Source organism: Candidatus Neomarinimicrobiota bacterium (assembly GCA_022573815.1).
GTDB lineage: Bacteria > Fidelibacterota > SORT01 > SORT01 > SORT01 > JACZTG01.
Genome location: JACZTG010000020.1, coordinates 1 through 40415, shown reverse-complemented (window position 1 = coordinate 40415; position 40415 = coordinate 1). Strand labels below are relative to the sequence as shown.

At 38.8% G+C, this 40415-nt stretch carries 41 protein-coding genes and 1 tRNA gene; 39 read left to right on the top strand and 3 right to left on the bottom strand.

Annotated features, from left to right (window positions below):
* Positions 1-52 precede the first annotated feature (52 nt).
* The 16 genes from IIB39_08440 to IIB39_08365 all read left to right on the top strand — a co-directional run bounded on the left by IIB39_08440 (position 53) and on the right by IIB39_08365 (position 18869).
* Positions 53-1138: a PorV/PorQ family protein gene (locus IIB39_08440; protein MCH8928727.1), complete on the top strand. Its 1086-nt coding sequence runs from the start codon at positions 53-55 to the stop codon at positions 1136-1138.
* Positions 1139-1240: 102 nt separating this feature from the next.
* Positions 1241-2164 carry a hypothetical protein gene (locus tag IIB39_08435; protein ID MCH8928726.1) on the top strand — a complete coding sequence of 308 codons (924 nt, stop codon included), beginning with the start codon at positions 1241-1243 and terminating at the stop codon, positions 2162-2164.
* The gene (locus IIB39_08430) at positions 2158-3048 is read left to right on the top strand and encodes a glycosidase (protein ID MCH8928725.1); all 891 of its coding nucleotides are present in this window, start codon (positions 2158-2160) and stop codon (positions 3046-3048) included. The genes IIB39_08435 and IIB39_08430 overlap by 7 nt, the downstream gene beginning before the upstream one ends.
* 60 nt (positions 3049-3108) lie before the next feature.
* A complete protein-coding gene (locus IIB39_08425) occupies positions 3109-4410 on the top strand; it encodes an extracellular solute-binding protein (protein MCH8928724.1) in 1302 nt (433 codons plus the stop codon).
* A 27-nt stretch (positions 4411-4437) separates the two neighbouring features.
* Entirely contained in the window at positions 4438-5289 is an 852-nt protein-coding gene (locus IIB39_08420; protein MCH8928723.1) for a sugar ABC transporter permease, read from the top strand.
* A 14-nt stretch (positions 5290-5303) separates the two neighbouring features.
* Positions 5304-6152 (top strand): carbohydrate ABC transporter permease, encoded by an 849-nt coding sequence (locus IIB39_08415; GenBank protein ID MCH8928722.1) that lies wholly within the window; start codon positions 5304-5306, stop codon positions 6150-6152.
* 410 nt (positions 6153-6562) lie between these two features.
* Entirely contained in the window at positions 6563-7108 is a 546-nt protein-coding gene (locus IIB39_08410) for an LPP20 family lipoprotein (protein MCH8928721.1), read from the top strand.
* A gap of 78 nt (positions 7109-7186) precedes the next feature.
* Entirely contained in the window at positions 7187-8617 is a 1431-nt protein-coding gene (locus IIB39_08405; protein MCH8928720.1) for an LPP20 family lipoprotein, read from the top strand.
* Between the two features lie 15 nt (positions 8618-8632).
* The gene (locus IIB39_08400) at positions 8633-10099 is read left to right on the top strand and encodes a hypothetical protein (protein MCH8928719.1); all 1467 of its coding nucleotides are present in this window, start codon (positions 8633-8635) and stop codon (positions 10097-10099) included.
* A gap of 355 nt (positions 10100-10454) precedes the next feature.
* The gene (locus IIB39_08395; protein MCH8928718.1) at positions 10455-12503 is read left to right on the top strand and encodes a hypothetical protein; all 2049 of its coding nucleotides are present in this window, start codon (positions 10455-10457) and stop codon (positions 12501-12503) included.
* Between the two features lie 390 nt (positions 12504-12893).
* Positions 12894-13226, top strand: coding sequence for a hypothetical protein (locus IIB39_08390; GenBank protein ID MCH8928717.1), 333 nt, complete (start codon positions 12894-12896; stop codon positions 13224-13226).
* Positions 13227-13303: 77 nt separating this feature from the next.
* Positions 13304-14680, top strand: coding sequence for an alginate export family protein (locus IIB39_08385; GenBank protein ID MCH8928716.1), 1377 nt, complete (start codon positions 13304-13306; stop codon positions 14678-14680).
* Positions 14681-14699: 19 nt separating this feature from the next.
* Positions 14700-15644 carry a hypothetical protein gene (locus IIB39_08380; protein ID MCH8928715.1) on the top strand — a complete coding sequence of 315 codons (945 nt, stop codon included), beginning with the start codon at positions 14700-14702 and terminating at the stop codon, positions 15642-15644.
* A gap of 40 nt (positions 15645-15684) precedes the next feature.
* Complete coding sequence (locus tag IIB39_08375) at positions 15685-17436, top strand: methyl-accepting chemotaxis protein (GenBank protein ID MCH8928714.1); 1752 nt, start codon at positions 15685-15687, stop codon at positions 17434-17436.
* Between the two features lie 15 nt (positions 17437-17451).
* Positions 17452-17955 carry a chemotaxis protein CheW gene (locus IIB39_08370; protein ID MCH8928713.1) on the top strand — a complete coding sequence of 168 codons (504 nt, stop codon included), beginning with the start codon at positions 17452-17454 and terminating at the stop codon, positions 17953-17955.
* A gap of 647 nt (positions 17956-18602) precedes the next feature.
* Positions 18603-18869, top strand: coding sequence for a hypothetical protein (locus tag IIB39_08365; GenBank protein ID MCH8928712.1), 267 nt, complete (start codon positions 18603-18605; stop codon positions 18867-18869).
* On the opposite strand, the gene IIB39_08360 is transcribed toward IIB39_08365, so the two are convergent.
* Positions 18866-19318 (bottom strand): hypothetical protein, encoded by a 453-nt coding sequence (locus IIB39_08360; GenBank protein MCH8928711.1) that lies wholly within the window; start codon positions 19316-19318, stop codon positions 18866-18868. The two genes, IIB39_08365 and IIB39_08360, sit on opposite strands and share 4 nt — an antisense overlap.
* A gap of 347 nt (positions 19319-19665) precedes the next feature.
* Here IIB39_08360 and IIB39_08355 point away from each other — a divergent pair, with 347 nt between their 5' ends.
* From IIB39_08355 to IIB39_08260, 20 genes are all read left to right on the top strand, one after another.
* Complete coding sequence (locus tag IIB39_08355) at positions 19666-20319, top strand: SH3 domain-containing protein (protein MCH8928710.1); 654 nt, start codon at positions 19666-19668, stop codon at positions 20317-20319.
* Positions 20320-20323: 4 nt separating this feature from the next.
* Positions 20324-20677: a hypothetical protein gene (locus tag IIB39_08350; protein ID MCH8928709.1), complete on the top strand. Its 354-nt coding sequence runs from the start codon at positions 20324-20326 to the stop codon at positions 20675-20677.
* Positions 20625-21176 carry a hypothetical protein gene (locus IIB39_08345; protein ID MCH8928708.1) on the top strand — a complete coding sequence of 184 codons (552 nt, stop codon included), beginning with the start codon at positions 20625-20627 and terminating at the stop codon, positions 21174-21176. The genes IIB39_08350 and IIB39_08345 overlap by 53 nt, the downstream gene beginning before the upstream one ends.
* Positions 21166-22407, top strand: coding sequence for a metallophosphoesterase (locus IIB39_08340; GenBank protein ID MCH8928707.1), 1242 nt, complete (start codon positions 21166-21168; stop codon positions 22405-22407). Before IIB39_08345 ends, IIB39_08340 begins: the two co-directional genes overlap by 11 nt.
* A 173-nt stretch (positions 22408-22580) precedes the next feature.
* The gene (locus IIB39_08335; GenBank protein ID MCH8928706.1) at positions 22581-23027 is read left to right on the top strand and encodes an MgtC/SapB family protein; all 447 of its coding nucleotides are present in this window, start codon (positions 22581-22583) and stop codon (positions 23025-23027) included.
* Between the two features lie 33 nt (positions 23028-23060).
* Complete coding sequence (locus tag IIB39_08330) at positions 23061-23435, top strand: hypothetical protein (protein MCH8928705.1); 375 nt, start codon at positions 23061-23063, stop codon at positions 23433-23435.
* A gap of 69 nt (positions 23436-23504) precedes the next feature.
* Entirely contained in the window at positions 23505-24983 is a 1479-nt protein-coding gene (locus tag IIB39_08325) for a PAS domain S-box protein (GenBank protein ID MCH8928704.1), read from the top strand.
* Positions 24980-26341 carry a sigma-54-dependent Fis family transcriptional regulator gene (locus IIB39_08320; protein ID MCH8928703.1) on the top strand — a complete coding sequence of 454 codons (1362 nt, stop codon included), beginning with the start codon at positions 24980-24982 and terminating at the stop codon, positions 26339-26341. The genes IIB39_08325 and IIB39_08320 overlap by 4 nt, the downstream gene beginning before the upstream one ends.
* Before the next feature lie 179 nt (positions 26342-26520).
* Positions 26521-26883: a response regulator transcription factor gene (locus IIB39_08315; protein ID MCH8928702.1), complete on the top strand. Its 363-nt coding sequence runs from the start codon at positions 26521-26523 to the stop codon at positions 26881-26883.
* Positions 26884-27019: 136 nt separating this feature from the next.
* Positions 27020-28384, top strand: a complete 1365-nt coding sequence (locus IIB39_08310) for a hypothetical protein (protein MCH8928701.1) — start codon at positions 27020-27022, stop codon at positions 28382-28384.
* Positions 28381-29547 (top strand): hypothetical protein, encoded by a 1167-nt coding sequence (locus IIB39_08305; GenBank protein MCH8928700.1) that lies wholly within the window; start codon positions 28381-28383, stop codon positions 29545-29547. The genes IIB39_08310 and IIB39_08305 overlap by 4 nt, the downstream gene beginning before the upstream one ends.
* A 5-nt stretch (positions 29548-29552) precedes the next feature.
* Positions 29553-29915, top strand: coding sequence for a hypothetical protein (locus IIB39_08300; GenBank protein MCH8928699.1), 363 nt, complete (start codon positions 29553-29555; stop codon positions 29913-29915).
* 175 nt (positions 29916-30090) lie between these two features.
* Positions 30091-30525 carry a cytochrome C554 gene (locus IIB39_08295; protein ID MCH8928698.1) on the top strand — a complete coding sequence of 145 codons (435 nt, stop codon included), beginning with the start codon at positions 30091-30093 and terminating at the stop codon, positions 30523-30525.
* A 33-nt stretch (positions 30526-30558) separates the two neighbouring features.
* On the top strand, positions 30559-31809 hold the full coding sequence (locus IIB39_08290) for a hypothetical protein (GenBank protein ID MCH8928697.1): 1251 nt from the start codon (positions 30559-30561) through the stop codon (positions 31807-31809).
* Positions 31806-32492 (top strand): cytochrome b/b6 domain-containing protein, encoded by a 687-nt coding sequence (locus IIB39_08285; protein MCH8928696.1) that lies wholly within the window; start codon positions 31806-31808, stop codon positions 32490-32492. The genes IIB39_08290 and IIB39_08285 overlap by 4 nt, the downstream gene beginning before the upstream one ends.
* A gap of 53 nt (positions 32493-32545) precedes the next feature.
* Positions 32546-32986 carry a Rieske 2Fe-2S domain-containing protein gene (locus tag IIB39_08280; protein ID MCH8928695.1) on the top strand — a complete coding sequence of 147 codons (441 nt, stop codon included), beginning with the start codon at positions 32546-32548 and terminating at the stop codon, positions 32984-32986.
* Complete coding sequence (locus IIB39_08275; GenBank protein ID MCH8928694.1) at positions 32986-35553, top strand: cytochrome b N-terminal domain-containing protein; 2568 nt, start codon at positions 32986-32988, stop codon at positions 35551-35553. The genes IIB39_08280 and IIB39_08275 overlap by 1 nt, the downstream gene beginning before the upstream one ends.
* 161 nt (positions 35554-35714) lie before the next feature.
* Entirely contained in the window at positions 35715-36269 is a 555-nt protein-coding gene (locus tag IIB39_08270; GenBank protein MCH8928693.1) for a cytochrome P460 family protein, read from the top strand.
* Positions 36270-36355: 86 nt separating this feature from the next.
* Positions 36356-37393 carry a hypothetical protein gene (locus IIB39_08265; GenBank protein ID MCH8928692.1) on the top strand — a complete coding sequence of 346 codons (1038 nt, stop codon included), beginning with the start codon at positions 36356-36358 and terminating at the stop codon, positions 37391-37393.
* A gap of 167 nt (positions 37394-37560) precedes the next feature.
* Complete coding sequence (locus IIB39_08260) at positions 37561-37797, top strand: hypothetical protein (protein ID MCH8928691.1); 237 nt, start codon at positions 37561-37563, stop codon at positions 37795-37797.
* 51 nt (positions 37798-37848) lie between these two features.
* Here IIB39_08260 and IIB39_08255 read toward each other — a convergent pair whose 3' ends face one another.
* The gene (locus tag IIB39_08255) at positions 37849-38238 is read right to left on the bottom strand and encodes a hypothetical protein (protein MCH8928690.1); all 390 of its coding nucleotides are present in this window, start codon (positions 38236-38238) and stop codon (positions 37849-37851) included.
* Positions 38239-38553: 315 nt separating this feature from the next.
* On the opposite strand from IIB39_08255, the gene IIB39_08250 reads away from it, so the two are divergent.
* The 3 genes from IIB39_08250 to IIB39_08240 all read left to right on the top strand — a co-directional run bounded on the left by IIB39_08250 (position 38554) and on the right by IIB39_08240 (position 39946).
* Positions 38554-38877: an RNA-binding protein gene (locus tag IIB39_08250; GenBank protein ID MCH8928689.1), complete on the top strand. Its 324-nt coding sequence runs from the start codon at positions 38554-38556 to the stop codon at positions 38875-38877.
* A 233-nt stretch (positions 38878-39110) separates the two neighbouring features.
* Positions 39111-39299 carry a hypothetical protein gene (locus IIB39_08245; GenBank protein MCH8928688.1) on the top strand — a complete coding sequence of 63 codons (189 nt, stop codon included), beginning with the start codon at positions 39111-39113 and terminating at the stop codon, positions 39297-39299.
* Positions 39300-39577: 278 nt separating this feature from the next.
* Positions 39578-39946, top strand: a complete 369-nt coding sequence (locus IIB39_08240; GenBank protein ID MCH8928687.1) for a hypothetical protein — start codon at positions 39578-39580, stop codon at positions 39944-39946.
* Positions 39947-40293: 347 nt separating this feature from the next.
* Here IIB39_08240 and IIB39_08235 read toward each other — a convergent pair.
* Positions 40294-40377 (bottom strand) — tRNA-Leu (locus tag IIB39_08235).
* Between the last annotated feature and the right edge of the window lie 38 nt (positions 40378-40415).

The window sequence follows — 40415 nt, the reverse complement described above, 5'->3', positions numbered from 1 at the left end:
ATATCGATGCGCCGGGAGTCGGCGAAACTATCGGCAAATTTGCGGTGATTAAATGACATTCTCCGGACGAAATCAGCAACGGATATTCAGCCGAATATCTTCAGCAATTGGTAACCTGTCTCGTATTTTCATCTTTTTAGGAATATTAACCATATCATACCCTCTCTTTGGGCAGCCTCTCGGCAACGTTTCAAAGGTGGCGACCACGGCTGCGGCATTTTTAGAAATAGGCGTTGGTTCCAGGGCTACCGGAATGGGAGGTGCGTTTGTAGCCGTTGCCGATGATGCTACTGCGCTATATTGGAATTCTGCCGGAATAGCGCGCCTGAAGAAAAGCGATATGATTTTTATTCACACGGAGTGGATTGCCGGAATCAATTATAATTATTTAGGAACTGCGATTCCAATGGGCAATGCAGGTGTTTTAGGGATCAGCATTACTTCGTTGAGCACAGAAGAAATGATGGTACGAACGGTTGATAAGCCCGAAGGAACAGGCGAAAGATTTAGTGTAGGCGACCTGGCTATAGGCGTTGCCTTTGCAAGGAATCTCACGGATAAGTTCTCGATCGGGATTAATACCAAGTATATTCGACAAAATATCTGGAATATGAGCGCTACCGGATTTGCTCTTGACCTCGGGACTCTCTTTACCACACAATTTAACGGTATGAAGATCGGAATGAGCATTTCGAATTTTGGCGGTAAGTTACAAATGCTCGGCAAGGATACGTTTATCAATTTTGATTTAGCGCCTTCTCAAGATGGAAGTAATGACCGAATTCCAGCAAATCTAAAGACGGATACTTTTCCATTGCCTCTTATTTCGCGGGTCGGTTTAGCGATGGATATTGTCGATGGCGAGCTTAATAAAGTGACACTCGCAGTGGATGCTGCTCATCCTAACGACAACTCGGAGTATATGAATTTAGGAATGGAATATTCCTATGATGGGCGTTTATTTTTAAGGGGTGGTTATAAAAATCTCTTTCTGAATGACAGCGAAGAAAACTTAACTTTAGGTGCAGGGATTGTATATAATATTAATAACTCTGTAATCATTAAGTTCGACTATAGCTATCAGGAATTTGGAAGATTGATAAACACTCAAAGCTTCTCAATAGCCTTTGAATTTTAAGGTAAAATCCAAACAAAGACAAACTAAGGAGATAGTACCATTAAATTAGAACGTTTTATCGGCAATCCCATTTTAGAACCGAGAGGGGATGATTGGGAGTTTGTGGCTGTTTTCAATCCGTCAGCAGTCTATAAAGACGGCAAAATACACCTTTATTATCGCGCAGTGGGAGATTATTTCCCATACACTTCAAATCTTGGATATGCGGTATTTGATGAAGATTTAAATTTAGTTGAGCGACAATCGGAACCTGTGATGATTCCGGATGCAAAAATGTGGGAGAGGTCGTTAGAAGACCCAAGGGTCACTGAAATCGACGGAGATTTTTATCTGACGTATATTGTGACACCAACCCCAAATCCTCCCGGTGCGGTACGACATCGGTTGGGCCTTTCGATGCCAAAATTTAGCGCGCATCCCAGAACCGCCTTAGCTAAGATCAAAAATTTCAGGGAGTTTGAGCGCTACGGAATCATCACCCCGTATGGCGCTGATGAACGCGATGTCGTATTATTCCCAGAAAAAATTAACGGAAAATATGCTTTCTTCGATCGACCGGCTAACTGGGTAGGAGAAAAATACGGAACTTCAGGTCCGTCTATCTGGTATGCCACCACCGATAGCCTTGACCAGAAGATAACAAATCATAAGCTTGTAATGAAGGCGGAAGCAGAGTGGGAGGGAAATAAGCTGGGGGCCGGACCTCCTCCCATAAAAACGGAATCCGGCTGGCTTTTGATTTATCATGGCGTTGATAATAATAAAGTTTACAGGGCTGGAGCTGCGTTATTGGATTTGAAAGAGCCATGGAATGTGCTGGCCCGTACGCGGGAACCCATTTTAGAACCGATTGAAGATTTTGAATTATATGGTGATGTTCCCAATGTGGTATTTCCGGAAGGAATGGTTGTCGTTGACAAATCGCTCATAGTTTTTTATGGCGCCGCGGACAAAGTTTGTTGCGCTGCTTCGGTTAACTTGGATGAATTTATCGAAGACTTACTTTCGGAGGGGAAAATATCGTAAAACTTAAACGTTATTCAGGGAATCCAATTTTGAAACCTGTAAAGAAGAATAAATGGGAATGTGGCGCGGTCTTTAACTGTGCCGCGGTTTATGACGGTGAGAAGACCCATTTGCTTTACCGCGCTATCGGTGAATATGACATCTATATTTCTTCGTTAGGACATGCAGTAAGTACAGACGGTTTTAGTTTTCAGAGCCATGATCAGCCGGTATTCGAACCTCAGGAGGAATATGAACGGTTCGGCTGTGAAGACCCAAGGATAACTCGGATAGACGGTAAATATCATATTACATATACTGCTCTTTCAAATCGCGCATGGTCAGGCTCCGGCAACAGAGTTGCCCTTGCCACTACGACTGACTTTCGTAATTTTGAGAGGCTTGGCATAATTCTGCCGGATATGGAAAATAAAGATGCAGTTATCTTCCCGGAAAAAGTAAATGGAAAATACGTCATATATCACAGAACCATGCCTGACATATGGATAGGATATTCAGACGATCTTATTGAGTGGACCGGCCATAAAAAAGTTATGGAGCCGCGAAAGGGACTGTGGGATTGTGAAAAGATAGGTGCAGGCGCGCCTCCGATAAAGACTGATAAAGGATGGCTTTTATTTTATCACGGTGTGGATAAGGATAGGTTCTATAGACTCGGGATAGCGCTATTTGATTTAGAGGATCCGGCAAAGTTAATTGCGAGGCAGGAGGAACCGATTCTTGAACCCGAAGAGAAATGGGAATTGGAGGGGGATGTTCCTAAGGTTGTGTTCAATTGCGGGGTCGCGGAGATTGATGACACCTATTATGTTTATTATGGTGGCGCTGATACGGTTATAGGCGTCGCGACAGTTGGCAAGCAAGAAGTTTTGGATTTTTTATAGTCTTTATTTCCGGACACTGATTATAAGAATTATCATAATTTGAGGGACATCCCGAAATAGATGATCAATAGTTTATCATTCGGAGTTATTTCAATAGCGCTATGCGCTATGTTTGTGTCCTGCGGTTCAGAAGAAAAAGATGCCGGTTCCAACGGCATTGAGTATTGGACAGCGCCGAGCTTAGAGATGTCGAAATTTGAAAAAGTGATAGTAGAAAAATGGAACTCCACCCACGAAGATACTCAGATAGATTGGAAAACCATACCTGCCGGTATTACCTCTGAAGAAGTAATTCTCACGGCGATTGCCACCAGAACCGGTCCGGATGTCATTTCAAACATCTTCGGAGGGTTTGCCGCCCAGCTTGCCAATGCGGGCGTAATCGTCGCACTGGACACGTTACCCGGTTTCTGGGATGTTGTGGAAATGCGAAAAATGACGAATATCGTCCGGAACAACTGGTTTTATAAAGGACATGTTTATGTGATGCCGAGCTATACAAATCCTGTGATGGTCTTGTATAACGAAGAAATGCTCGATAAATTCGGAATCACCGAACTTCCGAGAACTTATAGTGAGTTTTTTGCATTGCTGGAGAAGGTATGTATTCCTAACAAGGTTTATGGATTGACGGTTGACGTTTCTTCAAAGTGGTACAGCAGGTGGTTCGATTATCTAACCCTTTACGCCAGCGCATCAGGAGGTGAACCGTTCATTGATATAGATGAAAACGAGGCATTTCTTGACACCAAATATGGGAATGCGGTTACCGAGTTCTATTTTAGATTGTTTGATGAAGGATACGCGCCTCGATTTGAAATACAGGACGGATTTGAAAAAGGAGTTTTCTTTGCTTCCATAAAGGGTACAGGAAGTACGGTAAGAATAAAAAAATTATACCCTGACCTGAAATATAAGATAGCCCCGTTATTGGTACCTGATTATTACCCGGAGGATGCGCCTATCTATACACTTGCTGATTCTAAAGGTATGGCGATCTTTGAATCCTCAAATAATAAGGATAAGGCTTGGGAATTCATGAAATGGTATTTCAGCGGAGAACATGATTCCCTCTGGATAGATTTGACCAACTATCTTCCCGCGCGGGAAGACTTGACAACTAATCCCGTATTTACAACCTATTTTGATGAAAATCCTAAAGCAAAGTTATATGCGGATAATCTGGACTTTTCAGTTTCTCATGTGATGACGGCAAAAACTATTGAAATTCAGACGATTCTCAACAGGGAATTATGGCAGCCGATAATTTTCGGCGTTAAATCACCGGCGCAAGCATCGAAAGATGCGAATACGGCTATTCAGAGGATACTCGAATCGGGACCTCGGATTTTTCATAAATAATAAAATGACGATATTTCCGGATAAGAATTGAATAAAATAGCAGGTATTGGGCTTGTTGCCCCATACATTATTCACACGGTTATTTTTTGGCTGTATCCTTTTCTGTGGGGTTTGGTCATTGCTTTTAAAAGATGGAATATCATTTCTCCCGAAAAAGAGTTCGTCGGCTTAAGTAATTTCATTGGTGTTTTCTATGATCCCTTATTCTGGATATCTTTTAAAAATTCCCTTTATTTTATGGTAGTATATGTCCCGCTGTCTATTATCTCTGCCCTCGTAGTGGCATTGTTACTCAGCCGGATTAAAGTATTACAATCATTCTTTGCCACCGGATATTTGATGTCCTATATCTCGGCAGGCGTCGCTTATTCCATTATCTTTAGACTTCTATTCTCCGGTGATGGACTTATAAATACATGGCTGAGCAAAATAAATATATCTATTCCGTGGTTCTCTGACCCGAATATTGCAATGGCTTCCATCGCGCTAATCGTCGTTTGGAAGTTTTTGGGTTACTATAGTCTGATTTTTTTGGCTGGATTACAGGCAATACCGAAATCTCTGTATGAAGCGGCATCAATTGATGGGGCGAGCGACTGGGTACAATTTTTCAGGATCACCGTTCCGCTTCTTAACCCTTCCTTTACCATTGTTCTGGTTTTTGCCATTATGTTGTCTTTCAATATATTTACAGAACCTTATATGATCACAGGTGGCGGACCGCTTGACAGTACTCAGACTTTTGTTATGCAAATCTATCATCAAACGTTCACTGCGCTGCACGCCGGCTATGGATCCAGCTTCGCAATTATTATTGCTGCCATCAGTTTCATATTTGTCTTTGTAATAAAGAAAACAGTGGAAAGGGACGTAATATGATCGCAATCCAAGAAATGAAAAGTAAAAAGCGATCACGAGTAATCGGACTGTCTATTGTTTATACTCTTCTCGTATTAGGATTAATCATTATGGTTTTCCCCTACGTCTGGATGATTCTGGCTTCATTCAAGATCCCATCAGAAATCTATAATAGATTTTTCCCTTCACGCTTCACTTTGCAAAATTATGATTTGATGTTTTCAGCCGGAGAAAGCGGTTTCAACAATCCATTCATAAGGTCAGTTTTCAACAGCTTAATTATATCCTCGATAGCCACGTTTTCTGTTGTTTTTATTGGTTCTATTACCGGTTACGCGCTGGCTCGTTTACGGTTTAGAGGGCGGGATTTTTTGAATCATTTTGTACTGTTCCAAATGCTTTTTCCGGCAATTTTGTTTTTAATCCCGCGATTTCTGCTGATGTTGGAATTAGGCTGGATAAATACATACCAGGGAATGTTTTCTCCATTTATGGTAAGCGCCTGGGCAATTTTTCTTTATGTACAATTTTATAAGACTATTCCGCAGGAGTTGATTGATGCAGCCAGAATAGATGGTTGTTCGGAACTGAGGATAGTTTTTTCCGTGATGCTTCCCTTATCTAAATCGGTCACCGCAATCGTAGCAATCTTCACTTTCATGAGCACTTGGGATGAATTCATGTGGTATATTATTGTCACTAAGGATTATGATTTGATGCCTTTGAGCGCGTTATTAGGTCTTTATACAAGAGGCGAATATAGTTCTTATCCGGGTATCCAAACTGCCGGCGCCGTTCTATTAACTGTGCCGATTCTGATTTTATTCTTTTTCTTCCGGAAATCCTTTTCCAAAGGGATTGCCATGTCCGGGATAAAAGGATAATGGTTGGTAATATTTGGATAGGAGATTTATTCGGCAATATAAATAGGCATGATTATTCAACAGATTCAATTGTCAGTTCGAAGCTTGATTCAAATTATAATAATAATGTTATAAATGTTATTACAAAAGATAGGGACGGCACTTGTTCGTAACTTCCGGATTTTTTGAGAAATTGAAATAACAGCGGCTATTAGAGCTGAATAACTTCAGATCAGAGAACATAATACTTGCCTAATTCTCTGAATACTGCTATATATAAAACAAGGCTTTAAATAGGTGGCATTATATAATAAAGACTATATCGTATATATCAGAAACGGGGGAATGTAAGAAAGGTCATATTGGTAAATTCAGACGAGGATTATACAACTTTTGATAATTCAATGCGTAATGAAAAATAAATGGAGGAGATGATGAAAAAAATATTCTTATTAGGTTTGATATTCAGTGTTATTTCGTGTGGAGGCTCAAAACATAGATCCGGCAGTACCGAGGAATTTACGAAGGAACCTAAGATGCCTTCGTTTATATTGACTCCGCCTTCAAGCCCGGACAGTCTTTTTGGAGTTGGCTTTGCCAAAAAACAAAATCCTATGCTCGCAAAGAAGGCCGCTACTTTAAGAGCTCGTGATGAAATTTCCCAAAGCATAAGACTGCAAGTTGAAACTCTTATGAGAGATTTTATGTCAGAAAGCGGAATCGGCGAGAATGCTCAAGCGATAGAGTACACCGAAAACGTCAGCAATCAGGTAACTGCAAATACCTTGGAGGGTTCTATCATATTAAAAACTTATATGACGGAAGATGGAACCTGGTACGTTCTTGTGGGATACGCAAAAGATTCGTACAGAAACGCTACTTTGGAAGCCGCTAAAAAAGAAGAAGCGCTTTTCAATGAATTCAAGGCAGAGCAAGGATTTGACAGGCTTCAAGAAGCAATTAGGAATATGAAATAACTCCATATAGAATTATTTCAAATAAATATTCCTTTTACACGTTCTTCTGCTATCGTTTCACTGAAGCGGGTGAAATTATTGAATAAAATTAAACTATCTCTAATGAATAGTTTGCTTATACTTTTCATTATGTCGGCTTTCGGCTGTAGCAGTAATTATTCTAATTCAATAGCAGATAATAAGCCCGCTTGGGTAAGAAATCCTCCGCGTTCATCAGACTATTATATCGGCATCGGTATCGCAAATTATACCGGAAATATTGAAGAGGATTTGCGGAGAGCAACAGAAAACGCTCATAATAATCTTGCTGCTTCTTTGAGAGTTCAGATTGAAAGCAGCACAGAAAATATAGTAACAGAGAGCAGCGAAATTTCAACAGATATAATGAACTATCACGTTAAAAGCAGCGTTGATATGGTTCTTGAAGACGTTGAAATTGTCGATACATGGACTAAGAAAGCGAAAAAAGAAGGGTATTGGGTTTATGTTCGATTATCCAAACGGCTATTAAGAGAAAAAGCGCGAATCAAAAAGGAGAATGCGAAGAATTTAGCGAAATCGAATTATCAAAGGGGAAACGAATCGTTATCAGCCGGTATGATAGGCTCTGCGTTAAGTTCGTTTATTGAAGGCTACGCTAATATTATTGAATATCTGAATGAGCCCTTAAAAGTGAATTATGACGGTCAGCCAATAGTTTTAAGCAACGCATTAACGCAGAGTATCGAAGAAGTATTGCACGGATTAAAGTTGACTAAGTTAAATGATGCAGTTATTGAGGGTCAATTTCAGCGGTCGCTTTCGACTCCGTTAAAAGTTATTTTGGATTATGAAGGTACGAATATGTCACCTTCAACTTCAGGAATTCCGGTGGCATTTCAACCGGTTGATATAAAAATGGACTTGCAAACCGCCGTCATTGCCAGGAATGATAATATAGCTCGGTCAACTGTGTACAGACTTACCGATGAAAAGGATGTACAGTATGTGATTGCAAAAATAGATTTAGGAAAAATTGTCAGCGGTTCGACGGAAGATAAAGAATTAGAAAATATTATATTGAAATCTTTAAGCAATCTCCCAAATCCTTCAGTTACTTTCAAGATAGATGTAGCCAATATTCTAATGACTGACACTTATGAATTTGGCAGCAATGTTCCAAAGGATGCCGTTAATATCATAAAAGAATCAGTTCGTGACGGATTGACGAAAAGTCTCGGAATAGCTTTTACGGATAATTCTGCCAGGAGCAATTTCAGTTTGGAGGTCAAAGGGATATCAGAATCACTGCCTGCTAATGAATATGGAATTTATTTTTCTTATATAAGCTATACTTTCACCTTAAAAGATAATCAAAAAAATGAAGTTATTTTCAGCAATGTAATGAATCGTGTCAAAGGCGCCGGATTAAGCGAGAGTTTGGCTCTGAACAAAGCCATTATGAACGGCACGACCAAGTTTAAAAAAGAATTGCTGAAAGAACTCACATCCGTGATCGAAAAGCTGTAGTTCCGGTGGCCGCCTATGCTTAAAAGACTGATTGGATTAGTGATATTCACGCTAATTATTTCCCCCTTATCATATGCTGAATTGAAAGCGCAAGCAGAAGAAAATGTAGAACTCAAAAGCCCTGAAAAGGTAAAAATACTTATTCTACCGGCTAAAATAGGTAAGTTTGGAGAGCATTCGATAGAAGAAGAGATAACGGGATATATTGCTGATATAGCAACAAACCTTGGTAGATTTGAGGTTATAGACCGGAATAACATTGAATCTATTGTGAAAGAGCAGAAACTTCAGCTGAGCGGCCTGATTAATGAATCAATGATAACAGAAATCGGTAATATCTCAGCGGCGCAAGATGGTATATTAGTAACTATATCTCATTTTTCGCAAAAGGGAGTGCCTAAGAAAGATAATGATAATGATGATAGCGATGAGGATGACGACCATTCAATCATAGGCTCAATATTTGGAGGCATTGTCAGAGCAATTGTCAGTCATGAAGATCATGGGAAAGAGCAATATCCCAATAACATTCAAACCTCATTAACGGTTAATATAAATAAAATAGATATAGAAACAGGTATTACCCAACAATCAGTCACCATAAGCGTGAGTCATACCGGTGGCAACAGAGGAAAATCTAAGAATAAGACAATAAATAAATTTAAGAGAAGAGCCGTCATAGAGATGAAAAACTTTTATCTATTAACAGCCGGCGTTGAAGTTTTACCGGATGGTAGGATATTTATTCCCGCCGGATACGAGATTGGAGTTAAAAAAGGTACATTATTCGAGATTATCAGTGAAACGAAGAACCTGAACGTAAGAGGTAAGACCTATACTTTTGAGGGGGAAAGAGTGGCTTTTGTTGAAGCGTCTGAGCTTCTTGATGAAGGTAACCTGGCTAAACCTATAAAAGTTTGGAAACCGATAAAATCAGGGTACAAAGCGATTGAGTTTCATCGCCCCATAATTGCCAGCGCTTTTTATTTCACACAATTCAATACAGGCACCTGGGCATTGAATATAGTACCTGAATTTCTACCGTTTAACAGGATGTCAGGGCGACTTGGTATTAGGTTTATAAGAGGAAAAGATTCAAGGGATGAGGTAGATAACGGTATTGGCGTTGATATCGGACCGAGTCTGAAAATTATCAATAAAAGATTATTTTCGGTAAGAATTTTTGGGGGATTCGGCGGTTTGTTCTTTTTCAAAAGGGATGATGCAGGCGCATTAGTCAACTCAGCTTCTGTTTCTTCGATATTAGGCTTAAATATTGATTATTTCAAATCCGGCGGCAGAGACTTATCATTTGAATTAGGTTATAGGTTTGATTCCGGCTCGAGCAGCTGGAATAATCTTGGTGAAGAGGATGAACCCGATTATGAAGCTGTCTGGATCGGTAATACACCGGAGATTGATATATCCGGTTTTTATATCTCTGTGGGATACAAATTTACAAGTCTGAAAAATTACTTTTAAAAACATCAGAAAAACATTTTTTCTCCATATTTATGCTCGCAGTTGTGAAACAACTCTAACCATATTTCGTATATTAAAAAACCAATATCTAATTTTATAGGATTTAAGAAAGATAATAATCGTTTACAGAAGTGAATTAGAAACCGTGAATATTAAAGTAAAATTGTTGACTTTAGGTTCATTTCATTCATATTATTTTCAGCGCTTTTTTTATACGAGAACTTGAATCATTATTTTATAGTACGGCTGACGCAAATATTGATAATATCAGGTTGGAGTAAACGGAATGAACACGAAAATATTTACCTATAAAGGATTAAACGAATGCAAACAAATAAACTCAGGAGATGGAGTAATGTTAAGGATATTTACTTTTTTGCTGTTTTCATTGATTCTAATAAGCAGCTGCGCGACAGGAGGCTCAAAGATGGAATCTCATGATTCGGGAGCGGCGCTGTCGTCAGGAATCGATGAATCAAATTTTGATACAACCGTGCGGCCACAAGATGATATTTATCAATATGTAAACGGTACATGGCTAGCGAATAATGATATTCCCGCTGATAAATCAAGCTATAGCTCTTTTACCGAGCTAAGTGATTTGAGCGAGGAACGGGTGAAAGCAATAATTGACGAAGCAGCAACGGGTATGGGCGAACAAAACCCCGAATTGAAGAAGATTGGAGACCTCTACAATAGTTTCATGAATACTACATTGATAGAGGAGCTTGGGACAACACCTTTGGATGCTGAGTTGGCTTATATCCAAAAAGTATCCAGCTATGATGATCTGATAGGATTATTCGTCCATTATCAGAAAGTTGGTGTAAAAATGCCATTCGGCTTATTTGTAGATCAAGATTCTAAAGAGACCACACGATATACTCTGTTTGCTACTCAAAGGGGTCTTGGACTACCCGACAGGGATTATTATCTAAAGGAAGATGCCCGATTCAAGAATATTAGAACTAAATATGTTGAACATCTTAGAAAGGTTTTCACTTTCGCAGGACAGAGCGACCCGGAAACCAAAGCTGCCACTGTCATGAAAATGGAAACAGCTCTTGCCGAACCGCAGTGGACTCCGGTTCAAAATCGGGATAGAGATAAAACATATAATAAGTACTATATTGACGGATTGAACGATATTACTCCTAATTTTGATTGGAAAGCCCTTTTTGCCGGTTTAGAAGTTGAGGAAACTCAGGATATCATAGTCAGGCAGCCAAGTTATCTTAAAGCTTTTAATGATCTGTGGAAGAAATTTACCGTTGAAGATTGGAAAATATATTTCACATGGCATCTTTATGATGCGTTCGCCGATCAGCTACCATCAGATTTTGTTGATGCGAACTTTGATATATACAGCAAAACACTGCGTGGAGTTGAAGAAATTCGACCTCGTTGGAAAAGAGGTGTGAGTGCGGTTAATAATATTCTCGGTGAAGCGGTTGGGAAAATCTATGTTGAGAAACATTTCAAACCTGAAGCCAAAACGAGAATGAAAGAGTTGGTGCATAATCTTGAAGTGGCGTTAGAGGAACGAATTAGCGAATTGGAATGGATGGGACCCGAGACCAAAAAGCAAGCGCTTACCAAGCTGGCTAAATTCAATTCCAAGATTGGTTATCCGGACGATTGGAGAGACTATTCTGCTCTCGAAATCAAAGACGACGACCTTCTCGGCAATTACATTAGATACAATGAATTTGAACATAATCGGGCGATGGCAAAATTATCAGGTCCTATCGACCGGAAGGAATGGTTCATGACACCTCAAACGGTAAATGCTTATTATAATCCGCCTATGAATGAAATAGTGTTTCCGGCAGCTATTTTGCAGCCGCCGTTTTTCAATATGGAGGCTGATGATGCTGTAAATTACGGTGGGATAGGCGCTGTAATAGGACATGAGTTCAGCCACGGTTTTGACGATCAAGGAAGAAAGTCCGATGGCGACGGCAACCTCAAGGAGTGGTGGACCGAAGAGGACGAAACCAAATTTAATGAACGTGCGCAGGTGATGGTAGAGCAGTTTAATGGTTTCACACCTTACGATTCCGTTAATGTAAACGGCGAACTCACTCTTGGAGAGAACATAGGTGATCTGGCTGGGCTTACCATCGCATTTCGAGCTTATAATAACTCGCTGAATGGAAAAGAAGCGCCAATAATAGACGGATTTACGGGTGAGCAACGATTTTTTATGGGTTGGGCTCAGGTCTGGAGACGGAACGTGCGTGAAAAGAGAGCGCGTCAATTAATTCTCATAGATCCGCACTCGCCAGGATTTTATCGTGTTAGCGGCACACTCCAAAATATGCCTGAATTTTATGAAGCGTTCGACGTAAAGGAAGGTGATAAGTTATTTGTGCCGGTAGAAGAGAGAGTTAAGATATGGTAATAAGTTAGCTAAAGTAATATATGTGCAACAAAGCCCCGATAGATTATCGGGGCTTTGTTATTAATTAATATCTTACATCATTGAAATAGTGTGTAGTCCCTATTATCTCTATATAAAGGTGGCAGTATATTGTCGATATGTTGCATTTCTTGTCAAATAGTTAAGTTTTAAGATAATAAAAATGTATATAAATAGATTATTTTTAATATTTCTCCTTTTGATCCTCTCATCGAAAATAACTGTAATGTATAATTATTCCGTCGTCATCGTTATAGATTTAATACTGAATTAGTTATCAATCGGTAGTTCATCCTGCCAAGTTAATACAAAATGGCACATAAATTGCAATACAATAATTATTATAATATAGAAACTCCGCAAGGAATATAAATGAATAAAATGCTTACCGGTATAGTGCTAAATTATGGAATCAGCTATCTGAGGAGCCGTCTAAACCTGAAATTCAATAATGAGGGCAGCTATGCTTTCGTTCAAGTTCAGGATGCGCGGATTTTTGGATCTGAGACCAATACACTTGATGACGGAAGCGCGGATGCCACTGATTACCATCAGGCATACTTTAATGTCTCAGACGTATTCACACAAAGGGCCTTGATATTAGGATTGGCAGGCAGGAATCAGCGTATGCTAATCAACCGCTCATGGGTTCTGTGGGCCGGCATAATATCGATCGCTCCTTTAAAATATCTAAAACAATTTTGATATTAAAGTTTTTTGTAGGTAGCCGATAAAATTAGAAATAGAGGTGATTAACGATAAAAAATTAATGGAGGGGTAGATTGGAAAGAAATCATTTAATAAAAATAGGTATAAGTCTTTTACTTTCACTTATGCTAACGATACCAGGTTTGCTGATAGCAGCCGACTCTGATGAAGAAAAAAAAGAAGAAAGCTCCGAGCAAGTCAAAACTGATTGGCATAATATATCTCCAAATCTAAAAATTGGCGGGTCCCTAAGAGTAAGGGCAGAAGACAAGAACAGTTTCAATTTTGTTGACAGCAATCAGGATTATATGCTGACCCAGTTAAGATTGAATATTTCTTGGAAAGCCTCAGAAAATGTTAAAATATTTTTAGAAGGACAGGATGCGCGTGTAATGGGAGAAGAAATTACCGCTATTCCAAGTATCAATCGGGACGCCACACCAAATATATTTGCAGATCAATTTGATCTCCATCAAGGATTTGTGGACGTTAATTTTTCCGCAAACAGAACACCGGTTAAGATTAGAGCAGGAAGGCAGAAATTCAACCTCGGAACGCAACGGCTCGTTGCATCATTGGAATGGGTAAATACAGCGCGTGTATGGGACGGGGTACGAGTAACCGTAGGCAATGCGAAGAGCAGAAATTTAGATATTATAGCTTCTCGTTTAGTCCCTGTCTCGCCTAATCGCATCAATGATTACTCAAGGACCAAAAGTCGATACTTTAACAGTCAGTTTCATATTCTATATTATACCGATAAAATAACCATTCCGAATACTCAGTGGGAAAGTTACTTGATGTTAAGACGTGAAAGCCAAATTGATGACAATGTTTATACTTTTGGAACACGGTTTACTACTGTTAAAGATTCATGGTTATTCGAAGGGGAAGCAGCAGCTCAAAGTGGAACTTATAGCGGTTTTACCCATAAAGCTTTTATGGCTCATATTGGCACTGAATATAAAACCGGTGTGTTTAATAATGCGAAAGTTGGCACCGCCTATAATTTCGGCAGCGGAGATGGTGTACCTAATGATCAAACCCATTCTACGTTTGATAATTTATACCCTCTAAATCACGCCTATTACGGATATATGGATTTATTTTCTCTTCAGAATATTCATAATTTTGAAGTGACATTTAAAAATAATCCTCTTCCTAAATTAGGCTTAAGAGTCGCATACCAGGGGTTTTGGCTTCACCGGGCAAGTAATGATGCATGGTATAATGCCGGCTCGGCTGCCATGAGAAATGCAAACGGAGCCGATGTTAGTTCTTATGTCGGAAGTGAAATCGATATAACGGTAAAGTACCCGTTTTATAATAAAAGAATTGTCGGCGTAGTTGGAGTAAGTCAATTTTTCAAAGGCGCATATGTAGATGATGTAGTTTCTGCATCGGAAAATGACGCCAGCTTTTATTTCGTGCAAACAAAAATAAAATTTTAAAACAATAAGGAGTAATAAGATGAGCACAAAATTAAAACTAATCGCTGCAGCAGGGCTTATATTTACACAGATATATTTCATCGGCAGTGCCGGCGGAGCGATAAATAGGAATGTAACGCCTACGGATGTCTATTATCTTGTGAAGAGTGTAGATGAGTCTTTAATGAAAGATAACGGGTTGAGTTCGCAATTCAATAAGCAGCCGCTTTCATTAAACGTTAATCCACGGAATGTTTACCAAAAAATAGCTAACGTAATTGCTGAATTTAATACTCTTTATCCGAAATCAATATCCACAAAGCTGGTTAGCAGTAAGGTCGGCAAAGTCGGAAATAACCCTCTTGCGTCTGATGTATATGATTTGGTTTCAATGATGAAAGATGCCCTTAATAAGAATAATTCTTTCAGTACGACAACTGATGCTATTAGTCCAAAAAAACCAAGTGACGTTTTTCAGCTACTACGGCAGTTATCCGCTCATATTAGCGAGGCATCGGATAAAAAAGGATTAAATGTAAATTCGCTTTGGTCGGCTGGTCGTGTATATGAAGCGAATTATTTGGTTTTTTTAGCGGGAGTGCAAAAGTTAGCCAATGATCACGGTGTTGAATATTCCAAATACAATCATCCCGTCTCGGCTGAAAGCGGGAAAAAGCCGAAAGATGTGTTTTCAAAGATAACTTCAGCACATAATTCATTATCAAACTATTACGTGAAGATTACCGATAGAAGCTATACTCCCGTTGTGCTTGAGGACATAGCCGATAAACAAAATATAACACCTATTGACGTTTTTGATCTTGTTCAAATAGCCACCGGTGAGCTAAAATATATAGCGGGTAAAATCCAACTCAGCAGAACGGAGAAGTTCAAATACAGTTCATGGGTTAAAAATACCAAAGTGCTGCCGGGACATGTTTATGTTTTAGTGAGTTATATAGAAAGTATAACTCAAACTTTATAAACTGTGGGATTAACTTTGGTATAAATGGGAGAAAGGAGCAATGATTAAGAAATTATTAAGAAACACTACTGTGAGAATTAAAATTCTGGTTGTTTTTTCAACGATATTCGTTGTAGGGTTTGTTCTCAATTTTTATGTATCAAGTAAGCAAATGAAAAAAGACGCCATTGAAAACGCTGCCTCTAACGGAAGATCCATGACTACGGCATTAGTACAGGTTCGCGAAAACAGCGCAAAACTGTTTGAAGAAGATTTTTACAATTGGGATGATCTATTCAGCGATCCGGAAAAGTTATTACAAGCAGTACCTGTAGTTAGAGCTTTTGCGGTCGGAAATGGGCTGGTTGAGGGTACAGAACTTAAATTCAGGGTTCCGGCATTTGATGCGAGAAATCCGAAGAATGATCCTACTGCGTTTGAAGCTGAAATGCTCAGAAAAATTGAATCTGAAAATTTAGAAGAGTATTGGGAAATCAACGAAGCAACCAACGAACTTCATTTTATGAGTTCAGTGATAATAGATGACGCCTGCTTGATGTGTCACGGTACGATAGAACAAAGTGTCACCGGTACTACCACAGATCCGGTAGGATTCCAGATGGAAGGATGGAAAGTAGGCGATAGACATGGCGCATTTGAATTCATTATGCCGCTATCAGGTGTCGATAAGGCAGTAGCCAGCGCTGCACTAACCAGTGGAAGTATAATATTCGGGATAATCGTTGTAGGAATTGCTACTCTAATATTTCTACTAAATGTTGTATTTACCAAACCGATTAATTCAATGATTGAAGGAATGGAGAGGTTAGCGGATAATGATTTTAGTACGGATGTTAATTTGGATACCAAGGACGAATTTGGAATTATGGCAGCTGCCTTTAATAAAGCTACAAATTCAATACGGGAGCTTTTGTTTCAGGTTCGAGCAAATGTTGGGCAGGTAGCATCCGCAGCCACAGAAATCGCCTCCGCCGCAGAGCAATCTTCCGCCGGAGCAGGTGAACAGGAAGCACAAGCGGGAGAAGTATCCGCTTCTATGGAAGAGATGGCGGCAACCATAGTGGAATCGTCACAGAACGCAGCATCGGCAACTGAATCAGCGCGTAAAGCCGCTGAAGTAGCAGGTGAAGGTGGGAAAATCGTTCAGGAGACGATAGAAGGGATGCAGAGAATAGCGGAAACGGTAAAAGCATCCGCAGCCACCATCGGTGAATTGGGTAAACGATCAGATGAGATCGGTGAGATCATCGGGGTTATTGACGATATAGCGGATCAGACCAATCTACTTGCGCTAAACGCGGCTATAGAAGCGGCGCGCGCCGGCGAGCAGGGGAGAGGATTCGCGGTTGTAGCCGATGAAGTCCGCAAGCTTGCCGAACGAACCACAAAGGCAACAGCTGAGATAGCAGCAATGATCAAGGGTATCCAGGAGGATACAAGCGGCGCTGTCACCTCAATGGAAGAGGGAACCGCTCAGGTTGAAACCGGTACCGAACTTGCCATAAAGGCAGGGGATTCCCTCAGCAGTATTGTGAGTGTGGTAAATGAGGTTCAGAATATGATCGAGCAGATAGCTACGGCATCGGATGAGCAATCGGCGACTGCCGAGCAGATTTCCGGTAATGTAGGTAACATCGTTTCGGTGACCAAGCAGAGCGCTCAGGGCGCAGAGCAGATGGCAACCACAGCTGAAGAGCTCAATAGGAATACCGATGTGCTTAGCGAGCTTGTAAGTAAGTTCAAGCTCGAAGCGACAACCGAATCACATACCGGTGGTTCCCATAAAGAATAGAGAAGGAGTGAGTTCATGACCGAATCTACACAAAGCACAAACGATTCTAATTCAAAAACGACTGACTTACTCCAGCTCGTAGGGTTTCAGCTCGATGATGAGGAGTATGGAATCGATATCCTCAAGGTTCAGGAAATAAACAGGATTACCGAGATAACGAAAATCCCTCAGTCTCCGGACTTTGTGGAAGGCGTTATCAATCTGCGCGGGAATGTCATACCGATAATCGACCTTAGGAAGAGGTTCAATATGCCGCACAAGGAATACGATAAACAGACCCGCATCGTAGTGGGAGAGATTGGTGACAGAACTGTAGGGTTTATAGTTGACGCAGTATCTGAAATCATCCGCCTTCCTGCCGACAAAATCGAACCGGCTCCGAATATTTCAGCGGACGATAAGGCGGAGTATATCCTCGGGGTAGGTAAGTTGGATGACAAATTGCTAATGCTGCTTGATATTGACAAAATCCTTTCAGGTTCTGAAAAGGATAAGTTATTTGAGGCAGCTGAAGATTAAGAAATATCAGAATAAAATGATTAAGGAGTCTCTATACTGTTGGAGACTCCTTATTTATTAATGATATTTTGTGCCATTAATTTTAATAATTATCCAATTTTTAATTTAGAGTGAATTTAACTAATTGAAGATAACCGGAAGAATGTAAGGCAAATAAATGCATAAGAAGTTAATGACGACAATTTCTATTTTTATCTGTGAATAAGGAAAAGATTGTAGAGTGAAAGCAGCTTTCAAACCTCAATCTCCAACCTGTCTTTTTCATCAGATTCGAAATCATCCCATTCTGTAGGGTATGTAATTATCACGTTTGACATTTCTTCTTCTTTTTCTTCTATTCATCCAGTTTTTGCCTTACTGTTATTATCGTCATACAACAGATTAAGTTCAGCTAATATGGAATATTTAATAAATATCATATAATCGTTGTCTATAATTCGATTAAACTAAACCATTGCTCATAAAACTTATTGATTTAACAGAAATTTATATTACTCACTAAAGTTCTTAATGATGCTGCCGATGTTATTGTACAAATTGCGTAATAGCTGTTTAATTGATAAGCGAGGCAATATTGAAATTAAACTTCCAACGGGTTACATTTTAATCTATATAGAATTTAATAATTAATTAGAAAGACAATAATTATGAAAAATGAAGAGGAAATTAGAACATCTCTCAAAATGCACCGGGAAGCACTTTCCTTTACTAAAGAACAATTCAAAAATAGATTGAAAGAGTTATCAGAATCCGCAGAAATAGAAGTAAATCCCGAGGATGATGCGATAGTAGATCGACTGTTCAAGGAAATGCTGCATATTGAAAGAGCAATTATCCGAGAATTGGAGTGGATACTAAATGAGGAGCTACAACAATCGGATGAATGGGTATCTTCTATTCTTGATAATCTTTAGCTGCCGGCTGCCGTAAAATATAATACTACTAAGGCTATTGAGCCTACAATCGTCCAAAATACCGTTGCAGTAAGTGTAATTTCCTTTTCTTTCGTTTGAATATCAAACCACCACGACTTGACATCAGCAATCATTGTAGAATCATCTGATATTTCGGAAAATTCTATAACAAGCGAACGAGCTTCTGCTGTGTGTTCTACGCCCTTGGAAGCCATTATTTTTTCATGAAATATTTGTATAGAATTGTATAGAGCTGTTTCTGTTTCGGGGCAACCGGGATAATACTTTCTTTGCTTGAAATAAAAAGATAATGCGGCAATATAATCATCGTTGGCTTGATAATCTCTTCCAGCAGTTAGATAATAATCGTTGCAGTTAAGACGTTCTTGCGCATATATCTCTGATGAAGTAATCGCAAAGAGAATTATGAAAATGAAAATGTGTTTCAACTTCTACTGTCGTATAAATTCATGATATGCAGAGAATCTATGAGCAGCTTATCCGAATTTCAAAGCGAATTATTATTCTACTATAATATTATTTCGTTATATTTAATATTACCCAATTACCTGTTTTTAAAATATATCTCTAATCAGGTATGCGACACACAGCAAGTTTATAAACGCTTTATCGATTCTTCTCATAGTATTATTCTCCTTTGTACTATTATCGGTTCGCTGAAATAAATCATTAGAGAAAAACGTATATAATTGCACGCTGCTTAACTTCGCCTTGCCACTTATAGCGCAATAGAATAAATTCTGATGGAACAAGATATAATAAATATGCGACGATAATGAACAGAACAGCATTCTATATAATGATATTGGTTGAAACATTTCTGCACAGCAGTTCGTTTATTTATGGTCAGGACAATGCCGGAGTAAAAGCATATGCAATAGCTTCAATGGTAGATGTATATGAAAAGACCTATAGAGGCTTCGATATTGTGGCTGAGTTACAATACGGTGAAGAGATAGAGATACTCGCCGAAAAGGATGAATGGGCATATATTTTATATGCTGATAAATATAAAGGTTGGACGAGATTGAAAAATCTGTCGCTTACAGAGCCTCCCGAGATAATTGATTTATTCTCTAAAGTTTTAAGTAGCCACTCAAAATGGTTTCCTCCTCCTTTTAAAGTCATTGGATGGGAGGAATCAAGGCGTTGGGTAGGAAATAATTTTACGGTAGAAGGTAATATCGAACGGATTGTACTTACCCCAAAATATTATTATTTCTATATGGACCCTGTAGGAGAGAAATTTCGCGCTGTCATCTCCGTGAAAGACGCGGATGAATTTCCTTATCCGTTAGATAGTTTCTTCCTTTACCGTCAGGTCAGGGTCAGCGGATTACTAAAATATACTTTTCATGGCGCAGAAATGGTTCTTATTTATCCAAATCAAATCGACAGAGCCTATAGTTCGGCTCCGAAAACTGAATGATCATATGATTAAAAGCACAAAGAGAGAAAGAGATAGGCACAAAAACATTGGATTGGTTGAATTGTTAAAAGAAGAATATACCCTCACCGAAAATAATTGGGAGCTCATTGAAGAAGCTACTTTATACGAAAATGATTGGGCTTTAATAGGCGATTTATTTTACCGGCGCGGCCTGGAACAAAGAATGCTGGTGTTTTTTGATGAATTAAAGGAATATTCTATGCAACCGTTCAGAGAAAATCAAAAATTTAATTTGTCCGATAAGTATCCTTTAGAATATCTTATCGCATTAGTTACCGGCTGTCTTGAAACTCCAAGTAAACTTGGCGGCTGTGACCATAGCTGCGGTTCAAACTAAAAATAGACTTGAATACTTGAACTTAATAATTTTCATTTCTCTCACATTAGGTATCATTGGACTATTTTCAAGGGTAATGACCGATAAAGAAGATCGGCTATATGTAGTTTTGACATTCGCCTCAACAATTTTAATCGGCAACGGAATAGTTTTGATGATGTTTGATAATATAATGAGGGGACTATTCGTCTTAGCTCTTATTATCGTTTTAGCCATTATCTCAAAAGGATTAGAAGATGACAAGCGCTATATCCGGAAAATCTATAAGGAAGTTGAGGATCTGCGGGCAAAAAATCCTCAAAAGAGTGATAGAGAGATAATGGAAGATCTGTTTAATTTACGATTCCCGAAAATCGGTATATCTGTGAGAAAGGAAATTATGAATGATAGCGAAGATTTCGAGGAGATGCTTTTAAAAACTATTGAGTTTAATTCATCAGGCAAAATAAGTAAATCTCTTACAATTAATGAGTTGGAAATGGACGACGATGCATCTTAGCGGTATACGATTACTGATACCTATAGCGCTGATTATTTCGTTTATTGGATTGCAATGGTCGCTTTATTCACGATTACAAAATTTCATCAAGGAATTTGGAATTGAATCGTCTGAAGAAAAACGTTTTATATTATTAGCGAGAATCTTTTTCGTATATTTGATTTCTGCTGCATTGTTTACATTATTATTCGGGTTCGATTCAAACGGTTCCGTGGTAATAAAATATTTCCTGTTTTATCCGCTAATAATTTGGATAGTATCCTCAATATCAATGTTTTTATTTCTAATTCTCAGAGATCTGCTGCAATTAACAGTTAAATTTGGAAGGAGGTTATTTAATTATCTTAAGAAATCAGAAAATGAACCGGAACTGATTTCTTCCGAGCGTCGAAAATTTCTCCAAACCGGTTCCATTGTCTCAATCGGCTTAGTGGCAGCTCCCATAACTACATTCGGATATGCTGCGATCATAGCTAAAAGCAAACCTGTATTGAACAAAGTCTCGCTGAAAATACCCGGATTACCTGTAGGTTTAAAGGGACTGAAAATAGCGCAGGTCAGCGACCTTCATGTAAATCAATTTATTGGTCAGTACGATATGGAACAGCTGACGGGAAATATCTCTAAAGAGAAGCCCGATATAATTGTTATCACAGGTGATTTCGTTTCGAATTCGGTTAAATATATTCCGGTCGCCGCCTTAGGATTGAAGCGGATAAATGCCCCCTATGGAGTTTACGGATGTCTCGGGAATCATGATTATTATACCGGCGCAAAAGAAGTCAGAAAACAAATGGAATCAATCGGGATAAATATACTTCTGAATTCCTCTGAGGAGATTGTCATTCGGGGTGAAAAATTATCCATTGCCGGATTAGATGATCTTTGGGTTGGAAAGCCTGATTTCGATGCCGCTCTTGCTGACACAGAAAGTTCAGATATGGTGATTCTCTTGTCTCACAACCCGGATACATTTCCCGAAGCTGCAAATCGGAATGTAAACCTGACACTTTCAGGGCATACGCATGGAGGTCAGGTGGGAGTGAAATTGCTTGGAAATCATTACAGCTTTGTTAATCTTGTTACTCCCTATATTAAAGGGGAATTCAGTATCGGCAATTCAAAACTTTATGTAAACAGAGGAATTGGAACTGTGGGTCCGCCTATCAGATTAAATTCTACGCCGGAAATTACGATTTTTACGCTTGAAGACAGCGATATTTCAGTTTAGTTCTGTTCAGCCTTATCAATTACTAATAAAGTTAAGTAATTTCCGTTGTGATTATTGCATTATAAGTTGACAATCGCTAAGAGTAAGCTTTAAATTTAAGATAGTGGAATCAACTGTGATGCGGCAGATTATTGCTATATCACGTTATCAATTATCTACAAGGAGAGCATTAAGTGGGTTTTATCGGGGATTGGATAATATTTTCTTTCAAATTGTTGTTGTCTGCTCTCGTTAGCGGTGTAATGGGATGGCAGGCGCTAAAGGATGACAATTCAACTGATTTAAAGGCTTATGTATTGGCCGGAACACTGTCTTCTATGCTCGTTATGGCCTCAACCAAGTCAGGTAGCGATTCAAACGATTTTATGCTTGGTTTCGTTATAACAGGAATTCTCGTTGCGATAGCAATTTTATCCTCGAAGATGATTAATGCTCAATCCAATACGTCAGGGATCTTCTCCGGGATCAAATTATTATATTCCGCATCGCTTGGAATACTTGTGGGCGCAGGAGAAATAATAGAAGCGGTGATAGCGGCGATTCTTGGCTATATAGTGCTGAATCACTTGAACTTAGGAGCCACCTCATCGGATGAAGGGGGAAACTCAAAAGATGAGTAGATATTATTTATTTTTAATAGGTAGGAGTTAAAAATGTTTCTTAATATTTCTAAGAAAAAAGTGATTAGTTTGATGAAGGACACTCAATTCTATGAAGTCACGATTGATTTCGACATTTCTTCCGATGAATCTCTACTAACTAAGTATTTTGATGAGGATTTTATAATAGCACTTCATGTGAATGGCGCAAGAGAAAGAGGGCATACATTAACAGCAAGCAGACCTGCTACAAAAGTGCGACTGAATATCAAATCCAATGAGAGTACAATCTTACTGTTTGCGCATAAATCTGATGCGAATATTTTTATTGAGAGATTAAAAGAACAGGCTGGAAAAGTTTTGGAAATGCTTAGAAGTAAATCGGAAGAAACATCTGATTTTGATGAGGAATTAAACATAGAAATATAAGATAAACGAAAGTTTATTGAATAGGGGGTATTCTAATAGATTTGAAAATTGGTTTTGTATCTTATTTAGATGGTTATAAATAAAACAATAGCTTCACCATCCACGGCAACTATTCAACGCCTCTCAAATGCTTTTCATCATTCCACAGACGCGATAGTCCTCACAAATAAAGATGGTATAATTAAGGATATTAATCCGGCGTTTACCAAAATGTATGGATATTCATCCGATGAGGCTCTTGGAAAAACTAACAGAATTTTACGATCATCGGTGACTGAAGATAATATTTATGTCGAGATGTGGAATAGTCTATTAACCAAAAATCAGTGGAAAGGTGAACTTTTTAATAAAACAAAAGATGGTATTGAAATTCCCGTTTATGTATCGATTACGCCAATTTACGAAAGCGAGGAATTAACGGGATATATGGGTTTAACTATTGATTTATCCGAAAAATATCAGTTGGGCAAAGAGTTGGTTGTTGAGAAGCGTTTCTCTGAATCATTGCTCAACACGGTCAACAGTCTCGTCATATCGCTTGATACAGAGGGAAAAATCATCATATTTAATTCTTATTGCGAGTCATTTCTCGGCTATAAAGAAACAGAAGTCATCAATAAAAACTGGTTTGAACTATTTTCCGATAAGGAAAAAAGAAAAAATGATGAGGCTGTCTATAATAGCTTATTGCAATCGGGCGGCCCTCTACAATATGAAAACGAAATATTGACTAAATCAGGAGAAACGCGAACCATTTTGTGGAGTATCACCACACTGAAAGATGAAAATGGCAATATCAGCGGTGTGCTTGCAATTGGGCAGGATATGACAGAATTTCTTACACTACGTCAAAAAATAGGCAGGTCTGAACAATTGGCTGTGCTGGGTCAACTGGCGGCCGGAATCGCTCATGAGGTCGGAAATCCGCTCACTTCCATTTCCTCCCTTGTTCAGGTGCTGCAAAGACAATCCAAGGAGGGCGCTACTCGAGATAAGCTGGATTTGATTATAGGCCAAACAAGACGAATCACTCAAATCATAAGAGATTTAGTGGATTTTTCTCGACCATCAGATTTAGAAGAAGAACCTACCGACATTAACGCCCAAATTGAAAAAGCGGTAAGAATTGTTTTGATTGATGAAAAATCGAAAAATGTGGATTTTAAAATAGAACTGGCAGCTAAGTTATCGGAACCGGTGTTAATTGCCGACCAGTTGTTTCAGGTAATACTGAATTTAATCCTTAACTCTCTTGATGCCGTCAAAAACGGCGCAGGCGTGATTAAATTAAAATCCAAAGAAGTCAATAACAGTGTTATAATTGAGGTTATTGACGACGGAATCGGCGTTTCTTCCGATAAAATAGAACGGATATTTGAACCGTTTTTCACTACCAAAGAAGTTGGAAAGGGAACGGGTCTCGGACTTTGGGTAAGCAGAGGAATTATTAATTCTTTTGGCGGCAGCCTTAGTGTAAAATCCGAAGAGGGAAGCGAAACAACATTCACTGTTTCAATACCGCTTAGATCAAAAAGGAAAACTGCATGAACGAAAAAATATTAATTGTTGATGACGAAGAGATAATCAGGGATTCTCTTACATATATACTTAAAGAGGAAAAGTATGAAGTTGATGGAGCTATTAACGGAATAGATGCTTTGGAAAAGATAAGCGAGCATGATTATGATCTTGTGATAACTGATCTTAAGATGCCGAAAATGGGCGGTATTGAACTGCTCGAAGAAATATCGGCTAAGAACAGTGATATCTTTTCAATTGTTATTACCGCTTATGCTTCAATTGATTCCGCCGTTTCTGCTCTTAGAAGCGGCGCTTACGATTATCTGATAAAACCGCTGGATTTTAACGATGTGATACTGAAAGTGAAAAGACTTTTCGAGTATAAATCGCTTGCAAAAGAAAATCAGATATTAAGAAGGGAAGTAAATAAAAAATATGATTTTTCCAATATCATCGGTAAGTCCGAGGCTATGCAAAATGTTTATGACATAATCAAAAAAGTTTCCAATTCTGAAGGCACTGTGCTGATCACGGGAAAAACCGGCACAGGGAAAGAACTTGTCGCCAAAGCGATTCACTATAATGGACCAAGGAGTGGAAAGCCGCTCATAACGGTAAATTGTGGGGCAATAGTCGAGACGCTGATAGAATCGGAATTATTCGGTCATTTGAAAGGCTCCTTTACCGGTGCGGTGAAGGACAAAAAAGGTCTGTTTACGGCAGCTGATAAAGGAACGCTTTTTCTCGATGAAATTAGCGAAATGCCGATTCATCTTCAGGTTAAGCTATTAAGAGCATTGGAATCATTTGAAATTACCCCTGTGGGTGCAACAACTCCGATAAAATTGGATGTGCGAGTTATAGCCGCTACAAATAAGGATTTAGGAAAAGAGGTATCTGAAGGACGATTCAGGGAAGATTTATATTATCGGTTGAATGTGGTAGAAATTTGTTTGCCATCGCTCTCGCAAAGAGGTGATGATGTTAAACTTCTCGCAGATCATTTTATTGACAAATTTAATCACGAGATGGGAAAAAATATTCAGGGGATGGATAAATCCTATTTAGCAGCTCTTAAAAATCATCAATGGAAAGGCGAGGTAAGAGAGCTCGAAAATATAGTTGAAAGGGGGATGATTTTCGCAGAAGGGCAGAAATTAACCGTTGACGAGCTTCCGGATTCTGTGTTAGCTCATGGTGATCATTTTGATGAAACTACAACAGCAGAGTTAAGCTCGGCAGTTAATAATTTTGAAAAACAACACATCTATGAAGTGCTGAATCGAAACAAATGGGATAAGAAAATAACTTCGGAAGAGTTGGGTATTTCTCTTTCTTCATTATACAGGAAGATGGAGCAGTTTAATATAAATTCCCAAAGCTGATAATCGAAAGCGAACGCTTCTTATGAGTAGGAAGAATAAAATCTAAATTAAGCAAATTGAATAACAATCGTAATATGTTGTTATTTATAGATATACACCTCGTATAACAATATTATAAACAGATGGCACGAAGTTTGTCGTATATAAATCAGAGATGAACTTAACTGTGGCGGTCTGATTTGAAAAGTGGTACGATTCTGATTTACGAACCTGATAGTGAACTCAGCAAAAGTCTTACTCTTGTTCTTGAAGATGATTTTATCATTATCACAGCTTCGGCGCTTGAGGAGGCGGTAAAAAATGCCATTGAGCATAAAGTAGATACTCTTATTCTTGATCTTAATCCGGATGAAATGAAGAATCGAGCACAACTCGATAAGATTCACAAAAAAAGTCCTAATACAAAAATCATCTTATTGTATGTATATACCGAATCAGTTGAAGAACCCGGACAAAGCATAAGAGATGCGGCAGATGCTGTGCTATACAAACCGTTAGAGATTAATCATTTTATAAACATAGTTCGAAGTGTTAATAATTAATAGGATTAATCATGCAATGAGAAGAATTATAATTGAAACAGACGAACATAATGCGTAAGTTTAATATCGAATAAATTTACTCCATAATTATTTAATTTAATTAATAATTTAGTATTAAAAGCCGGAAGCGTCAAAGATGAATACCGCTTCGTATCGTAATATATCAGTAACAGCGGCCATATTGCTGATTGTTCCACAGGTAATATTCGCCCAAGTTTACACCGGTAGATTTACGACTTCTATATATAGCTGGGAAAGACAGGATTCTCCCACAACTTCATCGGGTCATGTTCGAGTATATCAACGCTCATATTTGAAAGCGAATAATCTTGCTAATAAAAACCTTTCCTTAATAGCAAATTTAAGTTACTCAACGGACATTGTTACTGAATCTCAAAATGATCCTCGATTTAGGATAATCAGCGCTTACCTAAAATATAAATTTCTAAATTCAAATTATTTATATATCGGCAGACAAAGAGTTTACACTAATTCCGCTACTGCCGCTTTCGATGGAATTCGTTTAATTTATAAGAAAACAGCTAATTTGATTGTTGATGGATATTGGGGGACAAACATTCCAATTAACAGGGGATTTGATCTGCTTGATTTAAGGAGCAATCAAGTTTTAGGAATTAAAACATCGTATAACAATTTATTCGGTTTCGATGGCTCTCTTTCCTATTCCGATATCAGAAGAAAGCCCAATGATTATTCGGAACCGGGCGAATTCACTAATACATTTCTGAGGCGACAGGCAACTCAGGAGCGGTTTCTTGGCGCTGCTTTAAAAAGAAATATCAACGATAACTTTAGTATATATTCACGGATATTATTGAACTATGGCGCTCCTCTTATTGGTTCCGGAAAGGCAGGTTTTCGCAATTTCCAACGATTTGATCTTACAGCCAGGTATCGGCATAATAGGAATATTACGCTGACTGCCGAATATCTGATCAGAAGACCCCGGTTAAATGAAAATAGTATATTCTGGGTATTCAATCAAAAAACATTCAGCGAAACGGCAGGGCGAATATATTATCGAATCAATTCAAATTTATCGTTGTCCGGAGGATTATCCCTGCTCTCCTACAAAGAAACAGTCAAATTTGATAACTTGGATGACTCAAGTTTACGAATAAACGCGGGGCTTAATTGGAATAAAATATCTTTTTCGATTTCGAATAGAAGCGGCTATGCCGGAGAAAGTGTTTCAACTGCTTTATCATTTTCTACTCGGGTAAGAAATAAAGGTATTCTCCGTATCGGAGGAAATTATTCCATCTATAAAATAAATTCTGATGCAGAAAAAAATAACAATGCTGTTACGCTCTTTTTAGGCAGTACTCATAATTTTAATAAGACAGTTTCAGCAAACATTGATGTTCAATATTTATCACAGGAGATTAACAGTCAAAGAGATTTCTTCGGCTATTCTAAGGATATTCGTTTGTTTGCGAGGGTCAATTATAAGTTCAAAGCAGGAAGATATAGAAAGTGAAAGTCTTGAACTGCATTTCCATAGTGGCAATTGTCGCAATCTTCCTAATTGGAGATTATTCACCCGCTAAGGGATACGATAATCAGCAGGATCGCTCTAAAGTAATAATATTTTCGCATAAGTTTCATGCTGAAGAAGTAGGAACAGAATGTTTGGATTGTCATGTGAATGTCGAAAGTAGTATGACGGCAGAGAGTAATTTACTTCCTATAATGGCCCAGTGCTATACGTGTCATGATGAAGATGATACCGATTGTGAATATTGCCACGTTACGGAAGAATATGTGGAATTTATAAATCCACCAAGAGAGATAAAATTTAATCATTCATTACATCTGGAAGATAGCAATTTAGAATGTATCATATGCCATAAAGGAATTAACGAGGTTGACTATAGCGCTGCTGAGCAACTTCCGGAAATGACTCAATGTATGGAATGCCATAATGACGAAAGTGCGTCAAGCGAGTGCGCAATCTGTCATTCTGAAACGAATATTGCATTGCTAAAGCCTTCAACTCATTTAGCCGATTGGTCTCGCAGCCATGCGCTGGACGCAAGATTTAATACAAATGACTGTTCGATGTGCCATCAGGAGAGTTTTTGTCAGGATTGCCACGATGTTGACCAGCTTGTGCTGGTGGGTGGAGAATTATCAGATTCATATTCGCCGAATGAAACAACATCGGGTGGCTCTGTTGGGCAGGCGTTAAACAGAGTGCATCAGCTGGATTACAGATTTACCCACTCATTTGACGCAAAAGGTAAATTTTCGGATTGCGCCGTTTGCCATGAATCAAACGAGTTTTGCACCACGTGCCATAATCCGGAAGATGATGATCATCGGTTTGAGCCGGCTTGGCACGGCGGCGTGGATTGGGTATCGCTCAATGCGAGACACGGAGAAATGGCGAGAAGAGATATGGAACTTTGTGCGTCGTGCCATGATTTGGATGGAGAAGATCCTGTTTGTTTACAATGCCATATGGATATAACGTTTGGTCCTAATAACGACACTAAAACTCATGAACTCGGATTTATGAACGATGTGAAGGGAGAATGGCACTCCGATCAGAATTATTTATGTTATAACTGCCATACTGTTGGAACATTCAGCTCCGGTATAGGATTTTGCGGTTATTGTCACGGTGATATAGGAGATTGATTTAAATGACGGCAAAAGTTAGATTTCCTTATACTTTGATTCCCATAGTTTTATTATTGATTCAAACGGGGTGTAGTGAATTGAACGATGCGCCTCCTGAAGTAATTGCGGAAAACTTAACATACACTAACGACATGAAAGAGATATTTGACCAAAATTGCATATCCTGTCATTCCGGAACAACTCCACAGGCAAATTACGATATGGCTACATACGCGGGAGTTATTACAAAAGCCACCGCAGGCGATGCCTCGTCCACTTTGGTTCAAAAATCCATAGAAGGCGGCAGTATGAATGGTTTTTATAATTTAGATTTAGAAATTGATAAGGTCGTTCAGTGGGTAGTAGAAGACAACCTTGCTGAATAAGTAAGAATAGATAATTAACAAAGAAATATTTGTTGTCTGGAGCGATAAGGTGAAAATTAGAAACAGCATAAATATAATTATAATCGCACTTCTGGTGTTATTCACAGCGCAAATATCATCAGCCATCGATGGCGATGAAAAACAGCACAAATTTATAGGCGTTGCCAAGTGCAAAATGTGCCATAAAAAGGCAAAAAAAGGATTACAATTCGAAAAATGGCGAGGCAGCGCTCATTCAAAAGCTTATAAGCTACTTGGATCTCCTGAAGCAATGGAAGTCGCGAAGAAAAGAGGAGTGGAAAATCCACAGGAAGACCCTAAATGTCTCCGCTGCCATACAGCGGGTTATGATGCTCCAGCGGAATTGCGAGGGAAGAAATTCGATATTACAGAAGGTGTAGGATGTGAAGCGTGTCACGGCGCCGGCGGTGATTATTACAAATCAAAAGTAATGAAAGGGTTAAGAGCCGGCACTATAGAACCCGCAAGTGTAGGTCTTATAATACCTGATGAATCTACGTGCAAGAGGTGTCATAACTCCGATAGTCCAACTCCCAAAGAGTTTGTTTTCAAAGAAATGTGGGCGAAAATAGCTCATCCAATTCCGTAGATGACAAATCGTAGGAGTTGTATCAGTTATTTTTTGATAATATTATTTCTGATCTCGGTCAAAAGCGTTTTTTTACTTCCCGTTATAGCTAAAGCGCAGGAAACTATTGAGGATTCCGGATGTTTTGAATGCCACAGCGACATAGATAAATTAAGTGAATTGACTGACCAGTACTTCACCTTTCTCGTGCCCGGCGATTTTAAAGAAATTTCCATGCATAATGAGATGGGATGTACGGGTTGTCATGCGGATCCGGGCGGCTATCCTCATCCGGAAGCAATGGGAATGGTTCAATGCTCAGAATGTCATTCTACAGAATACAGTGATTACTTAAATAGTCCGCACGGCACACAATCTATTGCCTCGTTTGAATCAATTCCGAAATGCTCAGATTGCCATGCTCTACACCGGATGAGAAGTTCTTCAGATCCATTATCAAAAGTCCATAAAAGTAATGAATGGGCAACCTGCACAGAGTGCCATCAAACAGCAGCGATGGACAGCAATGATGATAGATCTCACAGAGAAACCAAACCTGAAAATGGTAACGTTTTTTTTACGAAAGGATTACATTCCGATAAAATTAGTAAAAGCGGGAATAACAATTCGCTTACCTGTAGCGAATGTCATGGTATTCATTCGTTAAGCGCTGAACTCGGCGCAGAATGGAAAGAGAATTATTCAACAGAAAATGATTTCTGCGGGGAATGCCATACAACTGAATTAATTTCGTTCAACAACAGCGTTCATTCAACGGCGTCAATCAGTTCAGTTATCGGAGATGTGAATTTAAAATGTTCTGATTGCCATATTGAGCATGAATACGCTGATATTAGTTTCGTTAGAAAAGAAGAATCTGATGCGCTTCTAACTGACAAATGTCTTGAATGCCATTCGCCTGTAGAGATTACAAGCCAATTTGCGCTGAATGCAAGAGGATATACGGAAAAAATCGAGTCATTTCACGGTATAAAAAGTTTGTACGGGAATCTTACTTTTCAAAATTGTTCATCATGCCACGGAATCCATGAAATCAACTCGTTCACAGAGGAGTCACCGGAAATAGTAGCAGTTAAAATATCTGAAAACTGCGGGCGTTGTCATCCCAACGCGTCATCGGATTTCACAACTTCTTTAGTTCACCTATCGGCAACAGGTGAAAGTGATAATGGAATTAATGTTGCTCGTATTGCTATGCTGATTTTGGTTTATGGAACAATGAGTATTATCTTGATAACGATATTTGGTGATATTTATAAGGCATATCGGAGAAAAAATAGATGAGCCGGAAGGAAATTAGAGAATATGTGAGATTTAAAAAATCAGTTGTTTTCCAGCATATGGCTCTTACGGTGTCCGTCATCGGATTAATGCTCAGCGGTTATGTGCTATACAGCATAAGAGTGAATCAGAATTCCGAATCATACTTTTTCTTCACAAACACTGTTGACTGGGGACAGATTCACGTAATTTCGGGAGTTATCTTAGGCATAACTTTATTCTGGCACCTATTCTATATTCTTTTCAGTATCTACGGCCATAATGATTTTATGCAGATGTTTTTAAAGCGAAGTGAATTCAAATCGATTATCAGGCTCGGACATCAAAAGGGATTAAAAGAAAAAAGCAGATTCGGGTTACAGGAAAAAGTCACCTATTGGGTGATCGGTACATATATAGTTTTGATGCTTGCTACAGGATTTTTGAGGCTTGCTCATCACTTTTCCATCAATTATCTTTCAAGGGAACTTTATGTTTGGATGTTGGAGTTTCATAGTTATAACGGCTTACTCGTAGGATTACTATTATTATCATGGCATTTATATTCGATTTTTTTAAAACCCGGCCGATTCCCCGGAACATTATCATGGTGGGACGGAAAAATATCAGAAAATGAAATGATAAGGCGTGAAAATTATGAGGAGCATCAAGACAAAAACTTCTCAGACGGTGAATGTGAGTTATAAATAAAATAATTTAATCAGAGCAATATAATATTTGTAAAAATTGGGGTGGCGACTTGAGTGAAAAATCTACTACGCGAAGAAGCTTTTTAAATATTCTATTGGGCGGCGGTTTTATCGCATGGACTGTATCAGTATTATATCCTGTAATCAGATTTCTTGTCCCACCCAAAATCGCCGAATCCACAGTTTCGTCCGTCAAAATAGGTAAATTACTCGACATTCCGCTCGATAGCGGACAGATATTTAAGTTCGGGCGAAAACCGGGAATATTGATACGCACGTCTGAGGGGGAGTTAAAAGCATTTCACGCTATCTGTACGCACCTTGATTGCATCGTTCAGTATCGGAGCGATATGGAAAGTATCTGGTGCGCGTGTCATAATGGAATTTACGATCTAAATGGAAAAAACGTTGGTGGTCCGCCGCCGTCACCACTTGATCCTTACGATGTGCGCATTAAAAACGGTGAAGTATTCGTTTCGAGGAAATCGTAATGGGAACAATTGACAGGGTCAAAGCGAATCTCTTTGAGTGGTTTGATGAACGGTTGGGAATCTCCGATTGGTTAGAGTTTTTTAAGAAGAAAACGGTTCCTGTCAGTGGTGAATTCTTGTGGTATTATTTTGGCGGCGTATCGTTATTTTTATTTATAATTCAGGTTTTAAGCGGAATTCTTTTGCTGATGTATTACAATGCTGATCCCGACCGAGCGTTCGAATCCATTAGATTTATTATGAGTAAAGTGGAATTTGGATGGCTCATTAGGTCTATTCACTCATGGTCGGCAAATCTTATGGTTTTAGCGATATTTATTCATATGTTCAGTGTTTTTTTCACGAGAGCGTATCGTCCGCCACGTGAAATGACATGGGTAACCGGGATGCTACTGCTATTACTTTCACTCGGATTCGGATTCTCTGGTTATCTGTTGCCGTGGAATGAACTCGCTTTTTTCGCAACAAAAGTCGGTACCGATATCGCCGGTTCGATTCCCTATGTAGGCAATGCTATGCTCAACTTATTACGTGGCGGAGAAGACGTCACCGGAGCGACGTTATCACGGTTCTTCGGACTGCACGTCGCCATATTGCCGTTACTGTTTTTTGTTCTGCTGTCTTTACATCTGTTTCTTGTTCAGGTGCAGGGAATGAGTATTCCTCTCGAATGGGAAAAAGGAGAAAAGGAAGGAAGACCTAAAGAAATGAAGCGCATGCCATTTTTCCCGAACTTCGCTTTGAGAGACCTTCTTTTATGGCTGATAGTTCTTAATGTGCTTGCGATTCTGGCTGTATATTTCCCCTGGGAACTTGGTATTAAGGCAGATCCATTTTCGTCTGCTCCCGCCGGAATAAAACCTGAGTGGTTTTTTATGTTTATGTTTGAAACGCTTAAAATAATACCTGCGCATTTTCTATTTATGGAGGGGGAAGTGTTTGGCATAATGATGTTCAATCTTGCGATTCTATTGTGGATTTTAGTTCCGTTTATTGACACCCGAGTACAAAGGGGCAGAAAAAACAGGAAACTAATTTTAGGAGCGAAATTCTGGGTATTTTATATGCTCTACATGACTTTTGTAGGTTATTTTGATAATCTTGCAATGGGTTTTTCTTCTCTGTTAAATTTCTTTGGATTATCTGCGGAAGGAGCAAGCGGAGTTTACAACTTTTTACTTGGTTTTGGAGGAATGCTACGCTGGTTGTCTATACTCGTAGCCGGCATCGCAGGCATAATTATTTTAGCATGGTTTATTTCTCTGATATACAAAAAGATATTGAAAAAACTCTTACATAAAAAAGGCGGTATTCCTACTGCCGTCGGTATACTGATGTTAGGAAGTAGTTTTCTGTTTCCGTCAACTGTTTCCGCACAGGGCAATTCCACAAGCGAGTGTGTAATTTGTCATTCTGATTTGGAAGACGAATATCTCGCTCCTGTAGAGGCATTTAAAAAAGATGTCCATGAGGAGGCTGGTTTAACGTGTGCCGATTGTCATGGCGGAAATCCTAACTCAGATGACGAAGATGAAGCTATGTGGGATGCTGATGATTGGTTTGGAGTTCCGGCAAAAGAAGAGATTCCCGAGTTTTGCGGTAAATGCCACAGTGATGCTGAATATATGAAAGTTTACAATGTATCTATACCGATTGACCAGGTAGAAAAATACAGTTTATCCGCTCACGGCAAAATGTTAATTGCAGGAGATGAAAACGTTGCCCAATGCAGTGACTGTCACTTTGCCCACGGTATTAGATCATCTTCAGATCCAAAATCTCCTGTTTACCCTAAAAATATAGCTGCTACCTGTGACCGTTGCCATGGAAATAGCACTCTGATGACTGCTTATGGATTACCATCAAATCAGTTTGAAGAATATAAAACGAGTGTCCACGGTATCGCTCTTTATGAAAAAGGTGATATGGGATCTCCTGTTTGCAACGATTGCCACGGTGATCATGGAGTGATTCCGCCGACAGTGACTGACGAATCACTTATTTGCAGTACATGTCACTTGAATAATTATGAGCTCTTTGAGAAAAGTCCTATGTCCATAGCCTTTCATGATATAGGGGAGCGGGGATGTGAAACTTGCCATGGGAATCACGCTATTGCCAAACCGAATGACGATATGCTTGGAGTGCATGAAGGCTCGATTTGTGCAGAATGTCACGAAGAAGATGACGATGGCGGTATAATATCTATTAAAATGCGGGATATGATTGTTGGACTAAAAGAGAAAATGGAAACCACGCGAGCTATTATACACGATGCCGAGCAAAAAGGCGTAGAAATTTCTGACGCACTTTTTAGTTTAAGCGAAGCCAGGCAATCATTGCTGCAATCCCGGACTCGAATTCATTCGTTCAATCTCGATTATGTCGAGGAAGAGATAAATAAAGGAACAAAGGCGGTCGGGGAGGCTGAAAAAATCGGTTTAGCCGCTTTAGACGAATTTAATTTCAGAAAGATGGGATTAGGTATCTCCACGCTGATTTTAACCGTATTGGCATTCTCTCTCTGGTTGAAAATCAAAGAAATAGACAAAAAGCAAAAATATTAAACAGTTTAAATAAATTATTCTTGACAAGCATAATTATTGCGCTTATCATATGACCTGCTTAACCTGCTATGAAACCGATACACCGGGTATAGGAGTGTTAAGAGGGGTCTAAAATTAAAAGCTGGAAGACCTAATTTAATATCAAACAAATGAGGAGAACGATGAGCAAAGTTTTAATGTTTGCAAGTATACTGATTATATCCCTCTTATTAGTTATTTCTTGCGGTAAAGGTAAAAAAGATATAGAAGAAATGGAAGCCGATGAGGTTTCTACATCAGAATCTACGCATGAAGAAGCAACCCTACCAGGAGCGGATGCCGCTGAACTATGGAAATATATTACAGAAACAAGTCCATATGGAGAATGGGACTTTTGGCCCGGCATAGAAGGACATGTAGCAGGTAATGCTCCTCATGGCGCCATAATCCGAACATACCTTAGCGGGCACGGAGCTCATAATGTCCAAGATCCGGAAAAGGGAACCTTTGAAAACGGTCAAATTATTGTCAAAGAAAATTTTATGCCTGATACAACTCTTGCCGCAATTACGGTAATGTATAAAGTAGAAGGCTTTAATCCTGATGCTGCCGACTGGTTTTGGGCGAAATATAAGCCTGACGGAACAGTTGATGCCGCGGGAATTCCGAAAGGCTGCGTCACCTGTCACGGTGCAAAAGCTGACAATGATTTTGTAATGATTGGAAGTTTAAAGTAATAGAATAAATATAATATGTTTTGGAAAGAGAGGGTTTATTTAACCCTCTCTTTTTGTTTGAAAGAAACAGATAAGGGAAGATTTTTATGGATCCGATGCTGAATGCGATTTTAGGAATAGCTTTTGTCGGACTGGCTTTTGCAGGGACGATATTAATGTATTGGCTCTGGGGATTTCCTTATGACCATAATAAATTTAAAAGCGAAGCGCCTATTTCTCTCCGCATCCTTCATCGGATCATCGGATATCTTTATATTGTAATATATCTGATTCTCATGTGGCAAATGGTGCCGCGTCTTTGGAATTACCAAATTGAGTTTCCTGCTCGAACAGTTATCCATTTAACGTTCGGAATCCTGATCGGCATCGTTCTCTTTCTGAAATTTATGGTTGTTAGGTTCTTTAAGCATTTAGAATCAAGATTCGCACCTTTTTTTGGGACACTCCTTATGATCTCGACAGTATTACTTGCCGGATTATCTGTTCCAATGGCTTTTAAAGAATATCAGCTGAGAAAAAGTGTCGTTGGAGGAGATGTATTCAGCGATAAAAATATAATAAGAATTGAGCGGCTTGTCTCTAACGCAGGGTTTTCTGATGAAGTACCGCTAAATAAATTATCCAAGAAAGAATTTCTTCTCAAGGGAAGAGCAGTTCTGCTTAATAAATGTGTTCAATGCCACGATTTGCGAACCGTACTTGTCAAACCCCGCACACCATCTGATTGGGTCAGAACTGTAAAAAGGATGTCCGAGAGGACTGTTGCTGAACCGATATATTTGGAAGAACAATGGTGGGTATCGGCTTATCTTATCGCACTATCTCCCGAGCTGCACAGAGGATTTAAGTCCAAACTAGAAGAAGATAAATCAATCGTTTCCTCAAGACAGGTAACTGCTATAACCGAGTTTGAAATGGATAAAATTTCTCTAACCGAAGCGGCGAGTGTTTATGAAATGAAGTGCTCAGCTTGTCATTTTTTAAGCAATGTTGAAAATAATCCGCCTACATCTGAAGAAGAAGTCAATTCCCTGGTCGATAGAATGATATTGAACGGTTTAACTGCGAATGAATATGATCTAAATCTAATACTGTTTTATCTATCGGAAACGTTTGCCAAATAAGTTTTTCTACCACCTGGAAACGCTAAAAACACATTAGAGTAGAAATGCTCGAAATGACCGAATAAACCGCTAAGTCATTATTTTTATTTAACTTTCTTGCTTTTTGGGACGATATTGGAGCTATATTGTGATGCGGGTCACATCATTAACCAAGAAGGAGAAGAAAAATGATATTTGAATACAAGGTAGATAGACAAGATTGGGAACAGGATGAAATCGTTGAATGGGTTAACGAATTGTTGGAGGACATAGCCGACTGTATTGTGGGTATTGATAACTCAGCCTATTATGGTTCTCCTGATGAAAAAAGTAATTCTATTGTGCGGGAAGATGGCAGTGTAGAATTTATTAAGGGTGATTCTTTTGTTGATGCAGAGGGAAATCTTATTTTAAAATATGATTGAACCCGGCTCAATCGAAAATAGGCTGAAGACTGCCTACTTCTTTATGTCAATCTATAATGATTTTATAATGGGTAATCCTGCTATACCCTGAAAATTTACTCTGGTTTGAACTACCGAACCATTTATGATGTCGTTAGTTGATATAACAAAATCAAAATCCGAAACTTCAGATATTGTGTAATGCACTTTTAAACTTGAAATCGTGATTCCAAAATCAGAAATATCTTTTATACCGTTGAAACTTTCAGATCCGCCACCAATTACGGATGGTGTACGCCAGTATTCGGATGCCTTGAGCGCAATGTAACTAACATCGTCACTCCAATCTTGTGCGGTTGGATTCAGTGCAGCTCCAGCGGTAAAACTATTAAAAAATATGGCAACAATAATTCCCGCAAATATTGCTAAACTCATTATAATTGTAAGATTATCTTGTTTCATTTTAGTCTCTCCCTAACAGTATTCTATATCTCTACAGCCTTATAATAACATTTATCAATGTTCAGAAATATGACGTATATCACAAATAGCACGAATTACACACTAAGATCGTTTATATAAATATCTGGTATGCTATTGATAAATATACACATAACATCATTATTCTGAATTAAATATTTTTATTCCTTACAAGATTCAATATGCTTATCATTAGACTTAGGCTTGTTATATAAATTTGTATAAATTAACTTAATAATAAGCAGTTAGATGTGATTATAATTAGATAGACCCCAAACTAAACCCTTTGAGGTGAAGATGAATGTTTATGTAAGTAATCTATCCCATGCTGATATTAGCGCCGATTTGAGAACTGCTTTTGAATCTCACGGAAAGGTGGCTTCCGTAACAATAATAACTGATGAATTCGACGGCAAAAAAAGAGGTTTTGGTATTATAGAAATGCCGGATGAAACTGAAGCCAGCGCCGCAATCAGAGCATTAAATGGAAGTGAAGTGGGTGGACATCTTCTCAAACTAAGTGACAGACGAAACGCCCCCAGGCGGTCCGGAGTTAGCAGACGAAATCCTGCAAAACGCACAAAACCGTCTGATCGGCGCAATGGTGATAGAAGGAAGTAATAATTATATTTTGATGAACTAAAATTGAAGCCGGGATGAAGAAATTTTCATTGCTATTCTTAATTGTAGTCGTGTCTTGCGGTAGAAGCAAATTGACACCCACATCCAGCGCTAAAGATTATCGTAAAAATTCTTCTCGTATGAACTTTTACTCTCAACTGTTGTATTCCATTCTTTTTTGGCAATACTTAAATTACACCATAAACATCCACGCTTAAACAGGAGATATCATAATGGAAAAAATTCACTCGCTCGTAGACCTCATGGTAATGGGAGTTGTACTAATCGCTGCAATTTTCTTATTAAGCCAAAATCTAATAGAGATGGATACGTTTATTGTATCGATGTCTATTATAGCAATAGGTGATATGATTGCCAGCGCCATCAAGAGGGTAGCCAGTATGGATGGGAAAGCTTCTTAATCTAAATAATATTTAGAAGCCATTCGCAAGTGTCACGCCGAATCTCTCCGATTTTATATCGGAGACCATGATTTGACGCCTAATAGCCCTGAAATCAGCCCTGTATTAGGAAGACTGTATATGGGTGTATTAATATTTATGTTAGGTGTGCTTCCAAATTAGCTGGAGGGAGAAGCAAAGGATAGTATGATACTTAACTAAACAATTACCATTGATTATGGTAATAAATTACTTTACGTTTTTATACCGGGTTAATTATCAACAAAAGGAAACTAAAGATGAAAAATATTAGATTTACTTTTCTGATCGTAATGTTGTTAGCTTCAGCTAGCGTGGTTAGCGCCGGAGATAAAACAATTGAAGGCGAACTGGTCGATATCAGCTGTTACGTACACGGTGCAAGCGGTTCAAAGCATCAAATGTGTGCAGTTACCTGTGCAAAGTTAGGGAAACCCGTCGGGATAGTTGCTAAAGACGGGAAAATATATACCTTGCAATTAGCATCGTCAGAGGTAGCCGAATATATGGCAAAAACTGTTAAAGTTACCGGTGAGATTCATGAAGCGTCACAATCGATTAAACCCCTTAATCTCGAAGTTCTGGATGGTAATAAGTGGGTAAAGATCGATGTTGCAAAATCTATGTAATTAGTCGTTTACCTAAGTAAATAATGGAATAAGCCGGGTTATTTACTCCGTTAGTCCAAATCCGTGAACAATATTCAAATCGAGCGACTTTATAGGACAAAGGGTTTTTAATAAGTAACATCCGGAAGCTGTTTTTAAGTTGATAATTAGCAGATGTTTTTGAGGTTAGGGGGGAGAGTAAGATATTTAATTCAAATCGGAATTTCCGCATTAAATTTATCTCTTGAATAAAGCTGCGCAAGTCAGTAAATTCAATTCAAGTTCATATTTATGTAAAATCGTTTTTGTTAGACGTCTTTTTAGCGAGGATATTTGAGCGGTTTAATAATGAGGAAATATTGTATGAGTGCCGAGGGCGGGAATCGAACCCGCACGCTCTTGCGAGCGGGGGATTTTGAATCCCCTGCGTCTACCTATTTCACCACCTCGGCGTCGGATATGAATTTAGAAGTTTGTGGTATAATGTCAA

Coding starts and splice junctions, on each gene's coding strand:
- IIB39_08260 (MCH8928691.1), top strand. CDS start 37,561: ATGATATTTGAATACAAGGTAGATAGACAAGATTGGGAACAGGATGAA.
- IIB39_08300 (MCH8928699.1), top strand. CDS start 29,553: ATGACGGCAAAAGTTAGATTTCCTTATACTTTGATTCCCATAGTTTTA.
- IIB39_08320 (MCH8928703.1), top strand. CDS start 24,980: ATGAACGAAAAAATATTAATTGTTGATGACGAAGAGATAATCAGGGAT.
- IIB39_08310 (MCH8928701.1), top strand. CDS start 27,020: ATGAATACCGCTTCGTATCGTAATATATCAGTAACAGCGGCCATATTG.
- IIB39_08270 (MCH8928693.1), top strand. CDS start 35,715: ATGAGCAAAGTTTTAATGTTTGCAAGTATACTGATTATATCCCTCTTA.
- IIB39_08440 (MCH8928727.1), top strand. CDS start 53: ATGACATTCTCCGGACGAAATCAGCAACGGATATTCAGCCGAATATCT.
- IIB39_08365 (MCH8928712.1), top strand. CDS start 18,603: ATGAAAAATGAAGAGGAAATTAGAACATCTCTCAAAATGCACCGGGAA.
- IIB39_08295 (MCH8928698.1), top strand. CDS start 30,091: ATGTGCCATAAAAAGGCAAAAAAAGGATTACAATTCGAAAAATGGCGA.
- IIB39_08415 (MCH8928722.1), top strand. CDS start 5,304: ATGAAAAGTAAAAAGCGATCACGAGTAATCGGACTGTCTATTGTTTAT.
- IIB39_08330 (MCH8928705.1), top strand. CDS start 23,061: ATGTTTCTTAATATTTCTAAGAAAAAAGTGATTAGTTTGATGAAGGAC.
- IIB39_08390 (MCH8928717.1), top strand. CDS start 12,894: ATGAATAAAATGCTTACCGGTATAGTGCTAAATTATGGAATCAGCTAT.
- IIB39_08375 (MCH8928714.1), top strand. CDS start 15,685: ATGATTAAGAAATTATTAAGAAACACTACTGTGAGAATTAAAATTCTG.
- IIB39_08255 (MCH8928690.1), bottom strand. CDS start 38,238: ATGAAACAAGATAATCTTACAATTATAATGAGTTTAGCAATATTTGCG.
- IIB39_08275 (MCH8928694.1), top strand. CDS start 32,986: ATGGGAACAATTGACAGGGTCAAAGCGAATCTCTTTGAGTGGTTTGAT.
- IIB39_08265 (MCH8928692.1), top strand. CDS start 36,356: ATGGATCCGATGCTGAATGCGATTTTAGGAATAGCTTTTGTCGGACTG.
- IIB39_08410 (MCH8928721.1), top strand. CDS start 6,563: ATGATGAAAAAAATATTCTTATTAGGTTTGATATTCAGTGTTATTTCG.
- IIB39_08340 (MCH8928707.1), top strand. CDS start 21,166: ATGCATCTTAGCGGTATACGATTACTGATACCTATAGCGCTGATTATT.
- IIB39_08380 (MCH8928715.1), top strand. CDS start 14,700: ATGAGCACAAAATTAAAACTAATCGCTGCAGCAGGGCTTATATTTACA.
- IIB39_08355 (MCH8928710.1), top strand. CDS start 19,666: ATGAACAGAACAGCATTCTATATAATGATATTGGTTGAAACATTTCTG.
- IIB39_08245 (MCH8928688.1), top strand. CDS start 39,111: ATGGAAAAAATTCACTCGCTCGTAGACCTCATGGTAATGGGAGTTGTA.
- IIB39_08325 (MCH8928704.1), top strand. CDS start 23,505: ATGGTTATAAATAAAACAATAGCTTCACCATCCACGGCAACTATTCAA.
- IIB39_08350 (MCH8928709.1), top strand. CDS start 20,324: ATGATTAAAAGCACAAAGAGAGAAAGAGATAGGCACAAAAACATTGGA.
- IIB39_08425 (MCH8928724.1), top strand. CDS start 3,109: ATGATCAATAGTTTATCATTCGGAGTTATTTCAATAGCGCTATGCGCT.
- IIB39_08250 (MCH8928689.1), top strand. CDS start 38,554: ATGAATGTTTATGTAAGTAATCTATCCCATGCTGATATTAGCGCCGAT.
- IIB39_08240 (MCH8928687.1), top strand. CDS start 39,578: ATGAAAAATATTAGATTTACTTTTCTGATCGTAATGTTGTTAGCTTCA.
- IIB39_08370 (MCH8928713.1), top strand. CDS start 17,452: ATGACCGAATCTACACAAAGCACAAACGATTCTAATTCAAAAACGACT.
- IIB39_08400 (MCH8928719.1), top strand. CDS start 8,633: ATGCTTAAAAGACTGATTGGATTAGTGATATTCACGCTAATTATTTCC.
- IIB39_08285 (MCH8928696.1), top strand. CDS start 31,806: ATGAGCCGGAAGGAAATTAGAGAATATGTGAGATTTAAAAAATCAGTT.
- IIB39_08395 (MCH8928718.1), top strand. CDS start 10,455: ATGTTAAGGATATTTACTTTTTTGCTGTTTTCATTGATTCTAATAAGC.